Annotated in this window: 50 protein-coding genes and 1 tRNA gene; 34 read left to right on the forward strand and 17 right to left on the reverse strand. The window is 43.9% G+C overall.

The window, feature by feature from the left end:
* Window positions 1-56: 56 nt before the first annotated feature.
* Window positions 57-410 carry a hypothetical protein gene (locus PHU49_00280; protein MDD5242428.1) on the forward strand — a complete coding sequence of 118 codons (354 nt, stop codon included), beginning with the start codon at window positions 57-59 and terminating at the stop codon, window positions 408-410.
* A gap of 177 nt (window positions 411-587) precedes the next feature.
* Here the strand turns inward: PHU49_00280 and PHU49_00285 are convergent, their stop codons facing one another.
* A complete protein-coding gene (locus PHU49_00285) occupies window positions 588-1,025 on the reverse strand; it encodes a methyltransferase domain-containing protein (GenBank protein ID MDD5242429.1) in 438 nt (145 codons plus the stop codon).
* 554 nt (window positions 1,026-1,579) lie between these two features.
* Here PHU49_00285 and PHU49_00290 point away from each other — a divergent pair.
* From PHU49_00290 to PHU49_00335, 10 genes are all read left to right on the forward strand, one after another.
* Complete coding sequence (locus PHU49_00290; GenBank protein MDD5242430.1) at window positions 1,580-1,810, forward strand: hypothetical protein; 231 nt, start codon at window positions 1,580-1,582, stop codon at window positions 1,808-1,810.
* Window positions 1,811-1,925: 115 nt separating this feature from the next.
* The gene (locus PHU49_00295) at window positions 1,926-3,467 is read left to right on the forward strand and encodes a class I SAM-dependent DNA methyltransferase (protein MDD5242431.1); all 1,542 of its coding nucleotides are present in this window, start codon (window positions 1,926-1,928) and stop codon (window positions 3,465-3,467) included.
* Between the two features lie 2 nt (window positions 3,468-3,469).
* The gene (locus PHU49_00300; protein ID MDD5242432.1) at window positions 3,470-4,255 is read left to right on the forward strand and encodes an ATP-binding protein; all 786 of its coding nucleotides are present in this window, start codon (window positions 3,470-3,472) and stop codon (window positions 4,253-4,255) included.
* Window positions 4,256-4,263: 8 nt separating this feature from the next.
* Window positions 4,264-5,544 (forward strand): restriction endonuclease subunit S, encoded by a 1,281-nt coding sequence (locus tag PHU49_00305; GenBank protein ID MDD5242433.1) that lies wholly within the window; start codon window positions 4,264-4,266, stop codon window positions 5,542-5,544.
* Window positions 5,541-6,794 (forward strand): hypothetical protein, encoded by a 1,254-nt coding sequence (locus PHU49_00310; protein ID MDD5242434.1) that lies wholly within the window; start codon window positions 5,541-5,543, stop codon window positions 6,792-6,794. The genes PHU49_00305 and PHU49_00310 overlap by 4 nt, the downstream gene beginning before the upstream one ends.
* Entirely contained in the window at window positions 6,791-7,540 is a 750-nt protein-coding gene (locus tag PHU49_00315; protein ID MDD5242435.1) for a hypothetical protein, read from the forward strand. The genes PHU49_00310 and PHU49_00315 overlap by 4 nt, the downstream gene beginning before the upstream one ends.
* 220 nt (window positions 7,541-7,760) lie before the next feature.
* Window positions 7,761-9,509 (forward strand): DUF2326 domain-containing protein, encoded by a 1,749-nt coding sequence (locus PHU49_00320; protein MDD5242436.1) that lies wholly within the window; start codon window positions 7,761-7,763, stop codon window positions 9,507-9,509.
* Between the two features lie 9 nt (window positions 9,510-9,518).
* On the forward strand, window positions 9,519-12,599 hold the full coding sequence (locus tag PHU49_00325; protein MDD5242437.1) for a type I restriction endonuclease subunit R: 3,081 nt from the start codon (window positions 9,519-9,521) through the stop codon (window positions 12,597-12,599).
* A 30-nt stretch (window positions 12,600-12,629) separates the two neighbouring features.
* Window positions 12,630-13,673: a hypothetical protein gene (locus tag PHU49_00330; protein MDD5242438.1), complete on the forward strand. Its 1,044-nt coding sequence runs from the start codon at window positions 12,630-12,632 to the stop codon at window positions 13,671-13,673.
* A gap of 6 nt (window positions 13,674-13,679) precedes the next feature.
* Window positions 13,680-14,132, forward strand: coding sequence for a hypothetical protein (locus tag PHU49_00335; GenBank protein MDD5242439.1), 453 nt, complete (start codon window positions 13,680-13,682; stop codon window positions 14,130-14,132).
* Between the two features lie 22 nt (window positions 14,133-14,154).
* On the opposite strand, the gene PHU49_00340 is transcribed toward PHU49_00335, so the two are convergent.
* Complete coding sequence (locus tag PHU49_00340) at window positions 14,155-14,280, reverse strand: hypothetical protein (GenBank protein ID MDD5242440.1); 126 nt, start codon at window positions 14,278-14,280, stop codon at window positions 14,155-14,157.
* Window positions 14,261-15,241: an AAA family ATPase gene (locus tag PHU49_00345; protein MDD5242441.1), complete on the reverse strand. Its 981-nt coding sequence runs from the start codon at window positions 15,239-15,241 to the stop codon at window positions 14,261-14,263. The genes PHU49_00340 and PHU49_00345 overlap by 20 nt, the downstream gene beginning before the upstream one ends.
* A 234-nt stretch (window positions 15,242-15,475) precedes the next feature.
* Between PHU49_00345 and PHU49_00350 the strand changes: the two genes are divergently transcribed.
* Window positions 15,476-16,027: a JAB domain-containing protein gene (locus PHU49_00350; GenBank protein ID MDD5242442.1), complete on the forward strand. Its 552-nt coding sequence runs from the start codon at window positions 15,476-15,478 to the stop codon at window positions 16,025-16,027.
* A gap of 95 nt (window positions 16,028-16,122) precedes the next feature.
* Here the strand turns inward: PHU49_00350 and PHU49_00355 are convergent, their stop codons facing one another.
* A complete protein-coding gene (locus PHU49_00355; protein ID MDD5242443.1) occupies window positions 16,123-17,127 on the reverse strand; it encodes a hypothetical protein in 1,005 nt (334 codons plus the stop codon).
* A complete protein-coding gene (locus PHU49_00360; protein MDD5242444.1) occupies window positions 17,128-18,264 on the reverse strand; it encodes a hypothetical protein in 1,137 nt (378 codons plus the stop codon).
* Window positions 18,265-18,866: 602 nt separating this feature from the next.
* On the opposite strand from PHU49_00360, the gene PHU49_00365 reads away from it, so the two are divergent.
* Genes PHU49_00365 through PHU49_00385 form a run of 5 tightly spaced genes read left to right on the forward strand, consistent with a single transcriptional unit; the run spans window position 18,867 to window position 22,409 of the window.
* Window positions 18,867-19,637, forward strand: a complete 771-nt coding sequence (locus PHU49_00365; protein ID MDD5242445.1) for a DNA/RNA non-specific endonuclease — start codon at window positions 18,867-18,869, stop codon at window positions 19,635-19,637.
* A 21-nt stretch (window positions 19,638-19,658) separates the two neighbouring features.
* Window positions 19,659-20,042 carry a hypothetical protein gene (locus tag PHU49_00370; GenBank protein ID MDD5242446.1) on the forward strand — a complete coding sequence of 128 codons (384 nt, stop codon included), beginning with the start codon at window positions 19,659-19,661 and terminating at the stop codon, window positions 20,040-20,042.
* Between the two features lie 40 nt (window positions 20,043-20,082).
* Window positions 20,083-21,018: a zinc dependent phospholipase C family protein gene (locus tag PHU49_00375; GenBank protein ID MDD5242447.1), complete on the forward strand. Its 936-nt coding sequence runs from the start codon at window positions 20,083-20,085 to the stop codon at window positions 21,016-21,018.
* Between the two features lie 18 nt (window positions 21,019-21,036).
* Window positions 21,037-21,480 carry a hypothetical protein gene (locus tag PHU49_00380; protein ID MDD5242448.1) on the forward strand — a complete coding sequence of 148 codons (444 nt, stop codon included), beginning with the start codon at window positions 21,037-21,039 and terminating at the stop codon, window positions 21,478-21,480.
* Window positions 21,481-21,518: 38 nt separating this feature from the next.
* Window positions 21,519-22,409 carry a hypothetical protein gene (locus PHU49_00385; GenBank protein MDD5242449.1) on the forward strand — a complete coding sequence of 297 codons (891 nt, stop codon included), beginning with the start codon at window positions 21,519-21,521 and terminating at the stop codon, window positions 22,407-22,409.
* Window positions 22,410-22,441: 32 nt separating this feature from the next.
* Here PHU49_00385 and PHU49_00390 read toward each other — a convergent pair whose 3' ends face one another.
* The gene (locus tag PHU49_00390; protein ID MDD5242450.1) at window positions 22,442-23,890 is read right to left on the reverse strand and encodes a hypothetical protein; all 1,449 of its coding nucleotides are present in this window, start codon (window positions 23,888-23,890) and stop codon (window positions 22,442-22,444) included.
* Window positions 23,891-24,097: 207 nt separating this feature from the next.
* On the opposite strand from PHU49_00390, the gene PHU49_00395 reads away from it, so the two are divergent.
* Window positions 24,098-24,478: a hypothetical protein gene (locus tag PHU49_00395; GenBank protein ID MDD5242451.1), complete on the forward strand. Its 381-nt coding sequence runs from the start codon at window positions 24,098-24,100 to the stop codon at window positions 24,476-24,478.
* Between the two features lie 56 nt (window positions 24,479-24,534).
* Here the strand turns inward: PHU49_00395 and PHU49_00400 are convergent, their stop codons facing one another.
* Together PHU49_00400 and PHU49_00405 are read right to left on the reverse strand one after the other, a co-directional pair.
* Entirely contained in the window at window positions 24,535-25,050 is a 516-nt protein-coding gene (locus tag PHU49_00400; protein MDD5242452.1) for a hypothetical protein, read from the reverse strand.
* 73 nt (window positions 25,051-25,123) lie between these two features.
* The gene (locus PHU49_00405; GenBank protein ID MDD5242453.1) at window positions 25,124-25,480 is read right to left on the reverse strand and encodes a zinc ribbon domain-containing protein; all 357 of its coding nucleotides are present in this window, start codon (window positions 25,478-25,480) and stop codon (window positions 25,124-25,126) included.
* A 174-nt stretch (window positions 25,481-25,654) separates the two neighbouring features.
* Here PHU49_00405 and PHU49_00410 point away from each other — a divergent pair, with 174 nt between their 5' ends.
* On the forward strand, window positions 25,655-26,011 hold the full coding sequence (locus PHU49_00410; protein ID MDD5242454.1) for a hypothetical protein: 357 nt from the start codon (window positions 25,655-25,657) through the stop codon (window positions 26,009-26,011).
* Between the two features lie 96 nt (window positions 26,012-26,107).
* Here PHU49_00410 and PHU49_00415 read toward each other — a convergent pair whose 3' ends face one another.
* The 6 genes from PHU49_00415 to PHU49_00440 form a co-directional block, all read right to left on the reverse strand.
* Complete coding sequence (locus PHU49_00415) at window positions 26,108-26,491, reverse strand: hypothetical protein (protein MDD5242455.1); 384 nt, start codon at window positions 26,489-26,491, stop codon at window positions 26,108-26,110.
* Between the two features lie 452 nt (window positions 26,492-26,943).
* Window positions 26,944-27,393, reverse strand: coding sequence for a hypothetical protein (locus PHU49_00420; GenBank protein ID MDD5242456.1), 450 nt, complete (start codon window positions 27,391-27,393; stop codon window positions 26,944-26,946).
* 1 nt (window position 27,394) lies between these two features.
* Window positions 27,395-28,405: a hypothetical protein gene (locus tag PHU49_00425; GenBank protein MDD5242457.1), complete on the reverse strand. Its 1,011-nt coding sequence runs from the start codon at window positions 28,403-28,405 to the stop codon at window positions 27,395-27,397.
* Window positions 28,406-28,512: 107 nt separating this feature from the next.
* Complete coding sequence (locus PHU49_00430; GenBank protein ID MDD5242458.1) at window positions 28,513-28,881, reverse strand: hypothetical protein; 369 nt, start codon at window positions 28,879-28,881, stop codon at window positions 28,513-28,515.
* 53 nt (window positions 28,882-28,934) lie between these two features.
* Window positions 28,935-31,118 carry a DUF87 domain-containing protein gene (locus PHU49_00435; protein ID MDD5242459.1) on the reverse strand — a complete coding sequence of 728 codons (2,184 nt, stop codon included), beginning with the start codon at window positions 31,116-31,118 and terminating at the stop codon, window positions 28,935-28,937.
* A gap of 184 nt (window positions 31,119-31,302) precedes the next feature.
* Window positions 31,303-31,809 (reverse strand): hypothetical protein, encoded by a 507-nt coding sequence (locus tag PHU49_00440; protein MDD5242460.1) that lies wholly within the window; start codon window positions 31,807-31,809, stop codon window positions 31,303-31,305.
* A 236-nt stretch (window positions 31,810-32,045) separates the two neighbouring features.
* Between PHU49_00440 and PHU49_00445 the strand changes: the two genes are divergently transcribed.
* A complete protein-coding gene (locus tag PHU49_00445) occupies window positions 32,046-33,896 on the forward strand; it encodes a M48 family metalloprotease (GenBank protein MDD5242461.1) in 1,851 nt (616 codons plus the stop codon).
* 15 nt (window positions 33,897-33,911) lie between these two features.
* A complete protein-coding gene (locus PHU49_00450; protein ID MDD5242462.1) occupies window positions 33,912-34,820 on the forward strand; it encodes a hypothetical protein in 909 nt (302 codons plus the stop codon).
* Here PHU49_00450 and PHU49_00455 read toward each other — a convergent pair.
* Entirely contained in the window at window positions 34,795-35,550 is a 756-nt protein-coding gene (locus PHU49_00455) for a hypothetical protein (GenBank protein ID MDD5242463.1), read from the reverse strand. The genes PHU49_00450 and PHU49_00455 overlap by 26 nt on opposite strands.
* 177 nt (window positions 35,551-35,727) lie before the next feature.
* On the opposite strand from PHU49_00455, the gene PHU49_00460 reads away from it, so the two are divergent.
* From PHU49_00460 to PHU49_00515, 12 genes are all read left to right on the forward strand, one after another.
* A complete protein-coding gene (locus PHU49_00460) occupies window positions 35,728-35,856 on the forward strand; it encodes a hypothetical protein (protein MDD5242464.1) in 129 nt (42 codons plus the stop codon).
* 19 nt (window positions 35,857-35,875) lie between these two features.
* On the forward strand, window positions 35,876-36,034 hold the full coding sequence (locus PHU49_00465; GenBank protein MDD5242465.1) for a hypothetical protein: 159 nt from the start codon (window positions 35,876-35,878) through the stop codon (window positions 36,032-36,034).
* Window positions 36,035-36,045: 11 nt separating this feature from the next.
* Entirely contained in the window at window positions 36,046-36,687 is a 642-nt protein-coding gene (locus PHU49_00470; GenBank protein MDD5242466.1) for a hypothetical protein, read from the forward strand.
* A gap of 13 nt (window positions 36,688-36,700) precedes the next feature.
* Complete coding sequence (locus tag PHU49_00475) at window positions 36,701-37,357, forward strand: hypothetical protein (protein ID MDD5242467.1); 657 nt, start codon at window positions 36,701-36,703, stop codon at window positions 37,355-37,357.
* A 58-nt stretch (window positions 37,358-37,415) separates the two neighbouring features.
* Window positions 37,416-38,108 (forward strand): ThiF family adenylyltransferase, encoded by a 693-nt coding sequence (locus tag PHU49_00480; protein MDD5242468.1) that lies wholly within the window; start codon window positions 37,416-37,418, stop codon window positions 38,106-38,108.
* 1 nt (window position 38,109) lies between these two features.
* Window positions 38,110-38,499 (forward strand): hypothetical protein, encoded by a 390-nt coding sequence (locus PHU49_00485; protein MDD5242469.1) that lies wholly within the window; start codon window positions 38,110-38,112, stop codon window positions 38,497-38,499.
* Between the two features lie 174 nt (window positions 38,500-38,673).
* Window positions 38,674-38,979: a hypothetical protein gene (locus PHU49_00490; protein MDD5242470.1), complete on the forward strand. Its 306-nt coding sequence runs from the start codon at window positions 38,674-38,676 to the stop codon at window positions 38,977-38,979.
* A 48-nt stretch (window positions 38,980-39,027) separates the two neighbouring features.
* Window positions 39,028-39,222 (forward strand): hypothetical protein, encoded by a 195-nt coding sequence (locus PHU49_00495; GenBank protein MDD5242471.1) that lies wholly within the window; start codon window positions 39,028-39,030, stop codon window positions 39,220-39,222.
* 9 nt (window positions 39,223-39,231) lie between these two features.
* Window positions 39,232-39,621 carry a hypothetical protein gene (locus tag PHU49_00500; GenBank protein MDD5242472.1) on the forward strand — a complete coding sequence of 130 codons (390 nt, stop codon included), beginning with the start codon at window positions 39,232-39,234 and terminating at the stop codon, window positions 39,619-39,621.
* 10 nt (window positions 39,622-39,631) lie between these two features.
* Window positions 39,632-41,722: a hypothetical protein gene (locus tag PHU49_00505; protein ID MDD5242473.1), complete on the forward strand. Its 2,091-nt coding sequence runs from the start codon at window positions 39,632-39,634 to the stop codon at window positions 41,720-41,722.
* 580 nt (window positions 41,723-42,302) lie between these two features.
* The gene (locus PHU49_00510; protein MDD5242474.1) at window positions 42,303-42,596 is read left to right on the forward strand and encodes a helix-turn-helix domain-containing protein; all 294 of its coding nucleotides are present in this window, start codon (window positions 42,303-42,305) and stop codon (window positions 42,594-42,596) included.
* Window positions 42,597-42,606: 10 nt separating this feature from the next.
* Window positions 42,607-43,692 carry a site-specific integrase gene (locus PHU49_00515; GenBank protein ID MDD5242475.1) on the forward strand — a complete coding sequence of 362 codons (1,086 nt, stop codon included), beginning with the start codon at window positions 42,607-42,609 and terminating at the stop codon, window positions 43,690-43,692.
* 54 nt (window positions 43,693-43,746) lie between these two features.
* Here PHU49_00515 and PHU49_00520 read toward each other — a convergent pair.
* Window positions 43,747-43,842: transfer RNA gene (locus tag PHU49_00520), tRNA-Sec, on the reverse strand.
* A gap of 34 nt (window positions 43,843-43,876) precedes the next feature.
* Window positions 43,877-45,142, reverse strand: a complete 1,266-nt coding sequence (locus PHU49_00525) for a coproporphyrinogen III oxidase family protein (GenBank protein MDD5242476.1) — start codon at window positions 45,140-45,142, stop codon at window positions 43,877-43,879.
* A gap of 135 nt (window positions 45,143-45,277) precedes the next feature.
* Here PHU49_00525 and PHU49_00530 point away from each other — a divergent pair, with 135 nt between their 5' ends.
* Complete coding sequence (locus PHU49_00530) at window positions 45,278-46,012, forward strand: hypothetical protein (protein ID MDD5242477.1); 735 nt, start codon at window positions 45,278-45,280, stop codon at window positions 46,010-46,012.
* The last annotated feature ends 178 nt before the right edge of the window (window positions 46,013-46,190 follow it).

The following is a 46,190-nucleotide window of genomic DNA, read 5'->3' on the forward strand; positions in this document are numbered from 1 at the left end:
GGGGTAACATGTCCTAGGGTATTTCTTAATAATATTCATACACTAAGGGGGGCTTCATGAAAATCTGTTCAGGGAAATCACATAGGAAGATCATTGTTCTTTTTCTCATTGTTGCATTTATGTTTGTCAGCGGCTGCTCATCGGTGAGCAATTACAAATTTAACGGCGTGCAGCTCGGCAAGCAGTACGCCCAGGCTGAAAAAGAGACCACAACAGACGCAACCACAGAAGAAAAAGCTCCTGGTGAAAAAAGCTGGTTTGCACAGCATCCGAAAATGACAATCTTCCTGGGCATCTTGGCAGCAGGCGCGGTGTACTACGGTCTGGCAGCGTCAGGCGTGTTCGGCAGCGGCGCAGCAGGCGCAGGCGGAAGTGGCGGCGGAATTAGCGGTGGCGCAGGCGGCTTCTAAACCGCTTTTTGTTTTTTTATTTAATCTTTAATATTTCATCTGGTTTTTTCTTAAGAATATTTTTCCAATCTACAGGTTTTTGAGATTTCAGATAATCTCCGACGATATAATAAGCCAGGGTATATCGTTGTATGCCCTCCTTATCTTAAACCAAAAATAGGGTTCGCATAAAGAGCCTTATGATTTCTTTTCGGCCACAAAAAATATGTCGCCCTTCTTCAGAAGATTACCTAAGAATACTTCAAGAATGATCGGCTTAATCCATAATCTATATTCAAATTTAACAAGTTTAAATCCCGTGGAATTGAGCAGGTTTGTTATATTCATTTTTGTGAAATGATGCTGATGGGTATTCCATTCATCGCCATCTTTCCAGATTCTATTAATATCAACAACCGGGACACAGAAATAGAGAATCCCGCCAGGCTTCAGGACCCTGTTGCATTCTTTAAGGACCTTTTCCGGATTATAAACATGTTCAAGGAAATGGCATGAATAGACGACATCATATGTGTCGTTCTTTATCATATCCATATTATCTGCATCGCCAAGTATGTCAGGTTTCATCCTTGGATCTATATCGAAGGTTTTAATTGAAGGATAATAACTTTTCATTGGATACCGCTGAGGCCCTAATTCAAGTATCTTTTTATGCTGGTAATGCGATAGAAACTTCTTGTTTATTTCTCTGCTTCTAGGTTTATCGTAGTTCCTGTTTATAAAAATATTTGCCAAAAACATGATTTTACCTAAATTTTAAAGTTTAAATAATCACATGAAATTATATATTACCTCAGCCTGTTTACAGGTTTGAGAAGCTATCGCATGGGGTTATTTTGAACAGGTAATAAAACATTAAAAAGCTTATTGTATGTAAATATTAAACACTAGAAGTACATTACAGGATATACGTATCAAAATGGGATTAGAAAATGGAAACAAAACTGAACTTTAAGCCTTATGAAATATTGTTAATAGCAATATTCATATTTTTAAGTCCATTATTTCTACTACTAATAATGTATGAGGAATTGATGTCAAAGCGCTCTCAAAGAAAAATAGGTTTCATGGTTAATTATCAGCAACCGATACATTCCGCGACCAGCAGCAGTTAGTAAGAAGATGAAAAAGCTTATTGTATTTAAGCATAAAGCATCAAAAAATAGTTTATGGCTGGAAAAAGCATTGCATCAAGGGCGCTCAACAGAAAACAGCGGCAAAAGATGAACATGAGCAGGTACAGCGGCAGCAAGCTTACAATCCGGCCTGAGAATATGGGCGTGGAAGAGGCCCAGGTTCCGAAATTCAGCATGAGTGAGCATAAATGCCAATTTTGCGGCTTCAAGGCCCGCTACAAGTTTTACAGGTGCCCACAGTGCGACAGCCCGCAGAAAGCATAAACCATCATATACCCTTAATTCTTTTAGTATTGACAAATGCTGGTTTATATTAGAGAATCGCATTATATAAGGCTTTTTAATCATTCTCCATATAATATAGCAAAAGGGACGAAACATGCCTAAAACTAACAATAACGGGGCGAATCTCGGGTTTGAGCAAAAGCTTTGGCAGACAGCGGATAAATTAAGAAACAACATGGACGCTGCCGAGTACAAGCATGTTGTGCTCGGTTTGATTTTTTTAAAGTATATCTCTGATGCTTTCCTGGAAATATACAACGAACTGAAAAACGACCCGGAAGAGCTGTCTGATCCTGAAGATAGGGACGAATATAAGATGCGTAATGTCTTCTGGGTCCCCAAAGCTGCACGATGGGAATATCTCCAGAAGAACGCAAAAAAGCCGGAGATCGGAAAGCTCGTCGATGACGCGATGGATGCAATCGAGAAAGACAACCCTTCCCTCAAGGGCGTTCTCACAAAGAATTATGCAAGGCCCGCGCTCGACAAGCAAAGGCTCGGAGAGTTGATAGACCTCATAGGCACAATCGGCCTTGGCGATTCCGAAAGCAGAAGCAAGGACATATTGGGAAGGGTTTATGAGTATTTTCTTGGCCAGTTTGCGGATGCAGAAGGCAAGAAAGGCGGCCAATTCTACACGCCGCGAAGCATAGTCAATCTGTTGGTTGAAATGCTGGAGCCTTACAAGGGCCGTATCTTTGACCCTTGCTGCGGCTCAGGCGGCATGTTTGTCCAGAGCGAGAAGTTTGTTAAGGCCCACGGCGGAAAGATAGGCGACATTGCGATTTACGGCCAGGAATCGAACCAGACCACCTGGCGATTGTGCAAAATGAATCTGGCAATCAGGGGCATTGACTCAGACATACAATGGAACAACGAGGGAAGCTTTCTCAACGATGCCCACAAGGATCTCAGAGCAAATTTCATTCTGGCTAATCCGCCTTTCAATGATTCTGACTGGAAAGGCGACCTCCTGAGAGGCGATGCACGATGGAGATTCGGGGCTCCGCCTGTGGGCAACGCGAACTTCGCCTGGGTCCAGCACTTTATCTATCACTTAGCGCCAACAGGGATCGCAGGATTCGTTTTAGCGAACGGCTCCATGTCTTCCAACACATCAGGCGAAGGCGATATCAGAAAGAACATTGTCGAAGCTGACATTGTTGACTGCATGGTAGCCCTGCCCAGCCAGCTATTTTACAATACGATGATTCCAGCCTGCTTGTGGTTTGTCGCAAGAGATAAGAAAAACAACAAATTCAAAGACAGAAGAGGAAAAGTGCTTTTCATCGATGCCCGAAAAATGGGCGTCATGGTTGACCGCAGACACCGGGAATTAACAGAAGAAGATATACAAAAAATCGCCTCAACCTATCATGCGTGGAGAGGCGAGGGCGGAAAATATCAGGACGTAAAGGGCTTCTGCAAATCAGCCAAGCTCGATGAGATACAAAAGCATGATTACATATTAACGCCTGGCCGCTATGTCGGCGCTGAGGATGTTGAAGAAGACGATGAATCCTTTGATGAGAAAATGAAAAAGCTGACAACGGAGCTGGCCGAGCAGATGGAAAAGGGCCAAAAGCTGGACAAGGAGATAAGGAAGAATTTGGCAGGGATTGGGTATGAGGTGTGACGATGAGCCAAGCAAAAAACTTCAAAGAGGAATTTGCGAAGTTCTGCGAAAGTCCAGATAGGACTAAACTCAGAGAATTATTGAAGCAGAATACAGGGGAGTATGCACACATAGATTTTAAAGAAAGATGGCCAGAAATACCTGAAACAGCCAAACATGTTTTAGGGTTTGCGAATTCCGGAGCAGGGGTTTTGGTAATTGGCATATCAGAGGAACAAAATGGCTCTCATATCCCCAAAGGTATTGATGCCTTTGAAGATAAAACGAATATCAAGTCAAAACTGCAAAAATACTTACCAGCAGAATTGGAATACGATATTTACAACTTTGAATATGACAATGAAGCTGAATGGGGACCTATCAAGAACAAGCAATTTCAAGTCTTGTTAGTAGAAGACACGCCCCAATATCTACCCTTTCTCTCGTTGAACTCGTCTGGCAATACATTACATAGGAATAGAGTTTATTACAGAGGGAAGACTAACACAGAAGAAGCAACGCATGAAGAGCTAAAAAAAATCATCAATAGAAGATTGGACACCAACATTAGTACAACTGCGGAGAATCAATTTAAAGAACATTTTGATCAGCTCAAAATTCTCTATCTATTTATTGATAAATACATTGTAAAAGCACCTTTTTGGATGCAAAATTTACAAACAATTGCTCAAATGGGTTCTAAAAAAGAAAGAAATCCCAGATATCCAACAGTGGACTTTGAGGATTTTGTTCTTAGAATGATTGAACGGAAAAAAGAGGTCATAGAGAGCATGATTGGGCGAGGATAATTATGATTATGAAGCAAAACCATAAATTCAAAGAAACCGAAATCGGGATGATTCCTGAGGATTGGGAAGTAAAGCCAGCAGAAGGTTTTTGTGAAAGGGTGACTGACGGAACACATGCAACCCCTGAGAAGCGTGACGAAGGGAATTATCTAATTACTTCACGGCACTTAAAAGAAGGTCATCTTGACTTTGACAACGCCTATTTCATTAGTACCTCTGATTTCAATGAAATAAACAAGAGGAGTAGGGTAGATCAGTGGGATATAATATTCAGCATGATTGGAACAGTAGGCGAAGTGTATTTGGAAAAGTCAAATAAAATAGAGTACGCAATAAAGAACGTTGGATTATTTAAATCAGGAAATGAACTCTATGGGAAGTGGCTATTTTTCTTTCTGAAGTCAAGACTCGCTAATGAATATATCAGAAAGAATCGATCTGGAACCACACAAGAATATATTACCTTGGGTTCTTTGAGAAAGTTTCCGATTGCTTATCCAAGGAACACGACTGAAATGCAAGAAATCGTGTCGCATCTGGATTCCCTGCAAAATAAAATCGAACTCAACCAGCAGATGAGCGCGACCTTGGAAAAAATAGGCCAGGCAATATTCAAACACTGGTTCATTGACTTTGAGTTTCCGGATGAGAAAGGCAGGCCTTACAAGTCCAGCGGCGGCGAGATGGTGGATTCTGAGTTGGGAGAGATTCCGAAGGGGTGGGAAGTAGGATGTCTTAGAGATATTTGCGATATCACAATGGGCCAATCTCCTCCTGGACAATATTATAATGAACGAGGTGAAGGATTACCATTTTACCAAGGCGTTGTTGATTTCGGATTTCGATTTCCTGCCAGAAGGGTTTATTGTACGCAAGCTAATAGATTCGCCAAAAAGGATGATGTTTTGCTGAGCGTTCGTGCACCTGTTGGACGCCTGAATGTTGCCGTTGAAAAATGCTCAATTGGGCGTGGAGTAGCCGCATTGCGTTTAAAGGAAGAACATAGCGGCTTACTTTATTATTTGCTTTGTGCTACTCAGTCAGGATGGGATAAATTCGAGGCAGAGGGAACAGTTTTTGGTTCCGCAAATAAATCTGACGTAAACCAATTTAAAATAGTAATTCCGCCAGAGCCGTTGCGAGTGCTCTTTGTATCTTTGATCAATCCAATTGATGAAGCTATAAAGAACAACGATAGGCAATTGCGGGTCTTGTCGCAAACCCGCGATTCATTGCTTCCTCGGCTCATGTCGGGGAAAATAAGAGTTAATGCGGAGGCTTCGCAATGAGCGAGGACGTGCTTTTCAGCAGATACGATTTACGTGAAACGCTAATTCATCGAGAACAAGAATTATCAGGTGAAGTAGAAAACCAGGATAGAAATTATATTTTGAACGTCAATATTGATGATTTCATAAACTATCTTGAAGACAAATATCGTATTCACGCAATAACTATTCATAGAGATAAGGCATATATTAAAGAAAGTGGCGACGCAAATGTTGATGTTAGGTATGATTTCAATAGAGCAATCCGTGATAAGTCAAGACCCTTCTTCATTAGGGGGACCTCGGTTACCTTTGCGGTCCCTTTTGAAGGTGATAGAAGCCTCTTTTTTTGTCAAGGCTCTACTTTTACTATGAACCCTCCCTATGCTGAAATAACAGATAATGAGATACTTGTGACTTACAATCAGGTCGATCCAGACCCCACTGAGATTAAGGCTGATTTTGAATCCAGGATGAACAACACAGAGAGGCACTTAGGATTTCTTAAGAATGATATTGATATGTTCAATAATGGGCTCGGGAAAACTGCGAAAGAAAGAATCGAGGCCAGGCGAGCAAAAATAATGAATGACCAGGGCATTGTTGCGGCTTTGGGCTATCCTATTAAAGAAAAATCGGGCATGCCTACTACATATACCGTACCAGACGTTAAAAGAAAAATAGTAATCCGGAAGCCCGCTGCAACGACAGCACCGTTTACTCCAGAGCCTATCCTCGATATGGCTAACTACGAAGCGATTCTCAAAATTATTGCTGACATGGTATTGGTGATGGAGAGAAGCCCCAAAGCCTTTCAGGACATGCACGAGGAAGACTTTAGGCAACATTTTTTAGTCCAATTAAACGGGCATTTTGAGGGCGCAGCAACAGGCGAGACCTTTAATTATGAAGGCAAGACAGATATTCTTATTCGGGTGAATGGAAAGAATATCTTTATTGCTGAATGCATGTTTTGGAAAGGCGAGAAATCTTTGCTTGACAAGATTGACCAGCTTCTTGGTTATGCTTCATGGAGGGATACAAAAACAGCAGTTTTGGTATTCAATCGAAACGTCAACTTCAGCAAGGTAATTGAGGGCATTCCAGAAACTGTGAAAAAGCACAGCAATTACAAGAAGTCGCTTGAATACAAATCAGAAACCGGTTTTCGGTTTATATTGCACCACAAGGATGACAAAAACAGGGAATTAACACTTACAGTATTAGGCTTTAATGTACCATCAGGGAGAAGTGCAGAGGTTTCAGAATGAGCAGCAGTATTTCATCAAAAGATCAGAAAATTCTTTGGGGCAGAAGTGGAAATAGATGTGCCATGCCCGAGTGCAGGACGCTATTAGTTCTCAATAGAACCGATAAAGACCGCGAAGCTATCATTGGTGAAATGGCCCACATAAAAGGAGAAAATCCTACTGCTGCGCGTTATGATGCAAGCATGTCAGACAATGAAAGAAATGGTCACGATAATCTTATTTTGCTCTGCGGAAACCACCACAAGATGATTGATGACCAGCCGAATACTTATACTGCAGAAAAGTTAAAACATATAAAGGCCGAGCATGAAGGATGGATTCAAAAGATGACTGAAGAAGAGATTGTTAATGTGACTTTCTCAGAATTGGATGCGATCACAAAATACCTTATTACAGTACAGCCAGAACAAGACGATTCTCTTGTTTTGGTGCCACCAAAAGATAAAATTAATAAAAATTCATTATCAGGCAAAACAGAAAAACTGATAACAACGGGATTAATGCAAGTAAAACAGGTTGCAAATTTCATTGATAAACATCTTGATGTGGAGTTTGGGGAGAGGCTCAAACAGGGATTTGTAACCGAGTACAAGCGTCTGAAGAATGAGGAGAAACTATCAGGTGATGAGCTTTTTGAAGCACTGTTTGAATTTGCATCAAATGGGCGTAAAGAATTCACGGAAATGGCAGCTGGGCTTGCCGTCCTGACTTATCTTTTTGAACAATGTGAGGTTTTTGAAAAATGATACTGCCAACGAAGCACATCAAGCTATCAAACTGCCTTTTAGGTGTTGGAGGCGCACTTTTAGGATGCCTTAATGAGAAGGAAACGGTAAGCTCTCTTTGGGGCAAGGCTCGCGCGCTTCCTGAAATAAAGACTTTTGAACGCTTCACGCTGGGGCTGGATTTCCTATATACCTTAGGTGCAATTGACTTTAAAAACGGACTACTTCGAAAGGTGAAACAATGATTTACTCGATCAGTTGCGATAAGCCGAGCTTCAAGCGGGTTGATTTCAAGCCTGGCCTTAATGTGGCGCTTGCTGAGCGAACAAAGGATTCAACAAAAAAGGATTCCAGAAATGGACTAGGAAAATCAACGCTCATAGAGATAATTCATTTCTGCCTTGGTGGTGGTAAGGGAGAGACGCTAAGCAAGCAACAACTCGATGGTTGGTCGTTTACGCTTGATCTGGATATTGGGAAAAAGAGGTACTCAATTACCAGGAACACTGCCGACCAAAACAAAGTGATCATTGATGGGGACTGTTCTGACTGGCCTTTAAAACCAGAGAATGACGAAAAAACAAACGAACAAATAATGTCTTCAAGAGACTGGAATAAGGTTTTAGGACTGTTCATGTTTGGGTTACAACTCTCCTATCCAGATCTTAATTATGCCCCGACATTCAGGAGCATAATTTCATATTTTGTAAGAAGAAATGGAGCAAGAGGAGGTTTTCTAAATCCTTTCCAGCAACACAAAAGTCAACAGGAATGGGATAAACAAGTTAACAATGCTTTTCTGCTCGACTTGAACTGGGGATACGCAGCAAAATGGCAAGTAATTAAGGACAGAATAAAGGTCATCAATCAGATAAAACAAGAAGCAAAAACAGGAATGCTTGCAAATCTCATGGGTACGATAGGTGAGTTGGACGCGCTGAAAATAAGACTGGAGTCACAAGCCAGGAGCGAGGAAAAGCAACTAAACAATTTCAATGTCCATCCGCAATATAAAAAAATAGAGGAAGAGACAAATGAGCTAACATTCCATAGCCACGAACTAGTCAACCTTAACATAAACGACAGGAGAATTCTTGAGTATTACGAGAGAAGCTTAAAGGAAGAAGCAGAAGCCAAAGCTGAAGACATAACAAGGATGTTTACGGAAGCGGGTGTAATAATGCCGGGCTCGGTAACAAAACGGGTTGGAGATGTCCTTTCATTTCATAAACAAGTTGTCGCAAACCGAAAAGAATTTCTCACACAGGAAATGGAGCGCCTCACAAGGAACATAGCGGAAAGAGAGACAGAGATAAGCAAGCTCTCGGGAGAGCGTGCTAAGCTCATGCAAATACTCAAAAAACATAAGGCACTTGATGAAATCCTATTATTGCAAAATAAGCACCAAGAAACAATAGCCCAGATAAAAGACCTCGATATAAAAATAGAAAACCTGAAGAAATTTGAGCAGGGGAAGAATGCGGTTATAGTAGAACAAGCGCTTTTGCAGCAACAAGCCACGACAGATTTGAACGAAAGAAAAAATCAAAAAGAGCAGGCTATTCTGCTTTTTAACTCAAACTCAAATGCTCTTTACGACTCCCCAGGGATATTCTCTATAGATGCCTCCCCGACTGGGTATAAATTTAACGTAAAAATAGAGCGATCAGGAAGTCATGGTATTGGAAACATGAAAATATTCTGTTATGACCTCATGCTTGCTCAAATGTGGGCAGAAAAGGCATGTTCGCCAATTTTTCTTATCCACGATAGTATCATTTTTGCTGATGTCGATGAAAGGCAAAAAGCGCTGGCACTGGAATTGGCGGCAAAGGAATCTAAAGAGCGAGGATTCCAATATATCTGCACCCTAAACTCGGATGGTATTCCAGAAAAAGATTTCAGCAAAGATTTCGATTTTAGCTCATACGTGAGAAAAGTTTTTACAGATGCAACTGAGGATGGAGGCATACTGGGTATCAGGTTTTGAGGTCATAACATGACAAAAATAATAACCGAATCAGAGGTTGAAGACGCGGCATTGGAGATACTGTCGGGGCTGGGGTACAAAACGCTGTATGGCCCGGACATAGCTCCTGCGCCTGATGGCGTGAAGCCTGAGCGAAGCTCATATTCTGATGTTGTGCTGACAGAAAGGCTGCGCAGCGCGATTGAGAGAATAAATCCAAAAATTCCGGAAGAGGCAAGGGAAGAAGCAGTGAAGAAAGTCCTTCGGGTGGAAAGCCCGGAGTTGATTGTCAATAACCAGCACTTTCACCGGATGGTTGTCAACGGCGTTGATGTTGAATACCGGAACAAGGAAGGCCGCATTGTCGGGGATAAGGTCTGGCTTTTTGATTTTGATGATGTTGGCAATAATGAGTTTGTGGCAGTCAACCAGTTCACAGTGATTGAAGAGAACAACAACCGGAGGCCGGATGTGGTCATATTTGTCAATGGCCTGCCGCTCGCGGTCATTGAGCTAAAGAATCCTGCTGATGAGAATGCAACCGTATGGACAGCCTTTAGCCAGTTTGAAACTTACAAGAAAGAGCTTCCATCCCTGTTTCGCCTGAACAGTGTTTTGGTAATAAGCGACGGCATGGAAGCGAGAGCCGGGACCATCACCTCCAATAAAGAATGGTTCATGCTCTGGAGGACAATCGACGGGACAGAAATAGATTCAGAGACCAGGAGCAAGTCAATGGAAGTGCTCCTGAAAGGCATGTTTGGGAAGAAAACATTTCTTGATTTGCTGAGGCACTTTTTTGTTTTTGAGAAAGAGCAGAATCAACTTTTGAAGAAAATGGCGGGCTATCACCAGTATTATGCGGTCAACAAGGCCATTGAGGCGACTATCGAGGCATCAAGGCCAAAGGGTGACAGGCGCTGCGGCGTTGTCTGGCACAGCCAGGGCTCAGGCAAGAGCCTTACCATGGTGTTCTACACGGGAAAGCTTGTTCTTGCGCTTGATAACCCGACAATTGTTGTGCTCACTGACAGGAACGATTTAGATGACCAGCTTTTTGATACTTTTGGCAGAAACAACGAACTGCTGAGGCAGAAGCCGGTCCAGGCCGAGACGCGCGGTGCGCTTAGGGAGTATCTGAAAGTCGCGTCAGGCGGGGTTGTTTTCACCACGATTCAAAAGTTTCTGCCAGAGGTTAAGGGCGACACCTACCCTATGCTGTCTGACCGGAGAAATATTGTCGTGATAGCTGACGAGGCCCACAGGAGCCAGTACGACTTCATAGACGGATTTGCAAGGCACATGAGGGATGCATTGCCCAAGGCCTCTTTCATAGGCTTCACGGGAACGCCTATCGAGAAAGCCGACAGAAGCACCCCGGCGGTATTCGGCGATTACATCCACATATATGACATGGAGCAGGCAGTCAATGACGGCGCGACAGTGAGGATCTATTATGAGAGCAGGCTTGCAAAGCTTGAGCTAAAGCCCGAGGAAAAGCCAAAGATAGACCCGGAATTCGAGGAAGTCACAGAAGGCGAAGAGGTCCAGAAGAAAGAGAAACTCAAGAGCAAATGGGCGCGGCTCGAAGCAATTGTCGGCAGCGAGAAGCGCATAAAAAGAATTGCCAAGGACATTGTGAGCCACTTTGAAGAGCGGCTTAACGTCCTTGACGGCAAGGGAATGATTGTCTGCATGAGCAGGAGAATATGCGTTGACCTGCATAATGAGATTATCAAGCTGCGGCCTCAATGGTATAAGAAGGACGATGATAAGGGATTCCTGAAAGTCATTATGACCGGCTCTGCCAGTGACCCTACAGATTGGCAGGACCATATAAGAAACAAGAAAAGGCGAAAAGATATTGGCGAAAGGATGAAGAATCCTGGCGACGAACTCAAGCTCGTCATTGTCAGGGATATGTGGCTGACCGGGTTTGACGTAAAGAATCTCCATACAATGTACATAGACAAGCCAATGCGCAGCCACGGCCTCATGCAGGCAATCGCCCGGGTAAACAGGGTTTTCAAGGACAAGCCGGGCGGGCTCATTGTCGATTACATCGGAATAGCAGACGACCTGAAGAAGGCGCTTGCAGAATATACAGAAGGGGACAAAAAGGAAACAGGCGTGCCGCAGGAAGAAATGGTTGCGGTGATGCTTGAAAAGTATGAGATCATCTGTGCGCTCCTCAAGGGTATGGATTATAAAAAGTTCTTCTCTGCCGGGCCAACGGAAAAAATGTCTGTGATAGCCTCCACAATGGACTTTATATTAAAACAAAAAGACGGGCGCGAAAGGTTCATTAAGTACACCGTGGAATTGCTTAAGGCATTTGCCCTGTCTGTTCCGCACGAAGAAGCGCTGAGGATCAGGGATGATGTCGGGTTCTTCCAGGCTCTCAAGGCCCAGTTTGTGAAGACAACCATAACAGCGGGAAAAAGCAAAGAAGAGCTTGACTCAGCGATAAAGCAGATAATCTCCAAGGCCGTCGTCTCTGACAAGGTAATCGACATCTTCGACTCCTTGGGGCTCAAGAAGCCCGATATATCTATTCTCTCTGATGAGTTTCTCGATGAGATCAGGGGCATGCAGCATAAGAATCTGGCCTTTGAGCTTTTGAAAAAGCTTCTTAATGACGAGATAAAAATAAGGTCGCGTAAGAATCTCGTTCTGTCAAAATCATTCGCAGAAATGCTGGAAAAAGCCATCAAGAAATACCAGAACAAGAGTATTGAAACCGCGAAGGTCATTGAAGAACTGATAAAATTAGCCAAGGATATGCGGGAGGCGAACAAGCGTGGTGAAAAGCTGAATCTCACGGAAGCGGAGCTGGCTTTCTACGATGCCCTTGAGGTAAATGACAGCGCCGTAAAGGTGCTCGGCGATGAAATCTTGAGGACCATTGCCCGCAGCCTGGCTAACACAATCAGAAAAAATGTTACCATTGACTGGACCCTGCGTGAAAGTGCGCAGGCACAGTTAAGGGTGATGGTGAAAAGGGTCTTGAAAAAATACGGATACCCGCCAGACAAGCAGAAGAAGGCGACTGAAACCGTCCTCGAACAGGCAACAATGATTGCGAAAGACTGGGCAGAAAAGGCAGCTTAAAAAAATATCCAATTCTGCAAAGGACCAGTGATGGATATCTTTCATGATATGAAAAAATACCGCACGGGGAAAACAGAGGATGGAAAAGACTCATTTAGCATACCCCTTGAAAAAGATCAGGATGGCATGATTGGCCGTGAATGTCCGAACGACGAATGTCAACCAAAGTACTTCAAGATCAGCACGACTATTCCAGATGAAATGGCGAGCAAAGCAAGCGAGTTTTCACAAATAGATTTGACCTGTCCTTATTGCGGGACATCTGCAAACATGCAGCAGTTTCATACAGAAAGCCAGATGGAATGGGTAAAATCAATGATCTTCCGTGATGTATCAAAAACTTTCCAGGACATGATGGGGAAAGCATTCAGGCCAACATCATCGTCACCGAAAGGCATGTTTTCAATCAGCGTTTCTTTCAAGCCAGGATCTCTTCCTAGCGTGCGGCATTATGTTGAGGAGGAGTTAAAACGAACTGTCATTTGCGATGCTTGCAGTTTTAACTATGCGGTTTATGGAATATCTTTTCATTGTCCTTTATGCGGAGAAGGCAACCTGCTCCAGCACCTGAATCGGAGCGCCAATATCATCAGGGTGCTAATTGAAGAATGCGAAAGAATTGCTAGGGAAAAGGGGGCAGATGTAGGCCGCCAAATGATAGGCAATGCTCTTGAGGATGTAGTTAGCCTTTTTGAGGCTTTTCTGAAGCAGATTTATCAGTACGAAATCAAGAAAAGGTTCAACAAAGAAGATGCTGAGAGCAGAATCACAAAGATTAAAACTAATTTTCAACGTCTCGAAGGGGCAGAACTCTTTTTTTCCAGAGATCTTGCCCTGGGCTTGTTTGCTGAATGTAGCCAGGAAAACAAGTTATTTCTTCAAGAGCAGTTTCTAAAGAGACATGTTATTACACATAATTTGGGCCTTATTGATGTGAAATATATTGAAAAAGCCCGGGTTTATGAGAAACAAGGAAATGAACTTGAAATAACACCCGCAGATGTATTGAAAGCACTGGAAATTGTAGAGACTCTCATTACTAATGCTAGTTTCCACCTTAGTAAAAAGGAATAGGAAGAAATGGCAAGTTCTGAACAGAAAAAAGAAAAATTTTTGATAAAGGAATATCAGGCAACCCAGGAAATGATACGGCACTACGATGACCTGACTATGCGGTTTGGCACTATGACTCAAACCGGAGTTCTAATATTTATCGGTTTGGCCTTCGGTCTTTTGAGCAGAGATAGAAGGATATTTTTATACCTGTTTCCTTTTGTCATACTCTTTGTAATAATGTGCAGTATTCTTGTACATATGTGGTTCAAAAGACACAGGAGTATTTCTCAGACCAAGCTACATCGAATCCTTGAGATAGAAAAGGAGTTGGGCTGGAAACAGTTTTCAATGGTTGATGACGCAATTAAATCGGGAAAAATTGAATCCAAGCCCGTAAGGACCATGCTTCTTATCTATCATATAAGTCTGCCCGCAATCCTATTAATAGCCTATTTTATAATTATCTTTTATGGTTGACCCATGATTAAACATTTCAAGCCTATTCATGGGTCTTCGCCCTCTTAACAGCAGCCTTCTCCAGTATCCTCGCCCATTTGGGCATTCTGGCTGCAATTTCGTCTTCTTCGTTGCGCATAGCTACCAGCTCAATAAAAACCGTTGCCATTGCCGTTTCCAGCAGGCCTTAGTATCCTTACATTGCCCTTTATCGCTGCGCGCTCCCATCGTACAAGCCCTTTTGTCATCAGCTGCTTCAGGTATAATGAAAATGTTCTGGATGCTACCGGCTGCAGCTTCTTGCGCTTGCACCGCTCAAGATAGAGCTGCCATATGGGCCTGGAAAGGATTCCGCTTTCGGCGTTTTCAGCAACGATCTGGTGAATCAGCCTGTGGTGTATAGTGAGGGCGCTCAACACAACGCTTTTCTTTATGGTTTTTGCGCTGACCCATGCCTTATCGAGATGCAGCGGCTTTATTTCAAGACAGTTCTCATTTTGTGCAAAGACTGCTGCGTTCCATAGAGTGCGGATGGCCACCCTGGCATCGCCCCGGGACAGGGCAGAAATCTTTTCAATGACACTATCGTCCCAGGCCTCCGGGAACAGGGACGCCTCTGCCCTCTGCCGCAGGATATGCCTGAGATCTTCTGTCGTATAGTATGGCACTTCAATCAGCTTTGGGTTGAGCCGGGAGCGTATCCTGTCATCAAGCGTGAAGAAACAGTTGCGGCTGGATGAGATGCACACCAGGCTCAGCTTGTTCATGTCGCAGAGGTTATAGAGAATCAGGTTCCTGTCCTTGGGCATCAGCTGGTCGATCTCGTCCAGGACCAGCGTCGCAAAGTTTTTGTCAAGATATCGGGTGAAGCACTCCAGCTTAAACACAGTGCTGATTTTTTCAGCGCCAAGCATTCTTAAGTCTCTCATGATTTTGTCCATTATTGAATGCAGTGAGCAATGCTCCCAGCAGTTTATATACAAAGTGCTGACATTATGCCTCTCGCCCATAAAATTCATGGTGTGCCTTGCCATAAGGGTCTTGCCCGATCCTGAAGGCCCTGTAATCCAGATATGCGTCGGCCTTGTCATCCTGACAAAGGGGATAAGGGCTGATTTGATTTCCGCCAACTGGTTTTCTCGCCGCATAATCGGGGACGGAACAAATGACTCCTTCAGGAAATCCGGCTGAGATATAATCGGTTTGTGTTTTCCATCGCCTGTCATATGTAATTGATTCGTGATTGTTTTTTAAAGGGTTTCCCCTCTTTCATGCTGGTTATACCCTTAATATCAGATGCAAGAGATGCAAGGCATGCTTGATGATAATAAAAGCCTATTGTAATCATAATTTTTTTGATTTAGATGGAAAAAAAGCATTCATTCTTCGACGGCGAGACCTACAGGGGATATAAAATAAGCCTGAAATTAGTACGGGAGGGGATTGACGATTACCAGCCTGCCAGGATTCATTCACCAACGGATGTTTACCAGTTTATGAGCGAAATAAAAAACAACGACAGGGAAAGATTCTATTCCGTCCACCTTGATACAAATCATAGCATTGTAAGCTGCGAGGAGGTCTCATCAGGAACCGTCGAGTGCACAGTCGTCCACCCAAGAGAAGTCTTTAAATCTGCCCTGCTGTGCTCAAGCTGCGGCATCATCCTTGTGCACAACCACCCCAGCGGAACTACCGAACCATCAGAGCAAGACAAGATTTTAACACAGAGGCTTTATGTGTGCGGCGAACTTATGGGCATCCAAGTTTTTGACAGCGTTATCATTGGCCTTGATTCCTATTACAGCTTCTTGGAATCCGGCCTTTTCGAAGATTTCAGGAAAGGAAATCAGCTAGGAGACAGGAAGCGCGGCGATGACAGCCGGTTTTTTAAGAATATTTATTTGGAGATTTAGAAAAAGGGGTCTTCAGGAATTGCTGTTGGCACCTACAACTTCTTACTCTTGAGCGGTTGAATGTATTGCAGATTGTTGATGGAAAGTCTTGACTCTTAAACTTCAAACAAATGTTCCTGCTTTCCACTGATCGATCTCCTTTCTCCGCGAAGGAGAGCTTCAAATCGCTTCTTGCTGAACACAGCCAGCATATCCCCCTTCTTTTGATATGACTGTATGTAATATTTGTTGCCATCGACCGGGTCTTTTTGGGCATATTGTATAGACACTAAAGCGTCCAAGGCTTCCCTAACCCAAGCTTCTTTTGGTATCTTCGGTTGTCGTTCGTCTTGTTGTTCAAACGAAAACTTTTCACACAACATCCTGGTAATCTCCTTGCACTCAACAGTCAGCGATTTGTCCTTCCTTTCGCCATTTCTTTCCTTGAGCTCGTTGAATACATTCATCCAAAGAATATTCATTGTGTATTCGGTTGGAGGCGGCGTATCGTAAAATTTGACTGCCGAAATTTGACCTATTAGCTCCTCTAAGGGCACGGGGACAGGCTCGGCCAATTTTTGTTCAACTCTCTCATCCGAAAAGGCACCGTAGTATTTCTCTATTTTGCATACTTCCTTGGCGCGTCGTTGAACTGCGCATGCGATTAGAGTAAAGTTCCTCTCGAACGATTTGCTCCCGAAATAGTTCTTAGCCGCCGTTCTTTCTAAATCATCCACCAAAAGGGCGAGGTCGTGCATTCCTACAGCTTCATCCTCGGTTCTCCATCCTTTCAGCTCCTGATCATAGTTCTGCATTTGCTCAAAGGCCCTGTCAAAGTCACGCTCGGTGCTGGCAGTTATTTTCACTTCACCAACTATGCCATTATGCTCGGACAGCTGAACAACCACATCTGGAGTAACGTTTCCATTGGCACCAACCTTTGACAACCGACGGCAGGGTAGGAAATGAGAACCCACAAAATAGTCCTTTACTGCAGCGTCCCATCGAACTGCAGAATCAAAGCAAATAATAGTGAGTATAGTTCTTTCATAAGAATCAGCCTTCTCTTTTACTTCCTGTTGATATTTGACAATCTTTGCTCTAAGTTCGTCTGTTGCCACTTAGTTTCCCATCTCTCTTGAATCCTTTACCATCCCCTCCTGAAACTCTTTTGAAATATGATCGCAGAAGCGATTTAAAGAATGCATGGTGCAGATGGTCTGTGGAACAATGGAGATGCGACTATCAGATAATACCCAAACCTCATAATTTGAATTATCCATATAATCTATAACGCTCACATGAAGATAGGGGTTGTCATGAATCACCGATCTCGCTGAATTCGATAAATGCTTTATCACTTCAATGAGCCTCCGGTTTTGCTCCTTGTCATGGAATACGGGTTCATCAAACTCGATGAAAAGAGGTTTCGGTTTAAACTGTGTGTCCTTTGTGCGGGCTCGGTTACTTAACTGCTCGGTTCGCCGCGAGAAGATCTCGATCGCTTGGTCAAGCACTGTGTCATATAATAACCTGAATCCCGACTCGACTTTAAAAACTCCATCCCTCGATACTAAGCCGCTCATTGTTTTTGACCCGAACTTAGATACTCCAGGCCTCGCCTCAGTCATTAAATCAAAATACACCTTCTCTATCCAGGTATCAGTCTGCTTAACCTGTCTGAACACATCCCGGTAAAAGAGATCAGTCCAAGTTAACTCAGTTTCTTTCTCTTTTCTGGATTCCCCAGCAATCAACCTCGACTTCTTAGATATCTTGGTCAGCATTATTCGACTTTCTGGTCGTGTTTTTGCCAGCCGATTGAGCATCATTTCAATTTCCCATGAGTAGAAGAACGGAAGCGTCAGGCGTGGATACCGCGACCTAACATATTTGAGAATTCCTTCTTCGAAAAACGTCGTGCCCTCATCGGTAAGCAAGAAATAGACGTTGTACTTGTCGTGTCTGAATAAAACGAAATCACCGCTAATTGAATGCCGCTGCTTTCTGCCGTATTGTCGATGCAGGTCGCCTATGAACACATTAACTGCAGAATATTTGGTAACAATCTTGTATTCGGAGGAACTAACATCGCAGAAGAACCTACTGGGGTCAACGCTCGAAGTAAAAAGAGCAAGTCTAATCGGGAGACCTGAGAGCTTTGTGTAGTTATCAATCTGCCCGATCATTGCTTCATACTCAGTATGGCGGGCATATAGAGTGCTCTGTCTTAGCAGATACAACTCGTCCTCTTTCATCGACTACCTAAGCCTGCCGTATACAACATGTTCTTCATTAACCAAAGGCAGCAAAACCATAGGCATTCTTTATCCATTTTCTCGTTACTAACGGCAATCCGCTCCACAACCACTGGATATACTTTTCCCGCGCCATTGTCAACCTATTTTTCCTTTCATGCAATAATTAATACTTTGATATTAGACCTTGTGGTTTGCGCCGGAGGAATACCGTCCTTGGTCAAACGCGTCGTTTGGAGCCGACGATTGCCGCCTGAAAGGTGGTACGCCAAACAGCGACGAGAAAATCAATAGTTCAAAAAAGCCCTTGGCCATAAAAATTCATAAAGAACCGAAAATTCTTATTGCCTGTTTGGTTGTGTTTTGGTAGTATAGCGTTATTGGGGATGTTTCAATCTCGTTAATTTGGCAAACTTTACAGGCAAGCACCCACGGTATAGCTCTCTCAGCATCCCCCCAAAACGGGCTATACCTGCTTGCCTTTTTTCTTGACTTCTTACCGTGGCTTTATATAATCACTTATAGAGGGGGAAGCTTCTGTTATTTCTGCAATTACAAGAAGATAGCTGCGCTTAGTGCGCATAAACATATAAGGAGGACATATGTTCAGTAAAGCCAAATATATTCCGCTAATATTCGTTTTACTTGTTTTCAGTGCGGCGTTCGTCTTCGCCGGGCCGCTTGAAGACTGCAAAGAGTATGCAAAGCTCGGCGTGCCGGGCTATGATGGCAAATTCCTTTGCAGGACTGGGCACCTGTTATCTCATAGCCCAGAATACAAGACACCATTTTGGGTTATAGAACATCTCACTGCCGAGAAAGCAAGCGCTAAGGAATTTGAAAGAGATAAGTTTAGGCCAGATCCTGATCTGCAAAAAGGAGAGCGGGCAGAGCTTGCAGACTATAAAGGCAGTGGCTATGACAGGGGACATATGGCTCCGGCGGCTGATATGAAGTGGGACCAGCAGGCAATGATAGAGTGCTTCTACCTCTCAAACATGGTTCCCCAGAATCCTCCCATGAACCAGATTATCTGGAGAATCCTCGAAGAAAACGTTCGTAATTGGGCGATTGACAGGGGCGAACTCTACATCTTCACCGGCCCCATTTATGAAGGCAGAACAAAAAAGACAATCGGAAAAAACAAGGTGGCAGTGCCAACCCATCTTTACAAGATCATCTATGACCCGAAGAAAAATGAGGCAATCGCCTTCATCATGCCCAACGTAAAGCTGAACACCGAAGATATGCCAACATACATAGTGACCATCAGGGAGATTGAGGAAAAGACAGGGCTTGATTTTCTCTCAGAGCTTGAAAAAGGTCTCCAGGATACCATAGAAACCGCTAAGGCAAAGGATCTTTGGCAATAAATATTAGTAAAGGAGGGTCTTATGGGAACAATAGATATCGCAAGCATAGTTGCGTTGCTTGGCGCTATGAGTTTATCAGTCGAAAGGGTTGTCGAAATTGTCAAAAGTATGGTTCCTTTTCTCGCACAAGCACAGCAAGATGCCGGTAAGGAAAGATGGCGGAGATTTTCCTTGTACCTGCTTTCAACCATAGTGGGAACTTTAATCGCATTTATCGCACAAGAGCAAATTCAGCCATTGCTAGCGGCCATGTTTAAAACCCCAGGAGTAATAGGCTTGCCAAGCTGCTTTATCCTTGGATTATTATCAAGCGGTGGGTCTGGGTTTTGGAACCAGAGCCTCAGTATTGTAGAAGAAATAAGGAAGGCTAAGAAATTGGAAGTAAAAAAGTTGCAGACTTCCTAAAAGGGTCTTTGGCAATAATATATAAACAAAGGAGGATGCCATGGCAGGGACGTTTACACATTGGATGGTTGTGGAAGAGGCTTTAGACATATATAATCGTCTTCCACAAAAACATCCGTATTTTTTTAAGATCCTTAAACAGAACCATTTTATTTGCCTTGGTGCTGTTGGCCCTGACTACCCGTATCTCTCAGAGCTTTTGGGTGGATTCTTGAGGGTCCATAGCTGGGCGGACAGGATGCATTACGAGAACACTAGTGAGTTTATTGGCCATGGCATAAAAAGCCTGCTCGGCTTGAACGGTGATGCCTTTGATATATGTCTTGCCTGGCTCTGCGGCTTTACTACACACATTGTCGCTGATTCAGTAATTCACCCGGTAGTGCAGGCTATAGTTGGACCTTACATCTTCAATTCTGGTGAACATCGGCACTGCGAGATGATCCAGGACAGCTATATCTTCAACGAAATCAAGAAAGTTGAACTCGGATATGCTGAGTATGTCGGGCTTTTTAAAATGTGCTCAGACCCGGATGATAAAGATAAGATTAACCCTAACCTCAAGGCGTTGTGGACGGAAACACTTAAGGCCAGCCACCCTACCGCTGTTGAAAGGTTTGACAAAATTGATCCTGATAACTGGCATGAAAACTTTTTGTCCCGCATAGACTCTGCCGCTGACCCGTTGGCTGTTTTTCGGCACTTTGGAGAAGAGAAAAATCTCGTTTATAAAAAAACTGCGGATATAGACCCCGAAGAAAGACGGCAGTTTATTGAACAGGTCATGCTGCCAGGAAACAAAACTGGCACGTTTAGGAAAGATGCCTTTGACAAAGCAGTTAATGTTGTTATTGATACATGGGATCGTCTCTTTGTAGATGTCGAAAAGAAAAATCCAGATGGAATCAACATATACCTTAAAAATTGGAACCTTGATACAGGGGTCGATGAAGACAGGGCGTATTTCTGGCCTTAAAAAGGGGAGGATATTCATATGAAACGATTGGCCATCTTTTTAGTTGTTATTGTTCTTCTTGGTTGTGCGAATACCGGCCTAGTGTCGAGGCATAGCGAAGGGCAAATAAAAGAATACTCCGCCACATCTATCACGCTTTCCGATTTTTCAAAGAAAATTATAGGGCATTATCAATTGCAAAACATGCCTGTGCCAAATAATTTTGATGCCAACCAATTCTTTTCCCTATTAGAAAAAATATACCCTGATCAGCCTCGGGTACAATCTGTCAAAAACAACTACAAGGTATCGGCGCGCCCACTCAATGGCGGCTATTCAGTGATGCTTTGCGATCCAAAGACAGACGCGAAAATCATGGAGGATTTAAGCTGTCACCTGACACATGTTGAGATCAGGTCATGGGAAAACAACACAGATATCCAATGTGCTTTTGAGAATAATTGGAAACCCCTGTGTAAATGAAATCGATTATATGATTATCTTACTTAAAAGAGGGCGATATGGAAAAGGAAGTTTGGAATCTCAGCGCAACAATTGCAGGAAATTTTTTCCTTGTTAAAAATGAAGATTTGTTTCCTAAATCTCCACCTCACTCATCGTTAAAAAATCTTAAGCTGATACCTCAGTTTGATAAACAGGGAAAACAAAATGGAATATTCGAATTAGAAATGCAATTTGAAGTTAATTCCGTTGAAAATCATGTTGATTCAAAACTTCCGGCAGATTTAGGAAGGAAATTATTTTATCATTTTATAGATATACTTACTTTTTTATCTGGTTATCCTATAACTATTCTAAAAGGCCCCTCGTTAGTTTTTCACTTCTCCGATGTAAAGAAACATCGTACAATAGCATTTAGTGATGAATATCGCTCTTTTGGACCTATGGTTCCAATTATAAATACCAGCCTACTTTCTTCTTTAGAAATAGATTCCGTCCAGAAAAGAATTATGTCCTGGTTCAGAAAAGGGTTACAAGAACCAGATATCGTAAATGCAGTAATTTCATTTTGTGTATCTTTAGAAATAATGGCAGACCAATTCCCCTGCAATGAAGGCGTAAATAGAAAATGCCAACACTGTGGATATGTATCTATCATTGATCCAGGAATGAGGCAAAAAATTGAAACCTTTATGGTAAATCAGATAGGTTTCACTAAAGCTGACTTTCGCAAGGTGTGGGAGGTTCGAAATAGCCTCTTTCACGGAGGCTATGATTCGTATGTCCCTAACGCAACAGAACTTCACAGCACAAGAAGGATTTTGACTGTTTCGATAGTTAAAGGACTCAAGAAATTGCTAAAACTCATGCCCGATGAGCCTCCGTCAGAAGATCCAGCTATGTTTCCATTTTATGACCCATTTTTAGATGTTGTTTACAGGGACCCATGATAACTTGTATTTAACCAAAGACCTCACTGTCTTTAAATATAATCCGAAATCCCTTCCCTCATAAAACTCCGAATATCCAGGATAACGACATTGCCGTTTTTGCCGGTGTTAGTTTTGTTCCAGGCTGCTTGAATACTTTTTGAGATGGCTTTGTTTAGGCCAAGCGAGAAGACCTTATCGTAGCCTGCCTCAAGGTTCTTGTTGATATTTTCAACCGCGTCTGATTTGCCGGTCTCGATTTCAATGGCAATTAAGCTACCTTCATGAGTAGCGTCTATATCAACAGCCTGGCCCTGGCCAAGCGGCTTCTCGATTTCAACTTGATAGCCCATTTGCTTGCAGTGCTCGGCTATCCGGTATTTCCAGTATTCATGCGCAGGCCCTCCTTCCCGCTGGTCAGGGATCTCTATTCCGCTTTTTCGAAGAACATTTTTGCCTTCTTTGCTTAGCTGAAGATATCTGACCTTTCCTTCAGGCGTAGTGATTATTGAAGAAGATAGAAGGCCTGACGCAACAACATCCTTTATGATTTTGTTCCCATGCCGCACGCTTAGACCAAGTCTTTCATATCTCTCTGCTATTCCCGATATAGGATAATGAATAACGTCTTCGAGTAGTCGTCTCTCATCCTCTCTGATTTCACTATTCTTATAATATTGTTTTTCAATATTACCTTGAGGCGGAATAAGTGGAATCTCTTCGCATATTACTGGAAGGAGTGGAATCTCTTCGTTCAGGGCGGAATCACCTAGAATTTGCCTTTTTATCTGTTCATCGCTGACCAATCCTTTCTTGAGTTTTAAGGAGGGGAACCTGACAAGAAAAGGCTTTGGCCATCGGCCTTGCAGCTTTACAATGGCCTCTCCTACTTCGAGTTTTCCAAGATACGCCCTCTCGCTTATCTCAAGAAGCATAGCCTCGGCTATTGTGTTGACATCTCGCGCGTGCTTGAGGTTCATGGCAATGGTGCAATAAGTGTTTCCAAGGCTTGGGATGGAAATGAGTGATGGGTGCTGGTCGATCAGCGTTATGGACTCGCCCAATTCCCGGATCTCCCTTAAGATAATATCCATTATTGTCTCTTTAGAACCCTTGCCTTTGAGAAGGATATGGTGGGCCTCCTCGATGATGATGGCGTGCTTGAAGATTTCCCTCTCTGGCTCTTGCAGCCGAAAATGATGTATCCAGAGCAGGAGAGATTCTATGAGGAACGTTTTGTCATTGTTGGACAGGGCGTCAAGCTCAAGAATGACGTTCTGCTTGAGAAGCTCTTCAATCGGCATTGGATTGGCTGAATTGATGATATTCCCGGTCTCGCCATAGCATAATGTGCCAACTGCCCTGAGCGTTGAATCCATCCATTGTGCCTCGCGTCCTTTTGCCTTGTACTTTTCCAGCCATGTTTTGACATCAAGCATGGTCGGCATGGTAGATGTGTTTTCATATACGCTGTCCATTGCCCTTTGGAGCAGATAGGCCACACCCTCTCCTAGCCAATAAACATGGCACATGATCTCTATCAATTTTTTGAGCCAGGTGTTGGGGCTTGTCCCTTTTGGCGGAATAAGCGGATTGAAGAAAAAGGGCGATATATTTCTTCCAGGTGTAAAGACAAGTAAATTATTTGTTCCAGGCAGGCTGAGCAGGTCCCGGTAGTTTCTTTTCCAGTCAAATATCAGGAACGGCTTTTGCTTCTCGAAAAGCTGGTTAACAATCAGGAACCCGACATTGGTTTTGCCGCTGCCGGTCCTACCGAATATGCCGATGTGCTGTATCCATTCATCTTCCCTCAGCCCGAACTGGTGAAGGAGTTTTTGGTTGTAGGAAACAATAGCCAGCGGATAGTCGCCGGCAGACAGCTCCTCAAGGGGCGGAACAAGCAGTATCTCCTTTCTCTCAAGGTCGTCCCGAAGATATTTTGCGGCAAGGCCATAAACTATGCCCTCTATCTCCTTGCGGTTTTCAGGATTGATCTGGTATTCCAGCCAGAGCAGGTCTATTTTGGAGCCGAGGATCGGCCTGAGCTTCCTCAGAATATTTTCTATATCCATGAAAAATCTGTGGGCTAAAGACTAAAGAGTGCTGCATGTGGGCTTTGCGTTTCTTGCGGGTGAAAAGATTTATATTATTTCTGCTTATTCTTGTTTTTTGTAAGTTTATAATTTTCATATAGAAATTCTGATATTTTATTCATGTCCTCATCTAATTGTATTTTGAACTCTGGTTCGTGTACGATATCGTTTTCATCTTTAAATGGTATCTTTATAAATTGCTTAGAAATAAAGCTTTCAAAAATACCAAATGTAAGTGACCATTCAAAACCTTTTGTGGATTGTGATTTAATATCGTTAATGATTAGTTTTGACAACGGTATATCGAATTTTGTATTTTTGCCTTCAAATATCAACTTATTTGTTCTTCCAATTAAAAAACCTTCTTCTTTGTTAAAATATTTCTTATGACCACTAAGATATTCAACACGTATCCGGAATTTTTCTGCTAAGAATTCATCCGCATCATTTTGATTTTTAAATTTCTTTAGTATATTGTCACAATATATACACTTACCACTCATGTTATACTGCACTTCTGGATTTTTCTTTTTACAAAATCCACAAATAATAAGTTCTTTTTCTGTCATTACATCACAAATTCAGTACCCGGAAACAAGCATAACAGATGCCAGAGCAAAGCATAATATCAATGATGATGTTTTAATCTTCATGTTTTATTTCGCCTCTATTTATTCGCCTAGCGGTGTTGTAAGCATCGTATATGCCGTAAAGCCATAGAATTAACCAAAGGAATATTCCGATTATGACAATAGTAAGCACGATACATACTATCAATGCGACAATCATCAGCAGGCCTTTCCCGATTTGACCATTGTATATTTGACCAAGCCCGGGAATGAAGAACGACAGTATGGCGGCGAGACCGGAATTCTTAACTTCTTTGTGTGATCTTTCTCGCCTTCCAGAGACCCTTACCCCGCATTTAGGGCATATCTCAGCCTTTGTGTCTATTTTCTTTCCACAGTTGGAACAAAAACGGGTTTTCCGATCTGCCATGCTAAATATTAACTGCTAATCTTTAAAAATGCTGCGAGGCGATGGTCCTTAGATGTAAGGAGGTCTTTTGCGGGTGATGTTGAAAGCCACAAAAAACCACTTGACATCAATCGGGGGGGGGGTAACATGTCCTAGGGTATTTCCTAATAATATTCATACACTAAGGGGGGCTTCATGAAAATCTGTTCAGGAAAATCACATAGGAAGATCATTGTTCTTTTTCTCATTGTTGCATTTATGTTCGTCAGCGGCTGCTCATCGGTGAGCAATTATAAATTCAACGGCGTGCAGCTCGGCAAGCAGTACGCGCAGGCAGAACAGAAGACGGCAACAGACGCAACCACAGAAGAAAAAGCTCCTGGTGAAAAAAGCTGGTTTGCGCAGCATCCAGTGGCGACAATCTTCCTGGGCATACTCGCAGCAGGTGCGGTCTATTACGGCCTCGCGGCAGCTGGCGTGTTCGGCAGCGGCGCAGCAGGCAGTGTTGGCGCTGGCGGAAGCGGCGGCAGTGCTGGTGTTGGCGGTTATTAGTAAATAAATCATTTTTGTTTTAATTTTCTATTCAACATCTCGAAATCTTAAATGAAAATGTTACAGATATAGGATTATAGTTTTCTTTTTAAAATATCAGCAATTTAGCGTAAATGTTATTGGTTGCGTGAAGCTGTTACCATTATCATCAGTTATGTAATATGTTTCTGTTAAAACACGTGGATAACAATATGAATATATGGCACCCGGAATAACAACATTTCCTCCTGCTGGGATAGTTTTCACTGGGCTATATGAAATACAATAAGGCGATGCTGGTCCTGCTATATATGAACCACAAGCGGCATAATCTCTGCATTTTTGTGTTACTCTTGCGCCAACGCCGTTTGTTTCTGATATTTTTATTGAATAGTAAAATGCTGTCGCTCCGCTCGGCGGTGTGAATGCCGCGCCGCCACAAATTGCCGAGCAATAAGGTCCACATTCTTTAGTAATTGTCAGCTGCGCAACCTTGTTCACACAAACTCCGTTCGTGCACTGCTGATATGTGCCGCAGCTTGTCACAGAACTCCATTCAAGGCATGAGTCAGCATCATAATTTCCGCAGGTCTGGTAGCCGTTGCCTGAGCACTGCTTTGCCCCTGATGTCGAGCATTCATTGGTGCAGCAGGTTCCCGAGACTTCGCAGCCGTTGCTCATGTCATTATCACAATTGCTGTAGCCGCTTGCGCAGGTGCATGGATACGTGCCCGCGAGATGCTTGCTGGCGTCGCACACGCAGCCGGTTGATGTGCAGGCCTCGCCCTCATGGATCGGGCATGTGCTGTCGGAGCAGCCGCTCTGGGTGCAGGTCTGGGTCCCATAATGGCATGTGTAGCCGCTTGATGTTCCAGGAGCAGGGCAATAAACGCTAATTGATGATGAGCAGCCGCAGCTGTCCGAGCAGCTCTGCGTTGTTGCGGGGGGGGGTGCTATGGCTTTCTTTTGCCAGATGAATCTACTTCATATTTTTCTATAACAATTTTAAATGACAAATTACCGTTATCCAAAGAACGGAGAGTTACTTCTTTTTCAATTGGGTATTGGGGGTCAGTATCTTCTTTCGCGACAATGTCATTTTGTTTAAGAAGCGATTCGTCAATAACATAAACCCAGCCTTCTTCCGTAAGCCCGGTTGTTGCAAAACATATTGCCTTTTTTTTATTTTTCGTAGTTGAAACATAGCATGTATTATATAAACCTGATTCAATGTGATGTGCCCTTACAGCGTTATTCTCAGATACACCATATGTGAATCTCCCATTATATCGAATTTTACCGTCATGACGGGCTGCGACCTCATGCTGATTTCCTTTTGGACGAAGTTCACCATTATTTTCTAAATCTAATTTTTTTGAAACACCCCTATACAAATAGCCCATTTTATGCTTTCTTTCGCATTTTAAGCAACGTTTTGACAGCCTTTTCCGTTGCCGCTCTCAAGAGACCATTATCATATACTAATCTGCCAGATTCACACTTAATAGAATCATAGAAGAGTTTCTTTTGAATTGACTGATTAATTATTTGCTTTACTGAAACCAAGAAAAACCAAAGGCCAAGCTGGAAATGCGGTTGCCCATGGAAGAAATATCTCTTATCAGCAATGTTCTCTCCGTGTATGATGTGATTTCGTAGCGTGTAGAAGCGATCCGCCCACATGACTTGTCGGCTTCCTGTCTCCGATACTTTTTTCCCACCCGGTCTTTCGGACGAATATCTTCTCTTCTTTTCTCCTTTTGGTTCACAGTATTTTTCTATTAACTCCTTAAACATTTTTCTTTGATCTCTTTCAGGTAAATCAAACAAGATTTCAAATGCCCTGGATAGCTCTAATATACGCGAATCGTGGCTTACATCTTCTGAGTTGGCATATGCATTCATCACAGCATCAGTGGCTCGAAGAATAAGGCGGTATGTTTTTCTTTTTTTATTTCTAAGTTGCTCTAATACGTTCAAGAATTTTTTCTCATATGAGAAAGTGTTTTTTACAACATAGGGTGGCTTTTCATATGTTATTTCCGAAATTTTGTAGCCAGAATCTGAAACTCTTACAATCTTTCCGGAAGTGTAACCTGTATAAGGGCTTTCCAGGATAAAGTTTTGAAATACTATTCTAAAATTTTCACTCGTTAACATATAGAGTCCGGCGTTTACCCCATCATCTATGTTGCATTCTGCCGTTCCAGCGAGAAAGAGGGCACAGCGAAGTTCTCTTATCTTTTTTTCTTCAGCTGGTTTTAGAGGGCTGAAACTATCACGACCTCGTATCTCAATGATGCCATTATTCTTAATTGGCTTTCCGAGGATTCTGTTTTGATTCATAAGAGCTTGAACGCTTTTTTTTAGGTTACTGTCTTGTAGCCTTGCAAGCGCGTCTTCAACGTTCCGCACTGTTAAGTCCGAGAACGTGACTGAGCGGATTCGGTCAAGAAAAAGGTACGGGCAGTAAACAATTTGGAGTTTGGTTTGCTGCATTTTATTTAATTCACCGTTCTTTCTTATCCCTCACCTTCCACATATGCTTCTCTCAATGCATCAGGCGTTGGAGGCACCAAAGAGTACCAGTCATATCGGAATACTGACTCTCTATCAGCATCTAATCTAGTGCCGGTTAATCCTTTTCCAGGAAGGCCCGTGTCTTGATTAACAACCAAAATAGTTAAAGGAGGCAAATTGTTTTGTTGACAATACCACATGATATGTCCCAAGGGCTGGGCTAATATTTCAGCGCCTTTCAGCCCAAGCATCTTGGCCAGCATGCCGTATGTTAGAATCTGCCGATTGTGCGCTTTACCAATTAATATTTGCCATATTTGTAACGCCCGCAATGGATTACTAATGGGTTTATCCCTGAATCGCCTTATCATTTTACACCCCCTATGCTAAACTTTATTAAAATCATTTTATAGTAAATTATATCTTACTCTTTCTTCTCATCTTTACTGGCCATACTCAAGGCATCGCTTGCAGCTTTTTTTGCGTCAATATAATCAAGCTTTATCAAGATAGGTCGTTCACTTCTAATCGCTTTGCCATAAGCAATAGCCTCCAAGAAACGAAGATTGGGAATGCTCTGGACATGCACTGAGCTATAAACATTTGCCAAGTAGTCCAAGCTGGTTTTGTCAACTAAGGAAAATGTTATATATGTATTGCATTGAGACAGGATTGATTTACTCACAAGGGCAGTACGTTGTGAAACCATAAGAAGTCCAACACCGTATTTGCGGCCTTGTAGCGCTATTTGCGATATGCGGCCAACGATCCACTGTGTATCATAGTCGAAACCCGATCCTACAGTCTCAGGTATTATTGTATGCGCCTCTTCTAAAACAATTAAAACTCTGCGGGCACGACGGTTATTGCGTGCCCATTCCATAATACTTGACAGGTAGAGTTCTGTCGCTCTAAGAGTAGCTTTGGTATTTGTAATTTCGGGAAGTTCGAAGATGCCCAAGGAGCTTCCCTCTGAAGATAAAAAAGTTTCAACATTCTTTTTAACTGGCCCCTTGATACTATCAACGAATTCTTTGAGATTCTTTTTCTCCTGTGGCGCTCCATATGTTCCAGTTTCCACGGCAAAAAATTTCTGGTCCAATTCTTCTGCATGCTTCTGATCAAGTCCCAAAAGTTGGGGGTTGCTATCTGCCAATCTAGCCTTATACTCGTTAGTAAAATCTACGCAAAATACTTTGGTATCCAGCGACAATGCTTGTCGAATAATATCAAAAGCCAGTTCGGTCTTTCCTGTACCTGTTACCCCTAGAATAGCGGTGTGATATTCCAGTATCTCAAAGAAGCTAGCCCTAACTGCTATCTGAGATCCTGGAACTTTACCAATAATAAACTCCTCATCTCTTGGTGATGTAATATCAAATGTAAAGGGTTCTTTGGGTATAAACACTGGTGAATTCATTGCGGGCAGCCATCCATACTTCACGAATCCCTTTGCGGAATCGAGGTAGCCTAGCTGAACTGCCGATACGATATGTTTGCCACGAGGGTTTCTTCCAAAGCTTTCCTCGGCAGTTTTTGCATCCAGTATTTGATAGAATACTATTTGTCTATCTTGCCGACAGAAAATGAGTATACCTTCTTCTATCTGAATATTCGAGGAAACCTCGAACTTGATCATCGAAATAGTAGAGTCCTCCACGACAAAACCGACTAGGCTTGCTCCTCCATCAAATCCGCAAAGATCGTTGATAATTCTTGTAGCGTCCAGATTTTCAACTTGTCGGTATACTTTACCTGGCATAAAACCTTCGATGGGGGACTTTGTAGTATCGTGACACAAGCCCGTGCCCACTAGTTGTGATTCTTCAATATGACTGAATAAACAAAGAACATTTACTTGGTTGCCATTTGGCAGACATGCCACGGCTACAGTATTCGGTTGCCATTTTTCTGAAGAGGTCAAGGCAACGCGGATAATGTTGGGATTGTCCACGCGCGTTATATCCCCGAGGACTTCAGAACCATGAGAGGTCCTAGCGACTCCTTTGAGTTCTTCTATCAAACGAAGGGTAAGTTCCACGGGCTTTATTGTGACCACAAATACCCACCCAAAAAACAGCCACAATTGTTGTACCGGGGCTTGCTGATAGTATCCAAGTATGCTTATCAAGGCCGGGGGAGTGAATATTAGTTCACCCTTTCCGAAAATGTCACTGATTCTATAACCTAGGATGGCTGCTTGTTTTTTATGGGGATGCTCAGTGCCGTCCACATCAATAAAAACTATTGCAAGAATTGCACAGATGCCGGTAGCTACTGCTACTCCGACCATACTCCACCGAAAGATATCTAGTGGAATTTTAAGCATCTGTATTCCAGCAAAGTCCACTGTGCTTAAGAGAAGCGCCGAGGTAACAGCGTTAACCAATGCATTACGCGGTGGACGAAACCAAGGAGCGGACAATAAAGTAAGAAAGGCAAATCCAAGGCCACTCAAAAGCCATAAACGCTTACCTGAATCGGAAGGAAAAGCCTCACCAGTTACGAATACGCTTAACGCTATAAATATACAGATATTTAAGGCGAGGGCTGCTAAACGTTGCTTTTGTGTAAGGTATTTTAGTCCTTTGAATTCCTCATCTGACATACGAATCACTCATTCAAGTGTTAACGTATCGATCGAGTTGTATAGTGCCTAATAGTTTTTAGAACAAAGTTCCCCTTCATCTATTGATTACCACTCGTGCTTCTACATTGCAAGTAAAAAACTTGATTTAAAAATGTAATATCGATCCTCTTAGTAAGACCTTATGTTCATAGAAATCGTATCTTCACTCAACAATCCTATACCGCCTGATCGCGTCTTTGTACTCTTCAAGCGTCCTTCGCAGCTCCTTTCTGATATTCACAATGTCTGCCCATGCCTTTAGCTCAACGGCCCTTCTATCCCTGCGAAGGGACGATAGTTGACGTTGCAATGCCAAGCGGAGCTGGTCAATTCCTTTATTATAACCTACACTATGCCAGTGAAATTGAGAAAGCGAGAAGGCGGATTCTCTAATCTGGTAATCAATTTCTTGCAGAAATTTTTTCTTAAATTGGAAGCGTGCGTCAATCTCCTGGTTCAGGTTGCTGATTCTTTCCTTCAGGCTGTCGATCTTGCCCGTGAAATACTCGGCAATAGGCTCAGGCGGTTTTTCAGGCTCCAATCCGATTATTAGCTCAGGCTTGGCCAAAAGCTCTTCGAGGAGGTCCTTTTCCTTCTTCTGGCTCAGGACCTTTTCTATCTCAAGCCGCATCAGGTACTCTTCCCCGAAGTCCTCATCATAGAAGTTCATAGAGTCATGGGGCGCTTGGAAGGATTAAATGGTGACATAAAGGGAATGCGGGGTTTGCTGTTTCAAAACCATAAAAGACCTCCTATATAGACAATTTCAAAGAAAGGGTTGACAGAATTATGGTTATTGTCAATAATAAGAATAACTTATAGAACATAGTGTCATGCATTAAGTATATGGTTCTACTATAAAAGAATCTTAGTTTAAAAACCAATTTTTGCGAGAGCATGTAAAGAATGGCTATCTACCTCGTTCGTGGTTCTGAGCAAAAAATTAAAGATATTATTTTGTCTTTTATAAAGCAAGAAGGCCTTGAATTAGATGATTCTAGATTCCTTAGCAGCCAAGATCAAGGTAACGATAATATACCTCTTTTCTCCGCATCAACACCTTTTGTTTCAGAAAAAAAATCTCGCTATTATTTTGAATGGCATTCTTCTCCTATTGAATTTTACTCAAAAGTCGAAATGAAAGTTAAGCTTGGCAAGAAAGGAAAAGCGGCAATATCTTGGAGCCTTATACTTGGTATGTTTTTTCTGGTTCTCTTATTTCTATTTGCTTTCAAAGGACCCGGATCAGTCACTGGAAGATCAGAAAAAATATTATTGTCGTTCATCGTGTTGTTCACGGGTTTATTTTCCTTAGCTTTTCTATTGAATTTCATATATGGACTCTACTGGCATGGGCATAAAATTAGTGATTTTGAAAATAATTTCTTAACAATTCTTAATAATGAATTATTAACTGAAAAGATTTCATATGGGAATGTCCTCTCCAAAACTCATCATACAATAATGGCTTTAATGGTAGCGGCCATTTTTTATATTTTATTGCACATATTCGGGTTTAAATTATTGGCATTTCTTGTCACCGTTTTTTTGATGAAATTTATCGTTTCTTGGTTCATCAGATTATTTGCTAGAGAAGATTTTAATTCAAAATGGAAGCATGCTATGGTGACGCTGGACGACATGTGGTCTTGTTGGCAATGTGGAATTTTATTTCTAATTGTCATTTTAATATCTTGTAAACCTATTCTTCATTTACACGTTCAGTTAATCCAAAATCTTGCATTTATTTTAATTTTGGGTATATTAGGTGCATTCAATGTTTTGCCTTTCGTGCTTATCAATTTTGTTACAAAATGGCATCAGCTTTTAGGAAAAAATCAGGAGGTATTTCCTAGACCGCCATCTATAACGTCAATAACAACAAGAGAAGATTTGATCGGTAAGCTGTTGGTTTTAGCACAAATCCCGTTTTCGCTTGTGCTCCATTGGTTTGCAATGCTGGTGTCTATAGATGCTTTTTATTACCTAAAAGAAAACGACATAATTTTTTTCAACTTTTCTGAACAAGCCTTTAATCTAGTCCTATATGTATCTTTTAATTCAAAGGTCATTGCTGGCATCATATTATTTGTTCTGGCATTGCCCTCAATAATTGTTTTATTGAGCATGTTTACATACATGATAGTGTCAATGAAGGAGTGTGTAAGATTAATAACTATTCCTGAGTATTCATCAATTCCTAATCAGGTGAAGAATTTTATAAAAGAAACAGCAGACTTTTTAAAAGTAAGCGTTCCTCGCGTTCTTGTCGATGAGAAAACAGAGATTCCGATAAAAAGCTCTCTCATATTTCCTTTTTCCAGCCGCCCAGCAATTATAATCAACGCTAGAATTCTCAAAGAGCTTTCCAATGAGGAATTACAAACTGTGATTGCCCACGAATTTTATCACATAAAATACAATCTCTATCCGCTTTTCATTGCCAATTTGGCTTCATGGCTTTGCTTGTTCCCTAACAACTACTTTACTTTGTACTTTGACTTTGTCAAAATGGAATTTGAGGCTGACAGGTTTGCAATGGATATAACAAAAAACAGAACATATCTTATTTCGGCGCTGATCAAAAACAATGAGGCTGGCTTTATAAATGATAGTGTGAAACAATTGAGTTCTATAAACAAACTAAAAATATTTATGCAGTTTTATTTTGGGAATGCGCTTCTTGGATATGTTTATCCTCGGCCCATTGAAAGGCTTAATGAAATTAACAGGTATGCATTCAACCAATCGGATTGAACGGACCTACTGCTCATGACATTGAAGAATTTAAATAATATCGACTTAAAAGCAATAACGAAATCAATCGCAAAAACAATCATTGAAAGAGAATTTCCAGAAGAACTGCCATTCTTCGACGTGATCTGGGAGATTCTCGAAAAACGTCATGCGGATAACGAGGGACAAAAAGGATTGAATATTCAAGAAGGGCCTATCCCTGATTTGGGGTTTGCGTCTCCAGCAGGAAAATTACTCATTTCCAATGGAATGAAGATAGTCCTTGATGAAGTGTTGCCCAATATTATATTTCGTGAGTACCAGTCTAAGAAAGAGTGGGTAGAGGGCATAAAGGATCTCACACTTAAAGTTGCCAATGAGTATAACATTCACCCAGCTGTGCCGATTGCATTGGCAGAACATTTGCCTCATTTGCTGATTGATGCATACCTAGGAATACAAAATAATGAAATCTTCGAGATTCTGATCGGCATTGGTTCAAAATTCAAAAAACTCTCTGGTGATAAAACTCTGGTTAAAAAACTGCGCAAGAGAAAGGAACATTATAGCATATGGATAGATAAGGATAAGGACGAGGCCAAGATATTTGGGGAAAACCCAGAGGATGGCATTTCAGATGCCCCTTTCAAATTGTTAGTCCTGCTATTGACTAATATGGGCAGAGTCTGTACTTATGAACTTATCCTGAGAGATGTCTGGAAGGAGCCCATTAGCATCAAAGAGGGAATGGATAAACCAAATTCAGATGACCCAGATTGGATTAAGCAGCGTGACAGGATCATGAAAGCAATCGGAGCAATAGAACAGTCATCAGAAACTGTAAAAGAGAGTATCGAAAGAATTAAGGGTCGCGGAATCAAGCTACATTACCGGAAATGGAAATATTGCATCATCGACTTCAAAGGTTTTCTGCCTTATCAGTGAAGTTTTGTGGCAATTGACGATAGCCGACAAGGTCAAAAGCAAGGCATGACAAAAGTTTTTGCATGTGCTTTTCACGGTGTTCAGCCGGAAGGACCTCATAAATATAGTGAATTCCCTTTGGCAAGATAGTGCCCAATTTATCTCTCGAATCATAAAAATCAGCATATAGTGCCTTTTGTTTTTTAAATCTTTGATAGCGAATGATCGGTAAATTGAATCGTTTAAACCCTAATGCGTTCTTCAGTTTACGTGTATAATCATATCCGTCCCGTTCACCATCATGAGCTACAATCACAAGCCTCAAAGACTCGGCGTCTGTGCCAATAAGCTTTGAATCACGAGGCGGTTGGCAATATTGTTCATAATAGCCCGATGTCCACGGGTGCAGTAATAATAATGGTTCTGAATCTAATTTTGCCAAGTAAAGATCCAAACACCCTCCTGTTGGCTTCTTTTTCTTATGCAGTCTGTAACACTCTAGATAGCCGAGGGTTAGGAATAATTCGTCATGTGTATTTACCTCATGTTCTCCAATCATGTTCTTCCAGGTTTTTTGTATTCGATACTTCCTCGCCTTTTCATTAAGTTCTTCATAGGTAGGAATATCCCCGCCGCCAATATAGCCCACCATCCACACTGTGTGCAGCTGCTTGCATGCCTTTGTTTGATATTTGGATTTCTCACGCTCGGCAAGTACAAGATCAGCTATTAAGTGAACACTAGTTTCCATATTAATTACCTACAAACAATAACACCATAATATTTAAGAACTTTATCATACTGGAAATTAACAGGATTTCAGGGTGCATATTTCTTGTTCTGTTCCCGTGTAAGATCGCATTTGTTGTGGTACTGACAGAATAGCATTTGTTCAAACTTTTGGAATTATGAGAAAAGGAGGTCCCCCATGAACGCGACGAAGAGCAAAGGCAAGAAGATGGCAAAGGCAGGATTAAAGAAAACATCCAGCAGGAAGCATAGCGGGCGCTTAGGCATCTCTCCAATCCCGGCGATGTTCTGCCGGATCGGCTGCTAGCCAGAAAGGAGGACAAGTCATGAAAAAACGTTATAGAAGCACAGGCTCTGGAAGAATTTACAGAGAGCTAAAGGAGATAAAAAAAGAAATTTATCTAATCAGGGTATTACAAAGGGGCCCTCAGGCAGCTCCTGGCAGACCTTTCACGCCAAAATCCAGGTACAAGAAAAAGTTTTAAAGGAGGAGGTCATGAAAAAACAGGAAATTGTTGAAATGACCAGGATAGGAAGCCGCTGGCTACCAGAGGTTCCTGAGACAGGTAAACTTCCAAAAATAATAACAGGAGGTAATGCCATGACAACAGTAGTGAAGTTCATTAATGTGCGTGTTCCAGGGACAGACAGAGACATTGCCAGCCACGACCTGGCTGTCCGGCCCGGCACCCGCGCCTGCGATGTACTCCGGGAAATCGGCCTGCAGGGGTACCAGCTCAGCAGAGGAGGCGAAAAGGCATTCAGGCCAGAAACCGAGCTTTTCGGGGTTGTTGCGGATGGAGAAATCCTCTTTGCCTCACCTGCGGATATGAGCGCCGGGAAAATTTATCGAGAAGTGCCAAGGGGCATCGCGCCCCTTATGGAATCCCGGGGCTGGAGGAAAACAAGCGACGGCTGGGAAGGGTTTTTTCAAACAAAGCAGAGAAGCTATCCTGGATATATTCGGGTTGGGGCAGATGGTTCAAGGCAGTATTTTGTGATGAACCCTCCGGACAACATCCCGCATTATGCCTGCCTGCATCCTTGCGGCAATAACTGGTTTATCATTCATTGGAATCGCGCGCCACAGGATCTAAACAGCTTTATCTTGTTCATTGAAGACTGGCTCTCTGCATGAGGAGGGATGACCAATGGATACAAACTTGATAAATGTTGCGATACAACGAGCTTTTCTGGAGAAGCAGCTCCGGACCGATACAGAAGGCATTCTAGAGCACATGCTCGGTCACGACATGCAGTCAGCAAGGCTCCGCTACGAGAAGGCATGCTTGCTTTCTAGTGTTCACCAGGATCTCTGCCACATTTTGGGTGATCCTGCTCCAGAGTATATTGTGAGTTCTCTATTTCTTGTCCAATCTCACAGGGTCCTGGCCAGCTGTCCTGATGAGAACATGCTCATAGCCACTGGTAAGGATTTTGGCCCGGTGAAAATCATCGACACCCAGGTTAGTGTTGAGGTCTCAGAGCAGTCAAAGGTCTTTGTGAGGGCAGATTCTGACTCTCTTGGTAAAGCTCTCTGCTCGTTGGATGACTATGGCCATAAGCTGCTCGCATGGTTCCATAGCCACCCTGGTACCGGCCCTGCCTCTGTTAATCCATCAGCTACAGACCTTGATACCCAGAACAGGCTGGAGCGAGGCGGATATCCTGTTGTCGGCGGAATTTTTTCCCGTGATGGCTATGTCAGGTTTTTCTCAATCAAAAACCGGTTTTCCTCTATCCGGATTTACGGGAAACTTGTGGAGAAAAAAGATGAGACCACCTTTCATATCAAGAAAGCCTATTAGGATTGAGACCCCTGGAGTAGCGCCTGCCCATGGCATAAGCGCCACTTGCAGGCAGGAAATGGTCCCTGGCATAACCCAAGGCCTGCTCGCAGGTGCCAGTGTTGTGATGGTCGGAGCAGGTGCCCTCGGTGGGGAGATAAGCGAAGCCCTCATTAGGATGGGCATCGGCAGGCTCACCATACTGGACGGAGATGTCGTGCACATCAGCAACCTCGCGCGCCAGAAATTCTTTGTGAGAGACCTGGAAAAAAACAAGGCAATCAGGATATGCAAAAATCTTGCAGGCCAGGCAACAGCTATGTCTGTTCTGGTCGGAATTCCCATGAGCTTTGAGGAAGCTGTTGCTAGCGGCCAGGAACTTGGCTGCAGCGTTTCCGTGGTCGCTGTTGACAACGACGCAGCCCGGGCCTATGCCTCAAAATTCTTCAGGGAACGCAATACTCCTCTGGTTATAACAGGTGTAAGCAAAGACGCAGATAGAGGCTATGTCTTTATCCAGGATGCCACTGGGAGCCCGTGCATTGCCTGCCTTATGCCCGAAGTGGTGACAAACAAAGAAATCAATGCCTGCGTGCCTGGCGTCATCGATATCTCGAAGATCATTTCTGGCTATGCCTGCTTTGGCGTTGTAAGCCTCATCACAGGGCGAAGGGCGCACTGGAACTACCGGCAGCTCTCAATATCTGGGGCTATCCCGGAAGTCATCACGATGATTGCAAAAGACCCTAATTGTGAACTCTGCGGAGGATAAAATGTACACAAATACCGAAAACCAGAAATACCCTCCACCGCCGCCTGGAGGCGGAGGTGCAAGCAGCAATGCAGCAAGGCTGCAGCCGCCCATATCGGATGCTGCCCCTATTTCGCCCAATCAGTCCTGGGCAGAGAAAAAGTGTTGGCTAACAATAGCAAGAGGCCTGTGGGTGCTCGGCATCGCCGTTGTCTATTTGCTTCGTGGTCTCGGTTGTGCCGCATTGGGTGCTGTTTGCGGCGGCATGGCCGGGCTTATTATCGCGGCCCCGATAGCCTTGTTCTCGTTCTTGAGTGGAAGCGGCACAGCAGATGCAGAGCTTGCGTTCAAGGCCTGCTCAACGATAGGAGCAGGAATCGGGTTTCTCTGTGGCTTGATCCCTTGGGATTGAGCAGGTCAGAGAAACCAACTAAATTTTATGGAGGTTAAGATGCGCCAATATGTGGGAGATTCTCAATATCCGCCACCTCCTTCAGGAAGGACGGAGCGACCCCAAAATATTCCAGGTGCCACTGCCGGACGCCAGCATCATTCTCGTCAGGAAATTATGAGGGGATGGAATCCCATGCAGAAAATCCTGTTCGACATCTGCCGAATCCTTGTCCTTTTATTTGCAGGCTTCATATATGCAATCAGGGGTGTCATTTACGGCGGCATGGCCGGAATTCTCATCAGCCTGCATTATCTAATCTACGTGTGGCTCGCAGGCGGCGACCCGTGGGCAACAGCTCAAGTCTTTAAGGCATCTCTCATCATCTCAGCCATCAGCGGCTATCTTTACCCTTTTGTCGTGTATTGGAAATTGGACTTTCCCGGCTCACTTTTGTCCAGCATCACAATAAAAATGCTGAGGGCAAAAATATTCTCGTGATGACGCGAATGAATGCGTTTTGAGTAGGCTCAAGCATAGGAGGGGAAAATGAATGCTAATAAGGGCATAAGCGAGTTCTTGGATTCGGTAAGCCGTGTGACTATGCGTCTCTCTGTGATCACGGCGAACCTCATTAAGATCGCGGCCACAATAGTTGCTTTTTATCTGATCCTGCGGCTGGCCGCGGGAATTTTCGATTTCGGGGCCGCCTTGTTCAAAACACTCCCGCAATGGCCTCGTTAGGAGGGCGTTATGCCAGACAGACTTAAAGGAATGGTTGCTGAGGCGTTGCGGAGAATCAGGGTCACGACACGAATCGAAAGCCAGACCCTTGGCGGCTCTGCTGAAGAAAATGGTCGCATCACCCTTCATGGCACCCAGACCACTATAGACGACCAGGGCATACTCACCGTCGTAGAGACCCGCGACTACGTGCTTGGTTGCGGCCATCTCGCAAAGGGTCGCGAGAATGTGGCCGGGATGTGCGGCTGCGGCAGGCTTTGCTGCAACGCCTGCCTCTCCTTCTGTGCAGAAGACGGCGCGCCCTTGTGCCCGAAGCACACCTATCGGCACAACGGGAGAACGCTCTGCGAAGACCACTACCTCTTGGAGAAAGCAAAAGAAGAATTTCCTTGGTTCTAAAGGAGATGCAATGAATATAGACGATCTTGTCAGGCTGGTTCAGGCAGGCAACAGCACAGAAGATCCCGGCGTCCTCGGCGCTCTGTTGGGTCTTATTCTTGAAAATCGCTCCTGTTCCAAAGAGGACAAGCTTCAACAGATACAGGTTGCGGATTTCCAGCAAATGATGCTCCTGGAGGGCATAGAGAATATTCTTGCGCCAGATCCATTTGTCCGTCTGACAGCGGACATTCCCGGAGATGTCATTCTCGGGCGGGCAATCCAGACAGGCCACTTCGTAGCCATCTATGAGCATGAAGCAGTCCAGCACATTTTGATCCTCGCCCGAAGCGGAGGCGGAAAAACAACCCTGATTCTCGCTATTACAATTCCCTTAATGGAAAGGGGAAAGAAGGTTCTCTATTTCGACCAGAAGCGCGACTTCATCCACCTGGCCCGGAGGGGAGTGTGGGTATTCAGGGTCGGCAAGGGCGACCTCAAATGGAATCCGCTTGAGCCGCCCGAGCGTCTGTCACCGAGGACCTGGGCGGGTATCATCTCCTACGTCTTCTCTCAAAGCTACGGATTTATCGGCGGCATGGCGACCGAGAACTATCTTCTCATCTCATTAATAAATCTTTACGAAATGTTCGAGGCGCAAGGTGCATACCCCTGTCCCCTCGATCTGGCAGAATATCTCCGGGCAAGGCCGGTTCCCCGCATGTCACCCATCTATCAGTCCTATGAGAGGCTGATGAATCGGTTGGCCGCGATTAACGAAGCCATCGGCGACACAGTGAACTGCTCAAGCGGGTTCAAGCTGTCCCAGCTGCTGGGCAATAATGTTGTTCTCGACCTTGCGGGCATGAAGCCTGACATGCAGGCGTTTCTGACCGAAGCCCTGCTAACCGCCATGCTCATGCAGAGAATCGCCTCTGGCGAGCGGCATGGCCTGGAGAACATTCTGGTGTTCGACGAAGCGAAAAGGCTACTTCCCCGCTACAGGGAAACCTACCAGCAGGGGATATCGAACATGTCCATCCTGATTAGCCAGGTCCGTGAATTCGGGGCGGGAATTATTGCTGCAGAGATGGAGCCGGAGCTGCTCGCAAACTCGTTGTCATCAAATACCTACACCAGAGTCTGCATGTCGTTAAGCAATGGCAAAGATATACAGGACGCTTCATTGTCCCTGGGGCTCTCCAGAGAGCAGCAGCAGGTCATCTATCAGCTCAATCCAGGCGAGGCCATTGTCCGGCTTGCTGGCCGCTGTCCTGACCCGCTACTTATCAGGGTTGACCCATACGAAGAGGATAAGTCAATCAGCGACAACGAGATCGAGCGAAGAATGGCTCCGGTGCTCAGGAGCCTCGAATGGACCCCGAGGGCGCACATCGGTGCTGGCAGAGTTGCTCGCGGTGCTGCTGGCGACCGCAAGAGCAACGGAGAAGATGCAGGAGAAAGAGCAGAGGCCGAAGAAAGGCCGAAGAAAGAAAAGAACGGTTCAGTGTGGCAGGGCATCTCAAAGGATGGGATTGACCTGCTAATAGATATTGCCAACGACCCATTCATTGGGGTGGCCCAGAGAAGTTCAAAGCTGGGGCTGTCAGCTTCAAAAGCGGATTCGCTGCACCATCAGCTTATTAGTGCGGGCCTGGCCGAAAAGGTCGTGATTAACACGCATCGTCGGGGTGGTTTGGTCACGTTGCTCCGTGTGACTGACGATGGATATTCGTTACTGGAAAGCCTGAAAGTGAAAGTCAATAAGCCCCCGGGAAAGGGTAATTTCACTCACGCTTACTTTCAGGACGTAATATTCCGTTGGGCCGTTGCTCAAGGCTACAAAGCAGAAATCGAGGCATTTCTGGACGGGAAGGCCGTGGATGTGGCTGTTGAGATGAACGGCAGGCGCTGCGCGTTCGAGGTCGTCAATCAGAAGTGGGAAAAAGAAATTATTAATTTTTCCAAAGATGTTTTTGTCGGCTACGATGAAGTGATTTTTTGCTGTGCGGATCGCGAAATAATAAAAAAGCTCAGTGAGAAAATTACAGCGCTGTTTGGCGAAGAATCAAAGGGCAAGGTCAGCTTTCGCTTGCTTGCGTCGTTTGCGGAGGGACTGTAAGAATGGCTGATGATGGGCTGCGCTTTGATGGCTGGTGTTGGAATGGGCGCGTGGAGAATGGCTGGTGCGGAAATGCGCTGTGCGGGAATTGGCTGGCAGGAAGTGGGCGGCGCGATGATGGGCGACGACCTATTGGCGGCGCTAATTTAGGCATGTGTGGTTGTTGTGTGCACGTTTGCGGTCTTCGAATGGACTATACGTCGCAGGCTTTGGTATGTCCTATTCTACAGTCCTCGACTGCTATTATGCCCTCACCTTCGGTTCGGGCTGGTTGGCAATGTCTTGGTGTATTGATGAAGTGCTTATGGCTGGTCTTGGTGAAAGCAAGGCTTTTGTGTCTTGGTATGTTGTTGAGGGATTTATGTTTATGTCTTGGTGAGGCTAGTGCCTCGCCCCTTCGGGGCTCGGCTCACGGTTGTTTGTGAGTGGATAAGAAATGTGCGGAAGAGAGAAAGAGATAGAAAGAAAAGGAAATAAGGTGAGAATCAGAAACAAAAGATTTGTCACAGGCAAAACACGCAAGGCGGGTTGGCAAGCAATTTAAAAAGCTGAGCCAAGTGCCTTAACAAGGAAGCAGGAAATGGCGGCTAACAGACAAGATGATGATGGTTTAACACACCCGGAAGATGAACCGCCGCCGTCTGTCAATTCCATAGAAAAAAGAAAAGCGCAGAACAAAAATCCCAGAGGTCCTCACAAGAGACTCTATACGATACCGGAAGCAGCGCATTATTTGGGCAGGACCGTAAATGCTCTGCGTGAAATGATTTGGGCTGGGAAACTACCAATTGTGCGTGATGGCAAAAGAATATTGCTCGACCAAAGCGATATGGACTCCTACATAGAAAGACACAAGACTGTATATGACTTTTGAGGTTTATTCCATGGGAAGCATTTACAAACGAGGCGACACATATTGGATTAAATTTTATAGAGACGGCAAAAATTATAGAGAAAGTACTCGCTCCAGTAAGGAATCAAAAGCGAAACGGCTCCTGAAGCTTCGAGAGGGGCAGATTGAAGAAGGGCAATTCCCGGGCTTGAAGTTAGAAAAAACCACCTTCGATGAGCTTGCAAAAGATTATCTCACGGATTATCAAATAAACGGACGAAAATCACTGTTTCGGGCAGACATTTGTGTCAATCACTTAAAAGAGTACTTTGAAGGATATAGAGCTAATAACGTCACAACGCAGTCGGTTAAAGAGTATATCTCGATGAGGCAAAAACAAGGTGCCAAGAACGGCACTATCAACAGAGAGCTTACAGCGTTGAAAAGAATGTTTCGGTTGGGAGAACAAAACACACCACAAAAGGTAATCCACGTCCCGTACATACCAAAACTGAAAGAGACAAACATTAGAACGGGCTATTTCGAATATGAAGACTACGTGAGGCTACGAGACAATTTGCCGGATTATCTCAAGCCTGTTTTCACGATGGCCTATTTTACAGGGATGAGGAAATCAGAGATTATCAACTTGACTTGGGATAACGTCAACATCTTTGAGAAAAAAATTACTCTTGAAGCCGGGACCACCAAGAACGAGGAGGCGCGGGTGATTTATCTCGTCGGTGATTTGTATGAGTCTATCCTAGATCAAAAACGAAATAATGAGACCAGCTATCCTGACTGCCCCTATGTATTTTCAAGGGATGGTGAAAAAATCAAAGATTTCCGTAAATCCTGGGATAAAGCCTGTGAAAAAACAGGATTGCAAGGAAAGCTGTTTCATGATTGCCGCAGGACAGCGGTCAGGAATATGGTCCGCGCAGGCATACCTGAAAAAGTAGCGATGAAGATATCGGGACACAAAACCCGCTCTGTTTTTGACAGATACAACATCATCAACGAGGAGGACCTCAGGAAGGCGTGCGAGCTTGTCTCTCAGTTGTATCAAGAAAATGTTGAAATTCACTCACGGGCACAAAATGGGCACAATTTGGGCACAATCGTCAAATTGAAGTAATTTGTCTGTACTTATTTCTGTACACTGTGAGCTGTAAGTTATTGATATTATTAATGGCGGAAGTGCATGGGAATCGAACCCACCTACCAGCTCGTCACCGGTACACTGGTTTTGAAGACCAGGAGACCCACCAGGCGCCTCGGCACTTCCGTAAGAATAAATGTATTAATTACTGGGGATATTGTCAATGCGAATGTGAGGAAAGCTGCGCGATCTCGCGGCAGTAGTCCCGGAAGTTGTTGACGCCGATAAAAAACTCTCTCATCATGATGACCCAGTAGTACTGACCTTTTTTCGTAAGGGAAAGTATGTGCTCGCGCTGTTGCAGTCCGCCCACAGCCTTAAAAAAGGCGATCTCCCACTTCAGGTATTCGTCAACGTCTTCACCGTATTTCCTGCCGAGCCCATCAAGGTCAAGGTGGAGCCCGAAAAGCTTCATGAGAAAATCATAGAGCAGGCGCTCTTTTATGGAGCATTCCCGTTTCGCCACAACGGGGAACTCTCCTTTTTCGACGCGCTGGATATAATCGACGATGTCAAAGGTGTTGGCATAGACGTTCCCGCCGATGTAGCCGATAGAACCGCTTCCGATACCGGCATATTCCTCGTAATTTATCACGTACTCGTCGATCATCCCGTCCGTCCTTGAGAAGCACCATGCCGTTGTCGGCTCATAGGCCGAGGCAAGCCTGTCCGTGATCCTTGCGTAGAATTCCCTGCCCCGCCCATACTTCACGGCGCCCACCTTTTCGCTCATCACGCCCTTTGTATAATCTGAGACCATAAGGGGATAATACGTGATCTGGTCAACCTTCAGGTTCATGAGCCGCGAAAGGTCCTCTTCAAGGATAGCAATGGTTTGGGTCGGAAAATTGAAGATCATGTCTGCGTTGAGCGTACTGAACTTTCCCTGTGTGAATCGAAGCCGTTCAGCTATCTCATCGCCGCTCCCGTATTTATGGTAACGCCCGATGGTTTTAAGGAGCCCGTCGTCAAAGGTCTGCACTCCCACCGATAGCCTGTTCACGCCTATCTCTTTCAGGATATTTATGTTTGCATCTGTCAGGTGGTTTGGGTTCGTCTCAACGGATATCTCCATGATCTGATATGTCTTCTTTATCAGTTCAACGGCGCCGGCAAGCTCGTCGATGAGAATGGTAGGGGTGCCGCCGCCGACATAAAGGGCGCCGAAATCATAGCCCAGCTCCTTGTACATGACGATCTCTTTTCGCAGCGCCTCAAAGTAACGTCTCGCCAGCGTCTCCTCGAACACGACCCTGTTAAAGGAACAGTAAGGGCAAAGCTCCTCGCAGAAAGGGACGTGGACGTAGAGCAAAAGAGGCGTGTCGCTGCGCTTGCGCGGTATCGTATGTGATACGCGTGGTGAGAACTGGAGATAGTTGGCGTTCTTCTTTCGTGCGATATGTGCGATAATCTTTTCGATCAGCATAATGTACCAGGAATATATAACAACAAACAAAGAATGTTACGGCCTGGAGCCAAAAAAATCAAGTATATAATCGCGGTCAAATCATGAAAGTCTTGACTTGCCGGAGAGACATAGATAAAACATCACATTACTATTATGAGAACAATCCCGGTCATAGCTCTTTTGGGCATGGTAAGCATAATGGCTGCTTCACTCATCATGGCGCAGGAAAAGTCCGCAATGCCTCAGCAGGGATTTAAGGTTGTATCAGATGCAGAGGGCAAATCTTCCATTACCCCGAAAGAACGCTATCTGATCCGGGTGAAAACCCGCTCAGCCGTTGATGTCACCGGCTCAGTTGTACACATTGACAGGACCGCCAGAAACATCACCCTGAAGGGTAAGGGGAAGACCATAACGTTCGATATGATTAACCCCTCACTCATCGGGTATACAAGCCTTGATGAGGTTAAGACGGGGGATACGGTGACCGTCTCCTATACAAGGGATGGCTTACAGATACGAAAAGGTGTCCCTCCGGCGGCAACCCGGACAAAAACCGCTCATGCCAGGCCCGCGAAGGAACAGCCACCGGAACAAAAGAAAGCTGTACCAGCAGCCCCCGCACAGCCAAAGAAGCTGTCTATAAAAAAAGAGGCGAAAAAACCGCAGAAAACTGCCGCTATCCGGACAACACCTGTCAGGCTGAGGGATAGGCCGAGGTCTTCGGAGTTCGGGGATGTAGACAACAATAAGGACGGGAAGATTTCCGCAGTAGAATTGACCGTTATATTCCCTGACCTCATATTACAACAATTCAGGGAATATGATAAGAATGGGGACGGATTCCTCAATGAGCAAGAGTTCCGGGCCGCGAAAAAATACAGATAGACCCTGTGTTTTATTCTTTGTCCCCGATGAGAGGCAGTACCTTCTCGATCTTGAAATAGACGAGAAACCGTTTCTCATTCTTCTGGTCTTCGGGCACGGTATAGCTTTTTCTCCACCTGATCGCGTTGATCTTCTCGGGGTCTGACTCTTCCTTGATCCTCGTGAGGTAGAGCCGCTT

Source organism: Syntrophorhabdaceae bacterium, assembly GCA_028713955.1.
Taxonomy (GTDB): Bacteria; Desulfobacterota; Syntrophorhabdia; order Syntrophorhabdales; family Syntrophorhabdaceae; genus UBA5609.

What these genes read in the sequence shown, in the direction of transcription:
- PHU49_00380 (MDD5242448.1), top strand. Translation starts at nt 21,037, where the DNA reads ATGAAACGATTGGCCATCTTTTTAGTTGTTATTGTTCTTCTTGGTTGT.
- PHU49_00375 (MDD5242447.1), top strand. Translation starts at nt 20,083, where the DNA reads ATGGCAGGGACGTTTACACATTGGATGGTTGTGGAAGAGGCTTTAGAC.
- PHU49_00475 (MDD5242467.1), top strand. Translation starts at nt 36,701, where the DNA reads ATGGATACAAACTTGATAAATGTTGCGATACAACGAGCTTTTCTGGAG.
- PHU49_00350 (MDD5242442.1), top strand. Translation starts at nt 15,476, where the DNA reads ATGGAAAAAAAGCATTCATTCTTCGACGGCGAGACCTACAGGGGATAT.
- PHU49_00385 (MDD5242449.1), top strand. Translation starts at nt 21,519, where the DNA reads ATGGAAAAGGAAGTTTGGAATCTCAGCGCAACAATTGCAGGAAATTTT.
- PHU49_00295 (MDD5242431.1), top strand. Translation starts at nt 1,926, where the DNA reads ATGCCTAAAACTAACAATAACGGGGCGAATCTCGGGTTTGAGCAAAAG.
- PHU49_00485 (MDD5242469.1), top strand. Translation starts at nt 38,110, where the DNA reads ATGTACACAAATACCGAAAACCAGAAATACCCTCCACCGCCGCCTGGA.
- PHU49_00360 (MDD5242444.1), bottom strand. Translation starts at nt 18,264, where the DNA reads ATGAAAGAGGACGAGTTGTATCTGCTAAGACAGAGCACTCTATATGCC.
- PHU49_00335 (MDD5242439.1), top strand. Translation starts at nt 13,680, where the DNA reads ATGGCAAGTTCTGAACAGAAAAAAGAAAAATTTTTGATAAAGGAATAT.
- PHU49_00315 (MDD5242435.1), top strand. Translation starts at nt 6,791, where the DNA reads ATGAGCAGCAGTATTTCATCAAAAGATCAGAAAATTCTTTGGGGCAGA.
- PHU49_00310 (MDD5242434.1), top strand. Translation starts at nt 5,541, where the DNA reads ATGAGCGAGGACGTGCTTTTCAGCAGATACGATTTACGTGAAACGCTA.
- PHU49_00290 (MDD5242430.1), top strand. Translation starts at nt 1,580, where the DNA reads ATGGCTGGAAAAAGCATTGCATCAAGGGCGCTCAACAGAAAACAGCGG.
- PHU49_00420 (MDD5242456.1), bottom strand. Translation starts at nt 27,393, where the DNA reads ATGGGCTATTTGTATAGGGGTGTTTCAAAAAAATTAGATTTAGAAAAT.
- PHU49_00410 (MDD5242454.1), top strand. Translation starts at nt 25,655, where the DNA reads ATGAAAATCTGTTCAGGAAAATCACATAGGAAGATCATTGTTCTTTTT.
- PHU49_00515 (MDD5242475.1), top strand. Translation starts at nt 42,607, where the DNA reads ATGGGAAGCATTTACAAACGAGGCGACACATATTGGATTAAATTTTAT.
- PHU49_00435 (MDD5242459.1), bottom strand. Translation starts at nt 31,118, where the DNA reads ATGTCAGATGAGGAATTCAAAGGACTAAAATACCTTACACAAAAGCAA.
- PHU49_00510 (MDD5242474.1), top strand. Translation starts at nt 42,303, where the DNA reads ATGGCGGCTAACAGACAAGATGATGATGGTTTAACACACCCGGAAGAT.
- PHU49_00445 (MDD5242461.1), top strand. Translation starts at nt 32,046, where the DNA reads ATGGCTATCTACCTCGTTCGTGGTTCTGAGCAAAAAATTAAAGATATT.
- PHU49_00530 (MDD5242477.1), top strand. Translation starts at nt 45,278, where the DNA reads ATGAGAACAATCCCGGTCATAGCTCTTTTGGGCATGGTAAGCATAATG.
- PHU49_00400 (MDD5242452.1), bottom strand. Translation starts at nt 25,050, where the DNA reads ATGACAGAAAAAGAACTTATTATTTGTGGATTTTGTAAAAAGAAAAAT.
- PHU49_00455 (MDD5242463.1), bottom strand. Translation starts at nt 35,550, where the DNA reads ATGGAAACTAGTGTTCACTTAATAGCTGATCTTGTACTTGCCGAGCGT.
- PHU49_00300 (MDD5242432.1), top strand. Translation starts at nt 3,470, where the DNA reads ATGAGCCAAGCAAAAAACTTCAAAGAGGAATTTGCGAAGTTCTGCGAA.
- PHU49_00470 (MDD5242466.1), top strand. Translation starts at nt 36,046, where the DNA reads ATGAAAAAACAGGAAATTGTTGAAATGACCAGGATAGGAAGCCGCTGG.
- PHU49_00370 (MDD5242446.1), top strand. Translation starts at nt 19,659, where the DNA reads ATGGGAACAATAGATATCGCAAGCATAGTTGCGTTGCTTGGCGCTATG.
- PHU49_00525 (MDD5242476.1), bottom strand. Translation starts at nt 45,142, where the DNA reads ATGCTGATCGAAAAGATTATCGCACATATCGCACGAAAGAAGAACGCC.
- PHU49_00450 (MDD5242462.1), top strand. Translation starts at nt 33,912, where the DNA reads ATGACATTGAAGAATTTAAATAATATCGACTTAAAAGCAATAACGAAA.
- PHU49_00460 (MDD5242464.1), top strand. Translation starts at nt 35,728, where the DNA reads ATGAACGCGACGAAGAGCAAAGGCAAGAAGATGGCAAAGGCAGGATTA.
- PHU49_00495 (MDD5242471.1), top strand. Translation starts at nt 39,028, where the DNA reads ATGAATGCTAATAAGGGCATAAGCGAGTTCTTGGATTCGGTAAGCCGT.
- PHU49_00330 (MDD5242438.1), top strand. Translation starts at nt 12,630, where the DNA reads ATGGATATCTTTCATGATATGAAAAAATACCGCACGGGGAAAACAGAG.
- PHU49_00325 (MDD5242437.1), top strand. Translation starts at nt 9,519, where the DNA reads ATGACAAAAATAATAACCGAATCAGAGGTTGAAGACGCGGCATTGGAG.
- PHU49_00480 (MDD5242468.1), top strand. Translation starts at nt 37,416, where the DNA reads ATGGTCCCTGGCATAACCCAAGGCCTGCTCGCAGGTGCCAGTGTTGTG.
- PHU49_00280 (MDD5242428.1), top strand. Translation starts at nt 57, where the DNA reads ATGAAAATCTGTTCAGGGAAATCACATAGGAAGATCATTGTTCTTTTT.
- PHU49_00305 (MDD5242433.1), top strand. Translation starts at nt 4,264, where the DNA reads ATGAAGCAAAACCATAAATTCAAAGAAACCGAAATCGGGATGATTCCT.
- PHU49_00440 (MDD5242460.1), bottom strand. Translation starts at nt 31,809, where the DNA reads ATGAACTTCTATGATGAGGACTTCGGGGAAGAGTACCTGATGCGGCTT.
- PHU49_00500 (MDD5242472.1), top strand. Translation starts at nt 39,232, where the DNA reads ATGCCAGACAGACTTAAAGGAATGGTTGCTGAGGCGTTGCGGAGAATC.
- PHU49_00465 (MDD5242465.1), top strand. Translation starts at nt 35,876, where the DNA reads ATGAAAAAACGTTATAGAAGCACAGGCTCTGGAAGAATTTACAGAGAG.
- PHU49_00430 (MDD5242458.1), bottom strand. Translation starts at nt 28,881, where the DNA reads ATGATAAGGCGATTCAGGGATAAACCCATTAGTAATCCATTGCGGGCG.
- PHU49_00365 (MDD5242445.1), top strand. Translation starts at nt 18,867, where the DNA reads ATGTTCAGTAAAGCCAAATATATTCCGCTAATATTCGTTTTACTTGTT.
- PHU49_00490 (MDD5242470.1), top strand. Translation starts at nt 38,674, where the DNA reads ATGCAGAAAATCCTGTTCGACATCTGCCGAATCCTTGTCCTTTTATTT.
- PHU49_00340 (MDD5242440.1), bottom strand. Translation starts at nt 14,280, where the DNA reads ATGGCAACGGTTTTTATTGAGCTGGTAGCTATGCGCAACGAAGAAGAC.
- PHU49_00505 (MDD5242473.1), top strand. Translation starts at nt 39,632, where the DNA reads ATGAATATAGACGATCTTGTCAGGCTGGTTCAGGCAGGCAACAGCACA.
- PHU49_00285 (MDD5242429.1), bottom strand. Translation starts at nt 1,025, where the DNA reads ATGAAAAGTTATTATCCTTCAATTAAAACCTTCGATATAGATCCAAGG.
- PHU49_00405 (MDD5242453.1), bottom strand. Translation starts at nt 25,480, where the DNA reads ATGGCAGATCGGAAAACCCGTTTTTGTTCCAACTGTGGAAAGAAAATA.
- PHU49_00320 (MDD5242436.1), top strand. Translation starts at nt 7,761, where the DNA reads ATGATTTACTCGATCAGTTGCGATAAGCCGAGCTTCAAGCGGGTTGAT.